At 75.3% G+C, this 57065-nt stretch carries 48 protein-coding genes and 1 pseudogene (1 of these 49 running past the window's edge); 20 read left to right on the plus strand and 29 right to left on the minus strand.

Annotated elements, in window-relative coordinates:
- Positions 1 to 99 precede the first annotated feature (99 nt).
- On the plus strand, positions 100 to 1758 hold the full coding sequence (gene lnt / locus ACFWOG_RS00005) for an apolipoprotein N-acyltransferase (protein WP_380353215.1): 1659 nt from the start codon (positions 100 to 102) through the stop codon (positions 1756 to 1758).
- On the opposite strand, the gene ACFWOG_RS00010 is transcribed toward lnt, so the two are convergent.
- The 4 genes from ACFWOG_RS00010 to gdhA form a co-directional block, all read right to left on the minus strand.
- A complete protein-coding gene (locus ACFWOG_RS00010) occupies positions 1734 to 2498 on the minus strand; it encodes a VOC family protein (protein ID WP_380353218.1) in 765 nt (254 codons plus the stop codon). The genes lnt and ACFWOG_RS00010 overlap by 25 nt on opposite strands.
- 66 nt (positions 2499 to 2564) lie before the next feature.
- Positions 2565 to 3473 carry an NADP-dependent oxidoreductase gene (locus tag ACFWOG_RS00015; RefSeq protein WP_329948848.1) on the minus strand — a complete coding sequence of 303 codons (909 nt, stop codon included), beginning with the start codon at positions 3471 to 3473 and terminating at the stop codon, positions 2565 to 2567.
- A 188-nt stretch (positions 3474 to 3661) separates the two neighbouring features.
- The gene (locus tag ACFWOG_RS00020) at positions 3662 to 4534 is read right to left on the minus strand and encodes a GyrI-like domain-containing protein (protein ID WP_380353221.1); all 873 of its coding nucleotides are present in this window, start codon (positions 4532 to 4534) and stop codon (positions 3662 to 3664) included.
- A 209-nt stretch (positions 4535 to 4743) separates the two neighbouring features.
- Positions 4744 to 6123 carry an NADP-specific glutamate dehydrogenase gene (gene gdhA / locus ACFWOG_RS00025; RefSeq protein WP_329880376.1) on the minus strand — a complete coding sequence of 460 codons (1380 nt, stop codon included), beginning with the start codon at positions 6121 to 6123 and terminating at the stop codon, positions 4744 to 4746.
- A gap of 960 nt (positions 6124 to 7083) precedes the next feature.
- Between gdhA and ribA the strand changes: the two genes are divergently transcribed.
- Positions 7084 to 7728, plus strand: coding sequence for a GTP cyclohydrolase II (gene ribA / locus ACFWOG_RS00030; protein ID WP_380353224.1), 645 nt, complete (start codon positions 7084 to 7086; stop codon positions 7726 to 7728).
- Positions 7729 to 7853: 125 nt separating this feature from the next.
- Here the strand turns inward: ribA and ACFWOG_RS00035 are convergent, their stop codons facing one another.
- Both ACFWOG_RS00035 and ACFWOG_RS00040 read right to left on the minus strand, forming a co-directional pair.
- Positions 7854 to 9974 (minus strand): EAL domain-containing protein, encoded by a 2121-nt coding sequence (locus ACFWOG_RS00035; RefSeq protein ID WP_329880388.1) that lies wholly within the window; start codon positions 9972 to 9974, stop codon positions 7854 to 7856.
- Positions 9971 to 10777 (minus strand): SAM-dependent methyltransferase, encoded by an 807-nt coding sequence (locus ACFWOG_RS00040; RefSeq protein WP_329880389.1) that lies wholly within the window; start codon positions 10775 to 10777, stop codon positions 9971 to 9973. The genes ACFWOG_RS00035 and ACFWOG_RS00040 overlap by 4 nt, the downstream gene beginning before the upstream one ends.
- A gap of 218 nt (positions 10778 to 10995) precedes the next feature.
- Between ACFWOG_RS00040 and ACFWOG_RS00045 the strand changes: the two genes are divergently transcribed.
- The 7 genes from ACFWOG_RS00045 to ACFWOG_RS00075 all read left to right on the plus strand — a co-directional run bounded on the left by ACFWOG_RS00045 (position 10996) and on the right by ACFWOG_RS00075 (position 19429).
- The gene (locus ACFWOG_RS00045; protein WP_329948854.1) at positions 10996 to 11460 is read left to right on the plus strand and encodes an SRPBCC family protein; all 465 of its coding nucleotides are present in this window, start codon (positions 10996 to 10998) and stop codon (positions 11458 to 11460) included.
- A gap of 347 nt (positions 11461 to 11807) precedes the next feature.
- On the plus strand, positions 11808 to 13097 hold the full coding sequence (egtA, locus tag ACFWOG_RS00050; RefSeq protein WP_329948855.1) for an ergothioneine biosynthesis glutamate--cysteine ligase EgtA: 1290 nt from the start codon (positions 11808 to 11810) through the stop codon (positions 13095 to 13097).
- Positions 13094 to 14578 (plus strand): ergothioneine biosynthesis protein EgtB, encoded by a 1485-nt coding sequence (gene egtB / locus ACFWOG_RS00055; RefSeq protein ID WP_380353227.1) that lies wholly within the window; start codon positions 13094 to 13096, stop codon positions 14576 to 14578. The genes egtA and egtB overlap by 4 nt, the downstream gene beginning before the upstream one ends.
- Positions 14578 to 15327 (plus strand): ergothioneine biosynthesis protein EgtC, encoded by a 750-nt coding sequence (gene egtC / locus ACFWOG_RS00060; RefSeq protein WP_329948857.1) that lies wholly within the window; start codon positions 14578 to 14580, stop codon positions 15325 to 15327. Before egtB ends, egtC begins: the two co-directional genes overlap by 1 nt.
- Before the next feature lie 75 nt (positions 15328 to 15402).
- Positions 15403 to 16374: an L-histidine N(alpha)-methyltransferase gene (gene egtD / locus ACFWOG_RS00065; protein WP_380353230.1), complete on the plus strand. Its 972-nt coding sequence runs from the start codon at positions 15403 to 15405 to the stop codon at positions 16372 to 16374.
- A gap of 146 nt (positions 16375 to 16520) precedes the next feature.
- Positions 16521 to 17957 carry a sugar porter family MFS transporter gene (locus ACFWOG_RS00070; RefSeq protein WP_380353366.1) on the plus strand — a complete coding sequence of 479 codons (1437 nt, stop codon included), beginning with the start codon at positions 16521 to 16523 and terminating at the stop codon, positions 17955 to 17957.
- A gap of 119 nt (positions 17958 to 18076) precedes the next feature.
- A complete protein-coding gene (locus ACFWOG_RS00075; protein ID WP_380353232.1) occupies positions 18077 to 19429 on the plus strand; it encodes a nitric oxide synthase oxygenase in 1353 nt (450 codons plus the stop codon).
- Positions 19430 to 19551: 122 nt separating this feature from the next.
- Here the strand turns inward: ACFWOG_RS00075 and ACFWOG_RS00080 are convergent.
- A pseudogene (locus tag ACFWOG_RS00080) lies at positions 19552 to 20175 on the minus strand (TetR/AcrR family transcriptional regulator); the annotation flags it as partial.
- A 123-nt stretch (positions 20176 to 20298) separates the two neighbouring features.
- Between ACFWOG_RS00080 and ACFWOG_RS00085 the strand changes: the two are divergent.
- The 3 genes from ACFWOG_RS00085 (at position 20299) to fabG (ending at position 23668) form a co-directional block, all read left to right on the plus strand.
- Complete coding sequence (locus ACFWOG_RS00085; protein ID WP_380353235.1) at positions 20299 to 21462, plus strand: acyl-CoA dehydrogenase family protein; 1164 nt, start codon at positions 20299 to 20301, stop codon at positions 21460 to 21462.
- Between the two features lie 107 nt (positions 21463 to 21569).
- Positions 21570 to 22757 carry an acetyl-CoA C-acyltransferase gene (locus tag ACFWOG_RS00090; protein ID WP_329880405.1) on the plus strand — a complete coding sequence of 396 codons (1188 nt, stop codon included), beginning with the start codon at positions 21570 to 21572 and terminating at the stop codon, positions 22755 to 22757.
- A 152-nt stretch (positions 22758 to 22909) separates the two neighbouring features.
- Entirely contained in the window at positions 22910 to 23668 is a 759-nt protein-coding gene (fabG, locus tag ACFWOG_RS00095) for a 3-oxoacyl-ACP reductase FabG (RefSeq protein ID WP_329880407.1), read from the plus strand.
- A gap of 114 nt (positions 23669 to 23782) precedes the next feature.
- Here the strand turns inward: fabG and ACFWOG_RS00100 are convergent, their stop codons facing one another.
- The 16 genes from ACFWOG_RS00100 to ACFWOG_RS00175 form a co-directional block, all read right to left on the minus strand.
- Entirely contained in the window at positions 23783 to 24388 is a 606-nt protein-coding gene (locus ACFWOG_RS00100) for a hypothetical protein (RefSeq protein ID WP_380353237.1), read from the minus strand.
- Positions 24389 to 24451: 63 nt separating this feature from the next.
- Entirely contained in the window at positions 24452 to 26590 is a 2139-nt protein-coding gene (locus tag ACFWOG_RS00105) for a hypothetical protein (protein ID WP_380353240.1), read from the minus strand.
- A 333-nt stretch (positions 26591 to 26923) separates the two neighbouring features.
- Complete coding sequence (locus ACFWOG_RS00110; RefSeq protein ID WP_380353242.1) at positions 26924 to 27175, minus strand: hypothetical protein; 252 nt, start codon at positions 27173 to 27175, stop codon at positions 26924 to 26926.
- Positions 27176 to 27269: 94 nt separating this feature from the next.
- Positions 27270 to 31325, minus strand: a complete 4056-nt coding sequence (locus tag ACFWOG_RS00115; RefSeq protein WP_380353245.1) for a LysM peptidoglycan-binding domain-containing protein — start codon at positions 31323 to 31325, stop codon at positions 27270 to 27272.
- Positions 31325 to 31774 (minus strand): hypothetical protein, encoded by a 450-nt coding sequence (locus tag ACFWOG_RS00120; RefSeq protein WP_329880416.1) that lies wholly within the window; start codon positions 31772 to 31774, stop codon positions 31325 to 31327. Before ACFWOG_RS00120 ends, ACFWOG_RS00115 begins: the two co-directional genes overlap by 1 nt.
- Before the next feature lie 192 nt (positions 31775 to 31966).
- On the minus strand, positions 31967 to 32500 hold the full coding sequence (locus ACFWOG_RS00125; RefSeq protein ID WP_380353248.1) for a TadE/TadG family type IV pilus assembly protein: 534 nt from the start codon (positions 32498 to 32500) through the stop codon (positions 31967 to 31969).
- Positions 32497 to 32874 (minus strand): TadE family protein, encoded by a 378-nt coding sequence (locus tag ACFWOG_RS00130; protein ID WP_329880418.1) that lies wholly within the window; start codon positions 32872 to 32874, stop codon positions 32497 to 32499. Before ACFWOG_RS00130 ends, ACFWOG_RS00125 begins: the two co-directional genes overlap by 4 nt.
- 38 nt (positions 32875 to 32912) lie before the next feature.
- Entirely contained in the window at positions 32913 to 33191 is a 279-nt protein-coding gene (locus ACFWOG_RS00135; protein ID WP_355404596.1) for a hypothetical protein, read from the minus strand.
- Positions 33192 to 33249: 58 nt separating this feature from the next.
- Positions 33250 to 34128 (minus strand): type II secretion system F family protein, encoded by an 879-nt coding sequence (locus ACFWOG_RS00140; protein WP_329880421.1) that lies wholly within the window; start codon positions 34126 to 34128, stop codon positions 33250 to 33252.
- On the minus strand, positions 34125 to 35180 hold the full coding sequence (locus ACFWOG_RS00145) for a type II secretion system F family protein (RefSeq protein WP_380353252.1): 1056 nt from the start codon (positions 35178 to 35180) through the stop codon (positions 34125 to 34127). The genes ACFWOG_RS00140 and ACFWOG_RS00145 overlap by 4 nt, the downstream gene beginning before the upstream one ends.
- Positions 35177 to 36736, minus strand: coding sequence for a CpaF family protein (locus tag ACFWOG_RS00150; RefSeq protein WP_380353369.1), 1560 nt, complete (start codon positions 36734 to 36736; stop codon positions 35177 to 35179). Before ACFWOG_RS00150 ends, ACFWOG_RS00145 begins: the two co-directional genes overlap by 4 nt.
- Positions 36737 to 36806: 70 nt before the next feature.
- Positions 36807 to 38288: a hypothetical protein gene (locus ACFWOG_RS00155; RefSeq protein ID WP_380353255.1), complete on the minus strand. Its 1482-nt coding sequence runs from the start codon at positions 38286 to 38288 to the stop codon at positions 36807 to 36809.
- Position 38289: 1 nt separating this feature from the next.
- On the minus strand, positions 38290 to 39186 hold the full coding sequence (locus tag ACFWOG_RS00160; protein ID WP_380353258.1) for an SAF domain-containing protein: 897 nt from the start codon (positions 39184 to 39186) through the stop codon (positions 38290 to 38292).
- Between the two features lie 135 nt (positions 39187 to 39321).
- Entirely contained in the window at positions 39322 to 40023 is a 702-nt protein-coding gene (locus tag ACFWOG_RS00165) for a hypothetical protein (protein ID WP_355404606.1), read from the minus strand.
- A gap of 233 nt (positions 40024 to 40256) precedes the next feature.
- Complete coding sequence (locus tag ACFWOG_RS00170; RefSeq protein ID WP_355404608.1) at positions 40257 to 40775, minus strand: hypothetical protein; 519 nt, start codon at positions 40773 to 40775, stop codon at positions 40257 to 40259.
- Between the two features lie 243 nt (positions 40776 to 41018).
- Positions 41019 to 41975, minus strand: a complete 957-nt coding sequence (locus ACFWOG_RS00175) for a hypothetical protein (RefSeq protein WP_380353262.1) — start codon at positions 41973 to 41975, stop codon at positions 41019 to 41021.
- Positions 41976 to 42221: 246 nt separating this feature from the next.
- Between ACFWOG_RS00175 and ACFWOG_RS00180 the strand changes: the two genes are divergently transcribed.
- The 3 genes from ACFWOG_RS00180 to ACFWOG_RS00190 all read left to right on the plus strand — a co-directional run bounded on the left by ACFWOG_RS00180 (position 42222) and on the right by ACFWOG_RS00190 (position 44917).
- Positions 42222 to 42653, plus strand: a complete 432-nt coding sequence (locus ACFWOG_RS00180) for a pyridoxamine 5'-phosphate oxidase family protein (RefSeq protein WP_329880430.1) — start codon at positions 42222 to 42224, stop codon at positions 42651 to 42653.
- A gap of 213 nt (positions 42654 to 42866) precedes the next feature.
- Positions 42867 to 43319 (plus strand): MaoC family dehydratase, encoded by a 453-nt coding sequence (locus tag ACFWOG_RS00185; protein ID WP_329880431.1) that lies wholly within the window; start codon positions 42867 to 42869, stop codon positions 43317 to 43319.
- Between the two features lie 338 nt (positions 43320 to 43657).
- Complete coding sequence (locus ACFWOG_RS00190) at positions 43658 to 44917, plus strand: MBL fold metallo-hydrolase (protein WP_355404630.1); 1260 nt, start codon at positions 43658 to 43660, stop codon at positions 44915 to 44917.
- Positions 44918 to 45025: 108 nt separating this feature from the next.
- Here the strand turns inward: ACFWOG_RS00190 and ACFWOG_RS00195 are convergent, their stop codons facing one another.
- From ACFWOG_RS00195 to ACFWOG_RS00215, 5 genes are all read right to left on the minus strand, one after another.
- The gene (locus ACFWOG_RS00195; RefSeq protein WP_329948872.1) at positions 45026 to 45979 is read right to left on the minus strand and encodes a DUF389 domain-containing protein; all 954 of its coding nucleotides are present in this window, start codon (positions 45977 to 45979) and stop codon (positions 45026 to 45028) included.
- A 198-nt stretch (positions 45980 to 46177) separates the two neighbouring features.
- The gene (locus tag ACFWOG_RS00200; RefSeq protein ID WP_329880434.1) at positions 46178 to 46534 is read right to left on the minus strand and encodes a hypothetical protein; all 357 of its coding nucleotides are present in this window, start codon (positions 46532 to 46534) and stop codon (positions 46178 to 46180) included.
- Positions 46535 to 46592: 58 nt separating this feature from the next.
- Complete coding sequence (locus tag ACFWOG_RS00205; RefSeq protein WP_380353266.1) at positions 46593 to 47171, minus strand: TetR/AcrR family transcriptional regulator; 579 nt, start codon at positions 47169 to 47171, stop codon at positions 46593 to 46595.
- 75 nt (positions 47172 to 47246) lie between these two features.
- On the minus strand, positions 47247 to 50012 hold the full coding sequence (locus ACFWOG_RS00210; protein ID WP_380353269.1) for a DUF6493 family protein: 2766 nt from the start codon (positions 50010 to 50012) through the stop codon (positions 47247 to 47249).
- The gene (locus ACFWOG_RS00215; RefSeq protein WP_380353272.1) at positions 50009 to 51493 is read right to left on the minus strand and encodes an SWIM zinc finger family protein; all 1485 of its coding nucleotides are present in this window, start codon (positions 51491 to 51493) and stop codon (positions 50009 to 50011) included. The genes ACFWOG_RS00210 and ACFWOG_RS00215 overlap by 4 nt, the downstream gene beginning before the upstream one ends.
- A 159-nt stretch (positions 51494 to 51652) precedes the next feature.
- Here ACFWOG_RS00215 and ACFWOG_RS00220 point away from each other — a divergent pair, with 159 nt between their 5' ends.
- Both ACFWOG_RS00220 and ACFWOG_RS00225 read left to right on the plus strand, forming a co-directional pair.
- Positions 51653 to 52561, plus strand: a complete 909-nt coding sequence (locus tag ACFWOG_RS00220) for an acyl-CoA thioesterase domain-containing protein (protein ID WP_329948876.1) — start codon at positions 51653 to 51655, stop codon at positions 52559 to 52561.
- 138 nt (positions 52562 to 52699) lie between these two features.
- Positions 52700 to 53350 carry a TetR/AcrR family transcriptional regulator gene (locus ACFWOG_RS00225; protein ID WP_329948877.1) on the plus strand — a complete coding sequence of 217 codons (651 nt, stop codon included), beginning with the start codon at positions 52700 to 52702 and terminating at the stop codon, positions 53348 to 53350.
- A gap of 37 nt (positions 53351 to 53387) precedes the next feature.
- Here ACFWOG_RS00225 and ACFWOG_RS00230 read toward each other — a convergent pair whose 3' ends face one another.
- Positions 53388 to 54761, minus strand: a complete 1374-nt coding sequence (locus tag ACFWOG_RS00230) for a sulfite oxidase (protein WP_380353275.1) — start codon at positions 54759 to 54761, stop codon at positions 53388 to 53390.
- A 597-nt stretch (positions 54762 to 55358) separates the two neighbouring features.
- Between ACFWOG_RS00230 and ACFWOG_RS00235 the strand changes: the two genes are divergently transcribed.
- The 3 genes from ACFWOG_RS00235 to ACFWOG_RS00245 form a co-directional block, all read left to right on the plus strand.
- On the plus strand, positions 55359 to 56156 hold the full coding sequence (locus ACFWOG_RS00235; RefSeq protein WP_380353279.1) for an alpha/beta fold hydrolase: 798 nt from the start codon (positions 55359 to 55361) through the stop codon (positions 56154 to 56156).
- Between the two features lie 150 nt (positions 56157 to 56306).
- Positions 56307 to 56681: a MerR family transcriptional regulator gene (locus tag ACFWOG_RS00240; protein ID WP_329948880.1), complete on the plus strand. Its 375-nt coding sequence runs from the start codon at positions 56307 to 56309 to the stop codon at positions 56679 to 56681.
- Between the two features lie 194 nt (positions 56682 to 56875).
- Positions 56876 to 57065, plus strand: partial view of a BCCT family transporter gene (locus ACFWOG_RS00245; protein WP_380353282.1) — the start only. Its footprint extends 1454 nt past the window's final position; 190 of the gene's 1644 nt are visible here — the first part of the coding sequence; the start codon lies at positions 56876 to 56878; its stop codon lies beyond the right edge, outside the window.

The raw sequence follows: 57065 nt of genomic DNA on the forward strand, positions 1-57065 counted from the left end.
GGTCCGTACGGACCCGCACGGCCGTCCCGCGACACGCCGGACCCGTTCGGGTGATCACAGGGCTGGTGACCGGGCCGCGCCGAGCGGACAATACGGGGCATGTCGCGACGCTCCCTGCTCACCGGTCCCGCCGGTCCCGCCGGTCCCGCGGCCGTCGCCGCTCCCGGCCGCCCGGACCGGGCCGCCCGGTACCGGCCACGGCTGGCCGCGCTGGCCGCCGGGGCGGTGCCGGTGTTCGCCTTCCCGGCGCCCGGGCTGGCCACGCTGGCGTGGGTCGCGCTCGTCCCCGGGCTGCTGCTGATGCAGCGGGCACCCGGGATGCGCGAGGCGGCGGTGCGGGGGTGGTGGTTCGGCGCCGGCTTCATCCTCACCGGCATGTACTGGCTGGTGCCGTCCGTCGGGCCCGCGCTTCCGCTGCTCGCCGTGCTGTTCGGCGCGCTCCAGGCCGGGGTCGGCGCGGCGGTGTGGGGGCTGCTGCACCCGCCGCCGACCACCCGGCGGGCGCTGCTCGCACCGGTGGTCGTCGCCGCGGTCTGGCTGACCACCGAGTACGCGCGGTCCTGGCACGCCCTCGGCGGGCCGTGGGCCCTGATCGGCGCCACCCAGTGGCAGCACCCGACCGTCCTCGCGCTGGCCTCGATCGGCGGGATCTGGCTGGTCAGCGCGGCCGTGGTCGCGGTCAACACCGCCGTCCTGGTGGTGCTGACCGCCGCCGAACGGCGGCCCCGGACGGTGGCCGCCCTCGTGGTGGCCGGACTGCTCGCCGCCGGGCCGCTGCTCTTCGCCCTGCGACCCGCGCCCGAACCGGCCGGGGCGGGCGGGGCCGGGGCGGGCGGGGCCGGTGGCGCGATCACCCTCGCCCTGGTCCAGCCCGGCATCGTCGACGAACCGCAGGCCCGCTTCGAGGCGGGTGTCCGCGCCACCGAGGCCCTCGGCGGACGGCCCGTCGACCTGGTCGTCTGGGGCGAGTCCAGCACCACCGCCGACCTCGACCGTGACCCGGCGGCGCTCGACCGGCTGCGCGGGCTGGCCGCCACGACCGGCGCCCGGGTGCTGGCCGGCGAGGACGCGCGCAAGGCCGACGGACGGATCTCCAAGGACGCGGTGCTGATCTCGCCGGACGGGATCGTCGACCGGTACCGCAAGATCCGGCTGGTGCCGTTCGGCGAGTACGTACCGCTGCGGCCGGTGCTCGGCTGGGTGGCCGGGGTCAGCCGGGCGGCCGGCGAGAACCGGGCCCCCGGCAGCGCCTTCCACCTCCTGCCGGCCGTCGACCGCGCGGGCGGCGCGCTGCCGGTCGGCGCGCTGATCTGCTTCGAGTCGGCGTTCCCCGACCTCTCCCGGACGGCCGCACGGGCGGGTGCACGGGTGCTCGTCTACCAGTCCTCGACCTCGACCTTCCAACGCACCTGGGCGCCCGAGCAGCACGTGTCGCTGGCCGCGATCCGGGCCGCCGAGACCGGCCGGCCGGCCGTCCAGGCCTCGCTCACGGGGGTGTCGGCCGCCTTCGACGCGCAGGGGCGCGAGCTCGCCCGGCTCGGCACGGACGGGACGGGCACGCTGGTCGTCCGGCTGCCGCTGACCGCGCCGTCCGCGCTCACCTGGTACGACCGGGTCGGGGACGTGGTGCCGCCGGCGGCCCTGCTGGTGACGGCGGGCGCCGCGGTCGGCGCCCTGCGCGGACGCGGTACGGGCCGGTCCGCGCAGGGCCGGCCGGCCCCGGCGGCGGACGGTCAGCCCTCGGAGCCCGCCAGGTAGATGCCGAACGCCGCGCCCTGCGGATCGCGCAGGACGGCGATCCGCGGGCCGTCCGGCACCGCGGTCGGGGCCATCAGCACGTCCGCGCCGAGGTTGCCCGCCCGGAACGCCGACACGTCCACGTCGGCGACCGCGAAGTACGGCAGCCAGTGCGGCGGCACCTGCGGGGGGAAGTTCTCGCCCATCACCAGCATGCCGCCGAAGTCGTCGCCGGCCAGGCCCCACTGGGTGTACTGCCCGGACGGGCCGACCGTCCAGCCGAACACCGCCGGGTAGAACGCCGCGGCGCCCTCCCGGTCCCGGGTGAGCAGCTCCACCCAGCCGAGCGCGCCGGGGGCGTTGAGCACCTCGGCGCCGACCAGGCGTCCCGCCTGCCAGAGCCCGAACACCGCACCGGACGGGTCCGCGACGATCGCGAACCGGCCGAAGTCGAGTGCGTCCATCGGTTGGACGACGACACTGCCGCCCGCCCCGGTGATCCGGGCGGCGGCGTCGTCGGCGTCGGCCACCAGGAACGAGACGGTCCACGCGGTGGGCTGCCCCTCGCCGTACAGCGGGGAGACGGAGGCGGCGATCGCGCGGTCCAGCCTCATGAAGGTGTACCCGCCGGCCTCGGGCCGCTCGTCCGTCTCGGGCCGCCAGCCGAACAGCTCGCCGTAGAACCGTTGGGCCGCCACGGGGTCGGTGCTGCCGTGCTCCACCCAGCACGGGCCGCCGACCGCTACCTCGTCGATCTTCATCCGCGTTCCTCAGGACTGTTCGGCGGTCCGGGCGGACCGGGGTGGATCGGTGGCCGGGGACGCCGCTCAGGCGACTTCGAGGACGAGCTTCCCGCGCGCGTGGCCCGACTCGACCAGGGCGAGCGCCTCGGCGGCGCGGGCCAGCGGGTAGCGGGCGCTGATCTGCGGGTCCAGCTCGCCTGCGGCCACCAGCCCGGCCAGCGCGGCGAGCGTCTCCGGCGTGGTGGAGCGGGTGACGAACCGGCCGCCGAGTTCGGCCGCGGCGGCCGGGTCGGAGGTGGCGACCAGCCGGGAACGGTCCGCCAGCGTGGTCGCGGCGGCCCGCACGTCGTCGCCGCCGACCAGGTCGAGGATCCCGTCGACCCCGTCCGGGGCCACCGCCCGGATCCGCTCGGCGACCCCGGCGCCGTACCGGACCTGCACCGCCCCCAGGGACTCCACGTAGCCGCGGTTGGCGTCGCTCGCCGTGCCGATGACGCGGATGCCCCGGCTGCGGGCGATCTGGGCGGCCGCGCTGCCCACACCGCCGGAGACACCGAGGATCAGCAGCGTCTGCCCGGCGCCCACCCCGACGTCCCGGACGGCGTCGTCGGCCGTCGCCGCCGCCACCGGCAGGGTGGCGGCCTGGTCGAAGCCGACCTTCGCCGGCTTCGGCGCGCTCATCCGCGCGAGCAGCAGCGTCTGGGCCGCGAACGCCCCGGCCGCCGCGATCCCGAACACCTCGTCGCCAGGCGTGAAGCCGGTCACCCCGGGCCCGACCCGCTCCACCACGCCCGCCGCCTCCTGGCCCATGACGGCCGGCAGCTCCCGGTCCCGGCCGAGCAGACCCCGGCGGACCTTCCAGTCCACGGGGTTCACCCCGGCCGCCCGCACCGCGATCCCGAGCTGTCCCGGTCCCGGCTCCAGCACGGGCCGGTCCAGGAACTCCTGCTTCTCCGGCCCGCCGTAGTCGACGAACCCGAACGCCTCGGCCATCCTCGATCCACTCCTCGCTCGCCGGCCCCCGGCCGCCTCGGTGCTTCCCCGCCCAGCATGCGGGCGGGGCGTCGGGCGGGCCGGTGGTGCTGGGCCGAACGGGCGGAGGGCCGGGCGGGCCGGCGGACGGGCGCGGACGGACGGCGCCCGCCGCCCGCTGCCCGGCGGGCACCGTCAGCCGTCGTCCGTCACCGCCCCGCGCGGGCCACCGGGACCCAGATCTCCGCCTCGGCCTGCCCCGCCTCCGCGGGGAAGCGGGTGCGGAGGATGTCCGGGCCGGGCCGCGACTCGTACGGGTTGGACGGGAACCACTGGGTGTAGACGTCCCGCCACATCTCCTGCAACGCCTGCGGGAACGTCCCGGTGTTGGAGAAGACGGCCCAGGTGCCGGCCGGGACCTCTCGGACGTCCAGGTCCTCCGGCACCTCGACCTCCGCGCCGGCCACCACCGCGTGGTAGTAGTCGAGTTCGACGCCCTCCTCCCGGCTGTCCGAGAAGAACTCGGTGACCGAGACGACGCCGTCCGGCTCCTGGTCCGAGAGGGCCGCGATCCGGTCGACGGTCTCCCGGCCGAGCCCCCTGATGAACGAGGCGATGGCCGGGTTGACCCCCACGTGGACCAGCGGGACCCGGGCCCGTCTGCCGACCACCCGGAACGCCGGCTTCTCCACGATGCGGTACCGCATGCTGCTGCTCCCTTCGATGACGAGCCGGAAGGACATCCGGGGCTGCGAGACGAGCACCGCACCGCCGCGCCGCGCCTCCCCCGGGCCGACCCCGTGCATCGCACGGAACGCCCGGGCGAACGCCTCGCCGGAGGTGTAGCCGTACCGGACCGCGACATCGAGCAACGTCCGCTCGCCGGAGAGCACTTCGGCCCCGGCGAGGGTGAGCCGCCGGCGCCGGAGGTACTCCGACAGCGGCATCCCGGCCAGCGCCGAGAACAGCCGCCGGAAGTGGTACTCCGACGTCGTCGCGATCCGCGCCAGCTCCGCCACCTCGACCGGCCCGTCGAGGTGTTCCTCGATGTACTCCATGGCCTGGTTCAGCCGTTCCAGCATCCGCGCCCCGTCCTTCCCTTACTGCGTTCCACCGTAGGCAGCGCCCGCGGGCCGCACCCGACATCCTGTGCCCGCTCCGGTCGGGTCGGCCGCCGCGTCACCGCGGCCCGGGAACGGCGACACGGCGACACGGCGACACGACGACGAACACCTCCCCGACCGGCCACGGGGACCGGTCGGGGAGGTGCGGGTACGGCTACGGCTACGCGTCAGATCAGGCCCTGCGCCAGCATCGCGTCCGCCACCAGCTCGAAGCCGGCGATGTTGGCACCCAGCACGTAGTCGCCGGGTCGGCCGTACGTCTCGGCCGTGGTGTGGCAGGAGTCGTGGATGTGCCGCATGATCCCGGCCAGCTGCTCCTCCGTCCGCGCGAAGGACCAGGAGTCGCGCGAGGCGTTCTGCTGCATCTCCAGCGCGCTGGTGGCGACCCCGCCCGCGTTGGCCGCCTTGCCCGGGCCGAAGGCCACCCCGGCGTCCTGGAACACCCGGACCGCCTCGGGCGTGGTCGGCATGTTGGCCCCCTCGGCGACCGCCCGCACCCCGTTGCGGACCAGCGCCAGCGCGTCCGCACCGGTCAGCTCGTTCTGCGTCGCGCACGGCAGTGCCACGTCCACCGGCACGCTCCACACACCGGTGCCCTCGGCGTACCGGACGTGGCTGCCGCGCAGCTCCGCGTACTCGGTGAGCCGGCCGCGGCGGACCTCCTTGACCTCCTTGAGCAGCGCGAGGTCGATGCCCTTCTCGTCCACCACGTAACCGGCGGAGTCCGAGACCGTGACCACCGTGGCCCCGAGCTGCTGGGCCTTCTCGACCGCGTACACGGCGACGTTCCCGGAGCCGGAGACCGCCACCCGCAGGCCGTCCAGGTCCTCGCCCCGGGCCCGCAGCATCTCGGCGGTGAACAGCACGCACCCGTAGCCGGTCGCCTCCGTGCGCGCCTGCGAACCGCCCCAGCCGATGCCCTTGCCGGTCAGCACGCCCGACTCGTAGCGGTTGGTGATCCGCTTGTACTGCCCGAACAGGTAGCCGATCTCCCGGCCGCCGACGCCGATGTCCCCGGCCGGGACGTCGGTGTGCTCGCCCAGGTGCCGGTACAGCTCGGTCATGAAGGACTGACAGAACCGCATGATCTCCGCGTCGGACCGCCCCTTGGGGTCGAAGTCCGAACCGCCCTTGCCGCCGCCGATGCCCAGCCCGGTGAGCGCGTTCTTGAAGATCTGCTCGAAGCCGAGGAACTTGACGATCCCGAGGTTGACCGACGGGTGGAACCGCAGCCCGCCCTTGTACGGCCCGAGCGCGCTGTTGAACTCCACCCGGAACCCGCGGTTGACGTGGATCCGCCCCTGGTCGTCCGTCCACGGCACCCGGAACATCAGCTGCCGCTCCGGCTCCACGATCCGCTCGACGATCCGGGCGTCGACCAGCTCGGGCCTCCGCTCCAGCACCGGTCCGAGGGTCTCGACCACCTCCCGCACCGCCTGGTGGAACTCCGGCTCTCCCGGGTTCCGCCGCAGCACCTCGGCGTAGAGCGACTCGATGACAGGGTTCCCGGCGTCATGCGACGCCACGGACACAGGGGTAGCCGGCATCTCTCAGGACCTTCCGTGGTCGACAGACAGGGCGCTCCCGCTCCGGGGAAGCGCCGGCGGTCCCCCTCGCCATTGAGGGCGTCACGGTGCGACACGCACCGGTGCGGCAAGCTCGGACCGCTCACACGGGGGTCAGTCTCCCACCGTCGGCCGCATTTGTCCGCCGCCTTCCGCATTCCGGGCAACCCGGTCGACCGGTCGCAGACGCACCGGAACCACACGAAGCACCGACCCGTCCGCCCCCACCGCCGCGACCGGGCCTTCGACCGGCGCCCGGGATTCCTCCGAAAGGAATTCACCCGACCCCGGGCCGGGGGCACCGTCACCAGCGCCGACGATGTCCCGCATCGGATTTCCACGGGCACGAACGAAATCGAGTCATATTCCGCACGCACACACAGCGAGAAATGGCCGCGCACATTTCTGGACATGTACCGCCACAGCCGCCCGTGCTGCGTGGACGAACACCTTCGAAGCGCGATCCCCCCGGTTCGGCCCGGTCTTTCCGATCCGGCGCGGTGCCACCGGGCACGTTCCGCGGCGCACCGGATCATTCCGCCGAGCCCCTACGGACAGGGCCGCACCCCCGATCCTCGTTCACGCATTTCCCCATTCGGCGACCAAAGGGTCCGAGGGTCCGCCACCGGCCCGGTACCGCACGGCACCGACCGGGAGAACGGCGCCACCGGAAAGGATTCCGCCCGAGACCGAGGAAGAACTCACGCCCCGGAGGAACCCTCCCCGCTCCCGGCGAGCGGGCACGCCGGCGGCCGTGCGGGCCGGCGTCGCCGGGCGGGGCCGGGCAGGGCCGGGCGGCCGGGAACAGGCGTGGTGGGAGCGGTGTTGCGAGGCTGCGTCGCCGTGCGCCGGAGTACGCGGGGCACCCGAACCATGTTGTTCAAATTGGAACTACCTAGTACGGTCGGGATCCGATCACCACTTCTGTCACGGAGGCCCCCCATGCCGCAGCACGCCCCGCCGCAGACCGGTGCCGCCACCGTGCGGTCCCGCGTCCGGATCCCGCTGACGTTCCCGGACGGGTACCGGGCCGACGCGGAGGTGTCCACCTTCCACGGGCTGGCGGACGGCGCGGAGCACCTCGCCCTGGCCCTCGGCGAGGTGCCGGCGGGCGGCACGCCGCTCGTGCGGCTGCACTCGGAGTGCCTCACCGGGGACGTGTTCGGCTCGGACCGCTGCGACTGCGGCCCGCAGTTGCGCGAGTCGGTGGAGCGGATCACGACGGCCGGCGGGTACCTGCTCTACCTGCGGCAGGAGGGCCGGGGCATCGGGCTGTACAACAAGCTCGACGCGTACGCCCTGCAGGATGCCGGCCTGGACACGTACGACGCCAACACCGCGCTCGGTCTGCCCGAGGACGGCCGCGACTACACCGCGGCCGCCCAGATGCTCGGCGCGCTGGGCGTCACCGGGATCGACCTGCTGAGCAACAACCCGGACAAGGCCGCCCAGCTGACCCGCCTGGGCGTCACGGTCCACGACCGGGTGCCCACCGGCGTCCACCTGTCCCCCTCCAACGTCCGCTACCTGCGGGCCAAGGTGGAGCGGACGGGACACTCGATCGAGCTCTCCCGCCTGGTGGGCTGAGGACCACGACGGGGCCGGGCAGCCGGGCGGGGTCGGGCCGCGCACAGTCGGCCGGCCGGGCAGGGCCGGGCCGCGCAGGACGGGACGTCCGCAGCTCGACGCCCGGAGCTGCGCCGGACGCCGCCTCAGGCGGGCGGGACCGGGCGGCCCTGCGGCTCCTCGACGATGCGGCGGGCGATCTCGGCGGGGCGGACCGGGCGGCCGAAGTGCCAGCCCTGCGCCCAGTCGCAGCCGATCCGGCGCAGCCGCTCGGCGTCCCGCCGGGTCTCCACGCCCTCGGCGGTGACGGTCAGCCCGAGGGCGTGCGCCATCGAGACCAGACCGCTGACGATCCGCCAGCCGGTCGACTCGTCCTTGGCCGGGTCGTGCAGGTCCCCGACGAAGGAGCCGGCGATCTTCAGGCCGGAGACGGGCAGGTCGCGCAGGTAGGCGAGGTTCGACCAGCCGGTGCCGAAGTCGTCGACGGCGAGCGAGACGCCGAGGCCGACCAGCCCGTGCAGGGTGCGCAGCGCCTCGTCCTCCGGGCCGACCACGGTGGACTCGGTGATCTCCAGCTGGAGCCGGGCCGGGTCGAGGCCGGTGGTGTCGAGGATCCGGCCGAGGTCGGTGACCAGGGCCGCGCTGCGGGCCTGGCGGACCGCCAGGTTGACGTTGAGCTGCGGGGCGGCGTCGCCGAACCGCTTGATCCATTCGGCCGCCTGGCCGCAGGCCTGCTCCAGCACCCAGCGGCCGAGCGGCATGATCAGCCCGGTCTCCTCGGCGGTGGTGACGAACTCGTCCGGGCCGAGCACGCCGAGCTGCGGGTGGCGCCAGCGGACCAGTGCCTCGACGGCGGCCAGCCGGCCGTCGGCCAGCGCGTACAGCGGCTGGTAGTCGATGAAGAACTCGCCCCGGTCGAGGGCCGCGGGCATCCGCACCGAGACCGCGTACCGGGAGACGGCGCGGGCGTTCTCCTTGGGGTCGAAGAGGGTCCAGCGGCCCCGGCCGGCCTCCTTGGCGCGGTAGAGGGTCAGGTCGGCGGCGCGGACGGCGGCGCCGGGGGTGGTGGTGGAGACCCTCCGCTCCAGCACGCCGACGCTGGCGCCGACGGCGAGCTTGTGGTCGCCGATCAGCACCGGCCCGGCGAGCGCCTTGAGCACGGTCTTGGCGGCGGCCACCGCCTCCTGCTCGCCGCGGCTGTTCTCCAGCAGGACGACGAACTCGTCCCCGCCGAGCCGGGCGACCAGGTGGCCGAGCGGGCTGAGGGCGGCCTTCAGCCGGGCCGCGACGGCGGCGAGCAGCTGGTCGCCGGTGTCGTGGCCGAGGCTGTCGTTGACCACCTTGAAGCCGTCGAGGTCGACGTAGCAGAGGCCGAACCGGGCGCCCGGGTCCGGGTCCTCGAAGAGCTTCTCCAGCCGTTCGAAGAAGGCGGCGCGGTTGGGCAGGCCGGTCAGCGGGTCGTGGGTGGCCTGGTGGCGCAGCCGCTCCTGGAGCCGGTAGCGGTCGGTGACGTCCTCCAGCATCGCCACCTGGTACTGCGGGACGCCGTCGTCGTCCCGGATCAGCGAGACGGTCAGGTGGGTCCAGACCACCTCGCCGTCCTGCCGGTAGTACGGCTTGTCGAACTGGAAGTACTCGCGCTTGCCGCTGATCAGGTCCTCGTACGCCTCCCAGACGCCCGGGGCGTCCTCGGGGTGGACGAGGTCGCCGACGCGGCGGCCGGTCATGTCCTCCGGGCCGGCGCCGAACAGCTCCTGGAGCGCCTTGTTGACGGCCAGGATGTTGCCGTCGGTGTCGCCGATGCCGATGCCGATCGCGGCGCTCTCGAACAGCGCCCGGAACCGGGCCTCGGAGGCCCGCAGGGCCCGTTCGGCCTCCTTGCGGGCCACGTCGGCGGCGGTGCGGATGGCCTCCTGCTCGCGCAGCGTGCGCTCGCGCAGGGCGGCGGCCCAGCCGGCCGCGAACGCACCGCTGAGGGCGGGTCCGCGGCCGTCGGGGGTCGGCTGCTGCTGGAGCAGTTCCACCGCCCGGGCCAGCACCACCGGGTCGATGAAGTGCGCCTCGACCAGGTGGGCCCCGGCCTCGGCGGCCAGCTGGGGCTCGAACGGCTCCTCCAGCTGGGCGCGGTGGAGCAGCGCGGCGGTCCGGGAGACGAGCCGGCCGACCAGGCCGGGATGGACCGCCGTGCCGTGGTCACCGGAGAGCAGGCGCGCCCAGTCCGCGTGGAACCGTTCGGCGCTGCTGCTCGGCTCCGGTGCTCCGATCACGGGCGGAACCCCACGCCTGCCACTCCGGTCATCCGCTCGGGGTTGCGGCCGACGGCCTCCGGCTGCTCGGGGCGCCACTGCGGCAGGTAGACCACGCCCGGCTCGACCAGGTCGAAGCCGGTGAACATGGTGGTGATCTGTTCGTGGGTGCGCATGGTGAGCGGAGTGGGCGTCATCTTGTACAGCCGCTGGTGGTCCTCGGCCTGGTCGGGCCGGCCTTCCAGGGAGGCGTGCGAGAGGACGAGGGCGCTGCCCGGCGGGAGGGCGTCGCGGATCACCTCGATCAGCTTCCAGGGGTTGTCCTGGTCCTCGACGAAGTGCATGACCGCGACCAGCAGGACGGCCACCGGTTCCCCCGCCGCCAGCAGGTCGGTCACCTCGGGGCGGGACATCAGGTCGTCGATGTCGCGGACGTCGGCCTGGACGGCCGAGCAGCCCTCGTCGCCCTCCAGGAGCAGGCGGCTGTGCGCGACGGCGACCGGGTCGCGGTCCACGTACACCACCTGGGCCTCGGGGCGGATCGCGCGGGCGATCTCGTGGACCGCGCCGAAGGTGGGGATGCCGGAACCGATGTCCAGGAAGCGGGTGATGCCGCGTTCGGCGGTGAACTGCACGGCGCGGCGCAGGAAGGCGCGGTTGGAGCGCATGATCTGCGGCAGCTCGGGCCAGAGGGCGATCGCCTTGCGGGCCATCTCCCGGTCGACCTCGAAGTTGTGCGAGCCTCCGAGGTAGTAGTCGTAGACCCGCGCGGCGTTCGGTTTGTCCAGGTCCGTGCCTTCCGGTACCCAGTTCGGTCGCCGCATCCTCGGAACTCCTTCGCTTCGTCTTCCGGTGGACCGGCCGCCTGGAGGGGCGGCTGTGACTGATGAGACTACAAGCACAAAAGATCCTCCTCCGCACGCCGAATGCGTGCAAGCGGAGTGCCGTGGTCCTCCCGGTCGAGTTCGCGCCGGACCCGCCGGACCCGGCGAACCTGCCGAACCCGGACCGGGCCGGGACCCGCCCGGACTAGAGTGCGCCCGTGGATCTCAACCACTACCGGTTCCGCGGGACGTGGCGCCTGGCCGCACCGCCGGGCGCCGTGTACGCGGCCCTGGAGGACGTACCGGGCTACCCCCGCTGGTGGCCCGACATCCGTGACGTCCGGCAGACCGGCCCGGACAGCGGGGAGGTGCTGGTCCGCGCCCTGCTCCCGTACCGGCTGGTGATCCGGCTCACGACGACCCGACGGGACCACGGGGCCGGCGTGCTGGAGGCCGCCATGGACGCCGACCTGATCGGCTGGTCGCGCTGGACGGTCACGGCGGACGGCGCCGGCGGCTCCGAGGTCCTCTTCGAGGAGGACGCCCGCCCGGCCAGTGCCCTGCTGCGCCGCCTCGCCGTCCCCGCCCACCTGCTGTTCCGGGCCAACCACGCCGTGATGATGCACCGCGGCCGGCGCGGCCTGGCCGCCCACCTCGGGGCCGGTCCGGCGGACGGGGCCTGACGGCGCGAGGCACGGCGGCCGAGGTCGGCGGACGGCCACGCACGGCGGCGGAACGACTGCCGAACGGCTGCTTCGGGGAGCCGCCGAAGGCCCGGCACCGGGCCTGATTCACCCTCTCGTACCCCTTCTGACCTGCGGTGAATCCTCTGCAGCAGATGTTTGTGGGGCGACTCCGCATGGTCCGTAGCAGACTGGGCAGAGTAGACCGGGCCGCAATCGTGATCCCGAGGATGGTGAGTCCGGTGATACCCGTTCGACCGACCAGCCCGCCCGACCGGCAGAGCGGCGGGCCGTCCGCCGCCGGACCCCCCGGAGGCGCACTCCGCCCCGGTGGGAGCCCCACCACGGTGACCCCGCTCACCGAGTCCGAGGCGCGCGGCCACATGGCCGGCGTCTGCTTCAAGATCGGGCCGCCCCGCCTGGTCGGCGTCGAGCTGGAGTGGTTCGTCCACGACGACCGATGTCCGACCCACCCCGTCCTTCCGGAACGACTGCACGCCGCACTGAACGCACTGCCGCTCGGCGGCCCCGACGGGACCTCGCTCCCCTCCGGTTCCCGTCTCACCCTCGAACCCGGCGGCCAGGTAGAGCTCAGCTCCCCGCCCGCCGACAGCCTCACCGGCTGCGTCGCCGACACCCGGCGCGACCTCGCCGCCCTGCGGGCCGCCTTCGCGGCACAGGGCCTGCGGCTCACCGGTACCGGCACCGACCCCCTGGCCCGACCCCGCCAGATGGTGCTGGACCACCCGCGCTACGTGGCGATGGAACGGTTCTTCAATTCGGCCGGTCCCTGGGGCCGCATCATGATGACCGGCACCGCCTCCCTCCAGGTCTGCCTGGACTCCGGCGCGGAGAGCGGCCCGCACTCGCTCGACCGACGATGGCGCCTCGCCCACCGGCTCGGCCCCGTCCTGGTCGCCGCCTTCGCCAACTCTCCGCTGCTGGACGGCCGGCCCACCGGCCACCGGTCCACCCGCCAGACCGTCTGGTCCCGGATGGACCCCAGCCGCACGCTCGCCCCGTCACCGGACCACGGCGACCCGCGCGAGGCCTGGACCCGCTACGTGCTGGACGCCGAGGTCCTCTGCGTCCGCCGTCACGACGGCCTCCCGTGGACCGCGCCGGCCGGGCTGACCTTCCGCGACTGGCTGCGCGGCCGCGGCGAGCGCCCGCCCACCCTGGCCGACCTCGACTACCACCGCACCACGCTCTTCCCGCCGGTCCGCCCGCACGGCTACCTGGAGCTGCGGATGATCGACGCCCAGCCCGGCGACGGCTGGATCGTCCCCGCCGCCCTGGCCACCGCCCTGCTGGACGACCCGGTGGCCGCCGACGCCGCGCTCGCCGCGCTGGAGCCGCTGGAGTGCCCGGACGGACCGCGCCCGCCGCGCAGCGACGTCTGGCGCCGGGCCGCCACCCTGGCCGTGGCCGACCCCGAGCTGCGCCGCGCCACCCTGACCTGCTTCGCCGCCGCCGACGCCGCGCTGGGCCGGATGCCCGGGGCCGAACGGCTGCGCGCCGTCGTCGCCGAGTTCGCCGAGCGCTACCCCGCGCGCGGCCGCTGCCCGGCCGACGACCAGCTGGACGCCCTGCGCTCCGGCAGCCTACGCACTCCCCCGGAGGAGGCCGCACCATGACCGACGACGCCCGCACCGCCGCTGACGCGCACGCGGCACGGACCGTGCGCGACGCCCGCCCGGCCGGCACGCCCGCACCTGGACGGCCGACCGCTCCCTCCCCGACCCCCCTGTCGCCCGGCGCGCTGCCGACGAACGCGCTGCTGTCGGACGCTCTGCCGTTGGACTCGCTGCCGTTGGAGACCCTGCGCGAGACGATCGCCTCCGAGTTGCTGGCCGCCCGCGCCCGCACCGCCGCACTGACCGACTGCGTCGGGGAGCACGACCTCACCGCCCAGCACTCCCCCCTGATGTCCCCGCTGGTCTGGGACCTCGCGCACATCGGGAACCAGGAGGAGCTCTGGCTGCTGCGCAACATCGGCGGCCGCGACCCGATGCACCCCGAGATCGACCCGCTCTACGACGCGTTCGAGCACCCGCGGGCCGAGCGGCCCAGGCTGCCGCTGCTCCCGCCCGGGGAGGCCCGCGCGTACGCGCACGACGTCCGCGGCCGGGTGCTCGACCTGCTCGCCGCCAGCCCGCTGGAGGGCGCACCCCTGCTGGACGCCGGTTTCGCCTTCGGCATGATCGCCCAACACGAACAGCAGCACGACGAGACGATGCTGATCACCCATCAGCTCCGCCGGGGCGAGCCCGCCCTGGCCGCTCCCCCGCCGCCGCCCGCCCCGGCGGACGCGGCCGGGCTGCCCGCCGACGTGCTGGTCCCGGCCGGGCCGTTCACCATGGGCACCGACACCGAACCGTGGGCACTGGACAACGAACGCCCCGCCCACCGGGTCGACCTGCCCGCCTTCCGGCTGGACACCACGCCGGTCACCAACGGCGCCTACCTGCGGTTCCTGGCCGACGGCGGCTACGACGAACCGCGCTGGTGGACGCCCGAGGGCTGGGAGCACCGGCAGCAGGCCGGACTCACCGCCCCGCTGTTCTGGCGCCGGGACGGCGACCAGTGGCTGCGCCGGCGCTTCGGCGTGCTGGAGGCCGTACCGCACGACGAGCCGGTGCTGCACGTCAGCTGGTACGAGGCGGACGCCTACGCACGGTGGGCCGGGCGGCGGCTGCCGACCGAGGCCGAGTGGGAGAAGGCCGCGCGGCACGACCCGGCCACCGGCCGCTCGCGCCGCCACCCCTGGGGCGACGCGTCACCGGCCCCGCAGCACGCCAACCTGGGCCAGCGGCACCTGCGCCCGGCCCCGGCCGGCAGCTACCCCGCCGGGCAGTCCCCGTACGGGGTGCGGCAGCTGATGGGCGACGTCTGGGAGTGGACGTCCAGCGACTTCCGGCCGTACCCGGGCTTCCGCGCCTGGCCGTACCGGGAGTACTCGGAGGTCTTCTTCGGGCCGGAGCACAAGGTGCTGCGCGGCGGCTGCTTCGCCGTGGCTCCGGTCGCCTGCCGGGGCACCTTCCGCAACTGGGACTACCCGATCCGGCGCCAGATCTTCGCCGGGTTCCGCACCGCCGCCGACGTGGATTCCAGCTGATGTGCCGTCACCTCGCCTACCTGGGAGAGCCGGTGGCGCCCCGGGAGCTGCTGGTGGCACCGCCGTTCGGGCTCTACCGGCAGTCCTGGGCACCGCGCGTCCAGCAGTACGGCACGGTCAACGCGGACGGCTTCGGCCTCGGCTGGTACGCGGAGGGCGACGACGTCCCGGCCCGCTACCGGCGGGCCGGGCCGGTCTGGGCGGACGCCTCCTTCGCCGATCTCGCCCGGGTCCTGCGCACCCGGGCGCTGCTGGCGGCCGTCCGCTCGGCCACCGAGGGCTGCGCGGCGGGCGAGGAGGCCGCCGCGCCGTTCGCCGCCGGACCCTGGCTGTTCAGCCACAACGGCGCCGTGGCCGGCTGGCCGGAGCGGCTGGGCGCGGTGGCGTCGCTGCTGCCGCCCGCCGAACTGCTGGGGCTGGTGGCGCGGACCGACTCGGCACTGCTCTGGGCACTGACCCTGCACCGGTTGCGCGGGGGCGCGGGCCTGGGCGAGGCGCTGGCGGGCACCGTCGCGGACGTGACCGCCCACACGGACGGGCGGCTCAACCTGCTGCTCACCGACGGGCGGGCCGTCGCCGCGACGGCCTGGGGCGACACCCTGCACCACCGGACTGTGCCCGGCCTCGGCGTGCTGGTGGCCTCCGAGCCCTCCGACGACCACCCGGACTGGACGGCCGTCCCGGACCGGTCGCTGCTGCTGGCCGGCCCGGCCGGGGTCACCGTCACCCCTCTCGCCCGGGCCTCCTGAATCCTTCCCTCCCGAAGCCTTCTCTCCTGAAGATCTCCTCCTTTCTTCACTTCCTGAACAGAGGATCCATCTGCCATGAGCACCTTCGATCTCACCCGACTGCTGCCCGCCGACCACTTCAGCACCGCCCTGCGGTACGACGTGCAGCACGGCCTGACCTCCGAGCCCAAGTCGCTGCCGCCCAAGTGGTTCTACGACGCCCGGGGCAGCGAGCTGTTCGAGGAGATCACCCGGCTGCCCGAGTACTACCCGACCCGTGCCGAGCGGGCCATCCTGACCGCCCGGGCCGGCGAGATCGCCGCCGTCACCCGGGCCCGCACCCTGGTCGAGCTGGGTTCGGGCTCCTCCGAGAAGACCCGGCTGCTGCTGGACGCACTGCGCGACCTGGGCACGCTGGACGCGTACGTGCCGGTGGACGTCAGCGAGAGCGCGCTGGGCGCTGCCGGCGCGGCGCTCGCCACCGAGTACCCGGGGCTGGCGGTGCACGGCGTGCTGGCCGACTTCACCGCCCGGCTCGGCCTGCCGCCGGACGGCGGACCCCGCCTGGTCGCGTTCCTCGGCGGCACCCTCGGCAACCTGCTGCCCGCGGAGCGCGCCGCCTTCCTGCGCGGGCTGCGCGCCGCCCTCGACCCGGGTGACTTCCTGCTGCTCGGCACCGACCTGGTCAAGGACCCGGCGGTCCTGGTCGCCGCCTACGACGACGCGGCCGGGGTGACGGCGGAGTTCAACCGGAACGTGCTGAACGTGCTCAACCGGGAGCTGGCCGCCGACTTCGACCCGGAGTCCTTCGAGCACGTGGCGCTCTGGGACCCGGAGCGGGAGTGGATCGAGATGCGGCTGCGGTCACTGCGGGACCAGACCGTGAAGATCCCGGAGCTGGACCTGCCGGTCCACTTCGACGAGGGCGAGGAGCTGCGCACCGAGGTGTCGGCCAAGTTCCGCCGGGAGCGGGTGGCCGAGGAGCTGGCGGCGGCGGGCATGCGGCTCACCGAGTGGTGGACCGACGACGAGGGCCGGTTCGGGCTCTCGCTGGCCCGGCCCGCCTGATCGGTGGAGCCCTGCCGACCCTTCCGATTTGATCGTTCACCTTACTAATCCAGGCCGGGGGCTAAGGGCATCCCACGTACAACACTTGAACATTGAGGGGTTACGATCTCGGCTACCAAGCTCAGCGTTGAGTACCAGGAGTCAAGATCGTGAGCGTCACCCAGCAGCCCGCGGGGCCCTCGGCGGCCGAGACCGGGCCGTCGTCCGGCCGGCTCGGCTTCGTCGTCTTCATCACCGCCGCCGCGGCCCTCGGCGGCTTCCTGTTCGGCTACGACAGCTCCGTGATCAACGGGGCCGTCTCCGGGATCCAGGAGAAGTTCGGCGTCGGTGACGGCGTGACCGGGCTGATCGTCTCCTCCGCGCTGCTGGGCTCGGCGGTCGGCGCCGCGCTGGCCGGGCGGTTCGCCGACCGGTACGGCCGGATCACCGTGATGAAGGCGGGAGCGCTGCTCTTCGCGGTCAGCGCCGTCGGCTCGATGCTGCCGTTCTCCGCCTGGGACCTCGCCTTCTGGCGGGTCCTGGGCGGAGCGGCCATCGGCATCGCCTCGGTGATCGCCCCGACCTACATCGCCGAGGTCGCGCCGACGAAGTACCGCGGCCGGCTGGCCTCGTTCCAGCAGGCGGCGATCGTCCTCGGCATCGCCGTCTCCCAGCTGGTCAACTGGGTGCTGGCGGACGCGGCCGGCGGTGAGACCCGCGGCCACCTGCTCGGCCTGGAGGCCTGGCAGTGGATGCTCGGGATCTGCGTCGTGCCCGCCGCGGTCTACTTCGTGCTCGCCTCCACCATCCCCGAGTCCCCGCGCTTCCTGATCTCGGCCGGCCGCCTGGACGAGGCCCGCACCGTGCTCGCCGAGGTCGAGGGCAAGGACTCCGACACCGACGCCCGGATCGCCGAGATCCGGGGACTGATCGACACGGACCACCGTCCGCGCTTCCGCGACCTGCTCGGCGGACGGTTCGGTCTGCTCCCGATCGTCTGGGTCGGCATCGGGCTCTCGGTCTTCCAGCAGCTCGTCGGCATCAACGTGATCTTCTACTACTCGTCGATCCTCTGGCAGTCGGTGGGCATCGACCAGACCAACTCGCTGCTGATCAGCTTCATCGGATCGGTCATCAACATCCTCGGCACCGCCGTCGCGATCCTGCTGGTCGACCGGATCGGCCGCAAGCCGCTCGCGCTGATCGGCTCGGCCGGCATGGCCGTCGCACTGGGCGCCTGCGCCTGGGCGTTCTCCTCCGCCACCGGCACCGGCGACGACGTCACGCTGCCCGACCTCCAGGGCACCGTCGCGCTGATCGCCGCCAACGCCTTCGTGCTGTTCTTCGCGCTCTCCTGGGGCGTGGTGGTCTGGGTCATGCTCGGCGAGATGTTCCCCAACCGGATCCGCGCCGCCGCGCTCTCGGTGGCCGCCTCGGCGCAGTGGCTCGCCAACTGGGCCGTCACCGTCTCGTTCCCGGCGCTCTCGCGCTGGAACCTCTCCGCGACGTACCTCGCCTACGCGGTCTTCGCGGCGCTGTCGATCGTCTTCGTGGCGAAGTTCATGAAGGAGACCAAGGGCGTGCGACTGGAGGACATGGGCTGAGCCCCCGCCGAACCTCCCCGGCCCCCGCACCCTAGCGCCAAGAGCCCGGGTGCGGGGGCCGAATCGTTCACTCTCTGCGGCGCACCGGACACCTCCGGTATCCCTGGACGGCAGGAGGGATGTCCTTGATCTTCGACCGGCTTCGCACCCGCAGCGCCCGCAGACCCACCGCCGCGAACGGCGGGACCTGCCCGTACTCGCACGCCCACGTCCACGGCCACCTGGTGCCCGAGGAGGCGGCGGCTCCCGGCGGGGCGCCCCCGTCGGCCGACGCCGAGGGCCCGGAAGGGCCTGAAGGCCCCGACGCCGCCTGGTCCGCGGACCAGGCGGACCAGGCCGACCCCGCGGACCCGGCCGACCCCGCGAGCCCGGCGGACCTCGCGGACCACTTCACCGACCCCCGGCAGGCCGCCGACTTCGTCCGGCAGTTCCACCGCGAGCAGCCCGCCGCCGGGGACCCGGAGCCGCGCGTCCGCGCCGTCCTCGACGAGATCGACCGGACCGGCACCTACGAGCACACGCCCGCCGAGCTGGCCCACGGCGCCCGGCTCGCCTGGCGCAACGCCGCCCGCTGCATCGGCCGGCTGTACTGGCGCAGCCTCGTGGTCCGCGATCTGCGGCACCTGAGCTCCGCCGACGACATCGCCGCCGAGTCCTTCGAGCACCTGCGCACCGCCACCAACGGCGGGCGGATCCGCCCGGTGGTCTCGGTGTTCGCCCCCGACCGGCCCGGCCGTCCGGCGGCCCGCATCCTCAACCAGCAGCTCGTCCGGTACGCCGGCCACCCGACGGCGGACGGCGGGTGGACGGGCGACCCGGCCGGGGCCAGGCTCGCCGCCCGGGCCCGGGACCTCGGGTGGAAGTGCGGCGAGGATCGGTTCGAGGTGCTGCCGCTGCTGGTGCAGGAGCGGCCCGGCGAGCGGCCCGAGTGGTACGAACTGCCGGACGACACCACGCTCGAGGTCGACCTCGTCCACCCCGACCACGCGTGGTTCGCCGAGCTGGGCCTGCGCTGGTACGCCGTCCCGGCGATCAGTGACATGACGCTGGAGATCGGTGGTGTCCGCTACCCCACCGCACCGTTCAACGGCTGGTACATGGGCACCGAGATCGGCGCCCGCAACCTGGCCGACGCCGACCGCTACGACATGCTCGCCACTGTCGCCGGGCGGCTCGGGCTGGACACCTCCCACGACCGCACCCTGTGGCGGGACCGCGCGCTGGTGGAGCTCAACGTGGCGGTGCTGCACTCGTTCCAGGAGGCCGGGGTGACCATCGCCGACCACCACACCGAGTCGGAGCGGTTCCTCCGGCACGTCGCGCAGGAGCGGCGGCTCGGCCGGCCCACCCCGGCCGACTGGAGCTGGATCGTGCCACCGGTCTCGGGCGGGCTGACCCCCGTCTACCACCGGTACTACGACCCGGTGGACTCCTCGTTGCGGCCCGCGTTCGTGACCCGCGCGGCCTGGTGAGCACGGTCGGGTGCGGCGGAACCACCCGGACCGTCGGAACCGTCGGAACCGGCCCGGCCGTCGGAGGCGTCCGGGCGACCGGCCGCACCCGGTCCGCCCGTAGCGCCCGCGGCGGCCGGACCGCGCTCGTAGCGCAGGGCGAGCCCGTCGAGCAGCGCCTCCAGGCCGGTCTCGAAGGCGCCCTCGTCGATCGCCGTCCGGTGCTCGGCCAGCCGGTGCGCCTCGCCGAGGTGCGGGTAGTCGGCGGCGTCGTACAGCCCGGCGTCCTCGGGGAACCCAGCCGCGAACGAGGCCAGCGCCGAGCCGGTGACGAAGTACCGCATCAGCGCGCCGATCCGGGTCGCCTGCCCGCGCGGCCAGCCCGCCTCGACCAGGCACCCGAAGACGGCGTCGGCCAGTCGCAGCGCGTTCGGCCGGCGCCCGGGGCCCTGGGCGAGCACGGGGACGATGTGGGGGTGGGCGGCCAGCGCGGCGCGGTAGGAGCGGGCCCAGTCGCGCAGCGCCTCCGGCCAGGGCGCACCCGCGCCGAACATCGACAGGTCGACCTCGCCGATGACCCCGTCCACCACCGCGTCCAGCAACTCGTCCTTGGTGGCGAAGTGGTTGTAGAGGGACGGCCCGCTCACGGACAGCTCGGTGGCCAGGCGGCGGGTCGAGAGGGCGGCCAGCCCCTCCTCGTCGACCAGCCGCAGAGCGGCGGCGACGATGCGCTCGCGGCTGAGCAGCGGGGTTCGGGGGCGGGCCATCGGCGCGGTTCCTCCGGTCGGGTGGGTGTGGGGACCGATTGTGGCAGGTGCCCCTTCCCAGCGCGCCCGGTCGGGGCTACAGTCCCCTCGTAAAACTTGCAGCGCTAGTTTATCGGGGTCGCCATGAACCTGGAGCTCACCGAGGAGCAGGCCGCCGTCCGCGACCTCGCGGCCTCCTTCACCGACCGCGAGATCGCGCCGCACGCCGCCGCGTGGGACCGCGCCGAGTCCGTCGACCGCGCGATCATCGCCAGACTCGGCGCGCTCGGCTTCCTCGGCCTGACCCTCCCGGAGGAGTACGGGGGCAGCGGCGGCGACCACCTCGCCTACTGCCTGGTCCTGGAGGAACTGGGCCGCGGCGACTCCGCCGTACGCGGCATCGTCTCGGTCTCGCTCGGCCTGGTCGGCAAGTCGGTCAACTCCTTCGGAACCGAGGAACAGAAGCGGCACTGGCTGCCCCGGCTCACCGCCGGCGAGGCGCTCGGCTGCTTCGCCCTCACCGAACCCGGCACCGGCTCGGACGCCGCCAACCTCACCACCCGTGCCGTCCGCGACGGCGACGACTGGCTGATCAGCGGCGCCAAGATGTTCATCACCAACGGAACCTGGGCCGACGTCGCCCTCGTCTTCGCCCGCACCGGCGGCGACGACCCCGACCGGCGGGGACACCGGGGCATCACCGCCTTCCTCGTCCCCACCGACCTGCCCGGCTTCACCCGCACCGAGATCCACGGCAAGCTCGGCCTGCGCGGCCAGACCACCGCGGAACTGGCCTTCGACGCCGTCCGGGTGCCCGACAGCGCCCGGCTCGGCGAGACCGGCAAGGGCTTCACCGTCGCCATGGCCGCGCTCGCCAAGGGACGCATGTCGGTCGCCGCCGGCTGCGTCGGCATCGCCCGGGCCTGCCTGGACGCCGCCGTCCGGTACGCGGGCGAACGCGAGCAGTTCGGTGCGCCGATCGCCTCCCACCAGCTGGTGCAGCAGCTGCTCGCCGGCATCGCCGTGGACGTCGAGGCCGCCAGGCTGCTCACCTGGAAGGTCGCCGACCACATCGACCGCGGCCTGCCGTTCGCCACCGAGTCCTCCGTCGCCAAGCTCTTCGCCAGTGAGGCCGCCGTCCGGGCCGCCAACAACGCGCTCCAGGTCTTCGGGGGCTACGGGTTTATCGACGAGTACCCCGTCGGCAAGTACCTGCGCGACGCCCGGGTGATGACCCTCTACGAGGGCACCAGTCAGATCCACCAACTGCTCATCGGCCGCGCGCTCACCGGCGTCAACGCCTTCTGACCGCCCCTTCTGACCGCCCCTCCGGCCCGATCCCTCCGACCACACCTCCCGGCCTGACGACCACTCCGGCCGGCTGCCCCCTCCCTCCCGACAAGGAGCCCGACGTCGTGCGTCCTGTCTACTTCGCCGCCGCCCGCCGCACACCCATCGGCCGGCTGCGCGGAGCGCTCGCCACGGTCCGCCCCGACGACCTCTCGGCGACCGTGCTGCGCGCCCTGCTCGCCGATCTGCCCGCCCTCGACCCGGCCCGGATCGACGACGTCTACTGGGGCGCCGCCAACCAGGCCGGCGAGGACAACCGGAACGCCGCCCGGATGGCCGTGCTGCTCGCCGGCCTGCCGGACAGCGTCCCCGGCGCCACCGTCAACCGGCTCTGCGCCTCCGGCCTGGAGGCGGTCACCATGGCCGCCCGGGCGATCGGCTCCGGCGAGGCGGACGTCGTGCTGGCCGGCGGCTGCGAGTCGATGACCCGGGCACCGTTCGTCCTCCCCCGCCCCGACGAGGCGCTGCCGCACCGGATCGAGACCTACGACACCCGGCTCGGCTGGCGGCTCACCAACCCGCGGATGCCCGAACTGCACGGTGTGCTGTCGATGGGCGAGACCGCCGAGGAGGTCGCCACCCGCTACGGCATCAGCCGTGAGCGCCAGGACGCCTTCGCGCTCCGCAGCCACCGACGGGCCGCCGCTGCCCGTAAGGACGGGCACTTCGACGCCGAGCTGATCCCGGTCGAGCGGCCGGACGGGGTGATCGTCGATGCGGACGAGTCGATCCGCGAGGACACCGGTCCGGAGAAGCTCGCCCGGCTCAAGCCCGCCTTCCGCCCCGAGGGCACGGTGACGGCGGGCAACGCCTCGCCGATGAACGACGGCGCGGCCGGGCTCGTCCTGGTCAGCGAGGAGGCGCTGCACGAGTTCGGCCTCCGGCCGCTCGGCCGGTACGTGGCCGGCGCCTCGGCCGGCGTGCACCCGGACGTCATGGGCATCGGCCCGGTGCCCGCCACCCGCAAGGCACTCGCCCGGGCCGGCTGGTCGCTCGGCGAGATCGAGGAGGCCGAGCTGAACGAGGCCTTCGCGGCCCAGGTCCTGGCCTCGGTCGACCAGTTGGGCCTCGACCCGGAGCTGGTCAACCCGACCGGCGGCGCCATCGCGCTCGGCCATCCGCTCGGCGGCTCCGGCGCCCGCATCCTCACCACCCTGCTGCACCGGATGCGCCGCACCGGCGGGCGCCGCGGGCTCGCGGCCATGTGCGTGGGCGTCGGCCAGGGGACGGCGGTCCTCGTCGAGTCGGCCTGACGGCCTGCCGCGCGGACTCGGACGACCCCTGCGCCTGGCGCCTGACGACGGGCGAATGACGCCTGACAACTGACGACTGACGACGGGAAGCTGTCGGCACCCCGTCCGCCGGCTTCCCGACCCCCTCCCGAAGAGCTACCGAAGGAACCGCTGTGACTCGTTTTGCAGGCAAGGTCGCCGTCGTCACCGGCGCGGCGCAGGGCATCGGAGCGGCCACCGCCCGGCTGCTGGCCGCGGAGGGCGCGGCGGTCGCCGTGGTCGACCTCGACGCCGGGCGGGCGGCCGGCACGGTCGAGGAGATCACCGCCAAGGGCGGCACCGCCCGGGCGTACGGCTGCGACGTGGCCGACTACGACGCCGTCGAGGCGGTCTTCGCGCAGGTGGCGCAGGATCTCGGCGGCCTGCACATCCTGGTGAACAACGCCGGGATCACCCGGGACAACCTCTTCTTCAAGATGCCCAGGGCCGACTGGGACGCGGTGCTGACGGTCAACCTCACGAGTGCCTACAACTGCAGCCACGTCGCCCAGAAGTACATGGTGGCGCAGAAGTACGGCAAGATCGTCTCGCTCAGTTCGCGCTCCGCCCTCGGCAACCGCGGCCAGGCCAACTACGCCGCCGCCAAGGCCGGGATCCAGGGCCTGACCGCGACCCTGGCGATCGAGCTGGGCCCGTTCAACATCAACGTCAACGCCGTCGCCCCCGGCTACATCGCGACCCCGATGACCGCCGCCACCGCCGAGCGGGTCGGCGCCACGGCGGAGGACCACCGGACGGAGGTGGCCGCCCGGACGCCGCTCCGGCGGGTCGGGCAGCCCGAGGAGGTCGCCTCGGTGGTCGCGTTCCTGGCGAGCGAGGACGCCTCCTACGTCAGCGGGCAGACCCTGTACGTCAACGGCGGAGCGCGCTGACGGGCGCGCCCGGGCTCCGGCCCTGCGGCGGACGGCCGTCCCGGGTGGGCGCTCCCCTCACCCGGGACGGCCACGGCGTTCCCGACCGCCGCCCCCTGCGGCGTGACCGGGCGCTCAGGCGTGACCGGCGACGGCCTCTGCCAGCGGGGAGAAGAGCAGGGCCCAGTTGCCGGGCAGGTCCCTCAGCGCCGACGTGAGGACGCCGCGCACGACCGCCCACTCGTCGGGCCGGCCGCCCGCGCCGTCCTCCAGGACGACCCGCAGACATGCGTCCAGCGCCTCGGCGACGTCGTCCTCGTCGAACCCCAGCCGTGCGCAGGCCCGCTGAACCTCCGGCGACGTGGACGCGTCGTCCCACTCGCCCGTCGCGCCCAGCAGACAGAGCAGGTGACTCCCCGGGTCGGGCAGGCCGGCGCGCAGACCCGCCGTGGTGAACTCCCGGTCCGTGTCCTCCGGCACCAGCGCCGACGTCTCGACCGCGTGGGCGACGAGCTCCGCCCAGAAGGCCTCGTCGTGCCGGCCGTCGGTCTGCCTCATGTGCTCGGCCGCGAAGGCCGCCATCGTGCCCGGGTCGTCGACCAGCGGCGAGACGACCAGGTCGCTCCGGTGGTCGAAGCCGAAGTAGTAGCGGTGGCCGTCCAGCGTGAGCGACTCGACGCCGGCCACGTGGCCGACCCGGTCGGGCAGCGGGTCCACGCGCTCGGCACGTTCCTGTTCCATGAGCAGGACCGTAGCGGTGGCCTCGGACAACACCGGCGGACGGTCCCGCCCCGGCGGCACCCGTCAGACGCGGTCGGGCTGAGCGGCGGCGAGGTGGGCCAGGTGGCGCTCGGCGGCACGGAGCTTCCGGCCGTCGGGGCCGGGGAGGTAGGCCCGAAGTTCGATGATCTCGGGGGCGATCCGAAGGGCCTCGGCGCGGTCCGGGATCGCCCGCCAGCAGGCTTCCGCGTTGGTCGCGGCCTGCTGGGTCTCGGGGTGGTCCGGCCCCTGGGCACGGAGCAGGGTGAGGGCCACCTCGCGGTAGATGTCCGCCGCCTCGACGGTCCGCCCGGCGAGGCGGCAGATGTGGGCGCGGACCTGGCGGACCTGCAGCACCGGCGCGGAGACGGAGCCGTGTTCGCCGATCGCCTCCAGTTCGAGGGCGAAGGCCAGGTCGGTGGCGGCCGCGTGGTCCCCCGCCTCGGCACTGCGGACGATGCGGCCGATCACCTCCCGGTAGTCGGCGCGGGACTGGAAGGGGTCGGGCGCCGGCACGGCCCCCGTTTCGGTTTCGGCCTCTGGCTCGGCCTCGGCCTGGGCCTGGGGCTCGTCGGCAGCGTCCCCGGGCCTGGCGCCGACCGGAGCCGCGTCGGACGGAATCGCGTCGGTCACCGGCACCTCGTCCGCCGCCGCCGGGGCCTCCTCCACCACGGTGTCGACGGTCGGCGGTTGCCAGGCGTAGGGCTTCAGCAGGTCGACCGGACGGGGCGCGGGCGGCGGGGTGGGCGGCACCTCGGCCTTGAGCAGGCCCACCCGGCCGTCGGGCTCCGCCGCGGCGGCGGCGGGAGCGGGCAGGGGCGCGGAGCCTGACGGTTCGAGGGCCGCCGCCGGCTTGTCCAGGGTGACGGCGCGCCGGGGCCGCGGCACGGCGTCCTGCGGCACGGCGTCCTGCGGCGGGGCGTCCTGCGGCGGGGTGTCCTGCGGCACGGCGTCCTGCAGCAGGTCGTCCCAGGGCACCTCCTCCGGGGCGGCCGGGCGGGGCAGCACGGCGGCCGGGCTCGCCCCCTCGTACAGGACGGGGTCCGCGGCGGAACCGTCGCCGCGGCGCGCGGTGTTGCGGAAGAACGGCCGGTCGGGCGCGTGGGTGGCCACGATGACGACGTCCGGGCGGAGCACCGAGTAGACCTGCTGGCGCAGCTGCTCGGGGGCGAGGACGGCCTCGGCGCCGGGGCGACCGCCGTGCAGGGCCTCGATCAGCGCACGGGTGAAGGTGCCGATCTGCTCGGGGTCGGGGCTGACCACCGCCCAGAGCGGCATGCCCTCGGCGAGCGGCGAGACGGCGCCCTGGAGGAAGGGCCACGCACTCTGATCGGCGCTCAGGTCGGCGATGACCAGGGTCTGCCAGTCGGTCGGGCGGTGGCGCAGCTCGGCCGCGACCGCCTGCCAGGGGAGGCCGTCCTGCCGCACGCTGCCGGGCTTGGAGTCCCGCAGGGTGAGGTGGAGTTGGCCGTTGCGCCGGTCGGCGAGCAGGTGGCCGCCCAGGTGGACGAGGAGCGGTCCGGGGTGGCGGGCCGCGGCCCGCAGATGGGCGAGGACGGTGTGGGGGTCACTGGCGGCGGGGAGGTGGACGGCGTCGACGGCATCGGCGGCGAGCAGCACCTGGGGGCTGACTGCGGCGAGCATCGCGGAGAGGACCGGGGCCTGCGCGGTTCCGCCGCGCCCCCAGGTACGGCGGCCGGAGCTGCCGTAGCCGCCCTCGACGACCAGGATCCGCCCGCGCGGCGCGGCGCCCAGGCTGCCGGGGCCGGGCAGCACTCCGGCGCCGGGCACACCCTGCGCCGGAACGCCGTGCGCGGGGGTGGCTCCGGGCCCGGCGAACGGCGGCGGGGTCGCCGAGGGCGGCGGCGGGGCCGTGCCTGCGCCCGCTGCGCCGTCGGCTCCCGCCGCACCGCCCATGGCCGGCAGGCCGGTGACGGTCCATCCGGTGGACGGCACCGGCGGCTCGGGCGCCGTCACGGGGACGGCCGCAGGTGCGGCCGTCGGCGGCTCGTAGAGCGCGGCCGGGCCGGGTGCGGGTGCGTCGACCGGTGGCTCGTACAGCGCGGCGGGACCGGGCGGATGGTCCTCGTACGCGTTGCGCGGGAGCCATGGCGGCAGGTCGTCCTGGGGGCCCGCGTCCGGCGCCGGGTCCGGACCTCCGGGGACCGCCGTCGTCTCCGCCATCTCCAGGTCACCCGCCCTGCCCCGCCGCTCAGCGGCGTCGCTGCCTTGCCCCGCGTGGCGACTTCCACCACACCCGATTGCGCCACCCTACGAGATCCCGGCACACCCGAGCCAGGCCGGGTCGGCGATCGACGCCGGTCGGACACACCTCGGGCACACGTCCGGCCCGCCCTCGGCCGACCGCCCGCGGCGTGGCGAGGTCCCGGCGGTCCGGGCCCCCGCTCGTCCAGGGTCCGGAGCTCCGTGCGCACAGGCTCCTGCGGACACGTCGGAATCCGGGCGACGCGGGCACGTTGGTGCAGTCGCACGGTGACCGGCTCACGGTCGCAGCCTTCAGCCGGAAGCCACTACGGCTCGGCGCCGTCCGATCCTGCAGCGGGTGGACCAGGAGCCGGCGGGCTGGATCCGTCGGCCGTCGGCGCGGACGGCGGTGAGCCCGGCGCCCTCGCATCCGATCCGGTCCCCGGCCGCCAGGAACAGCGACCGGTCCAGCTCGAAGGCATAGCCGTCATCGGCCTCGACCGGGAGCGGTGCCGCGGTTCCCCCGCGTTCGACGACGCCCTTCACCGGGCTCCGTACCGTCATGCCCTGGACGGTACGGGAGCACCCGTACCGTCCAGGGGCGGAAGGCCGGTCCGCCGGCCGTGCCCACGGGGTCGTGGGCTGCCCGGCCACCGGCTCAGGAGCCGGCGAGGAGGTCGCGCAGCAGGGCCACCGTGTCGGCGTCCAGGTCCCGGCCGGTGCGGCGGCTGAGCGCGTCCAGGCGGTTGACGGCGCGCAGCAGTTGGTCGCGGGCACCGGCCGAGGCGTAGGCGTAGAAGAGGTCGCGGTGCAGGAGTTCGACGTCCGGGGCGACGGCGAGGCCGCGGAAGACGGCGGCCTCGGCGCTGCGGTGGTCGCCGTACTGGAGGCGGCGGGCGGCGAGTTCGTGGGCGGTGTCGACGATCGCGGCGATCATGTCCTGCCGTTCGGACTCGGCCCAGCCGAACGCGGCGGGCGGTGCCTCCGCGAACGGGGCGCCCCGGACCAGGGCGAGGGCGTGGGCGAGGGCGGCGTCGGCGGTGGCACTGGTGCTGCGCATGCCGCGCCGGTAGAGGCCGCGGAACTCGTCCCAGTCGCAGGTGACGGCGGGGGCGAAGGCGTAGCCGTCGGAGGAGTCGGTGACCAGGAAGGACCGGCCGTCCGAGGAGGAGCCGAACCAGGAGGCCAGGTCGGCGAGCTTCTCGGGCAGCGGACTCCGGGCGTCGGCCGCGGTGGGGTGCGGGTCGAGGTGGGCCGCGCCGGGGTGCAGGTCGTGGTCGAGGGCGTGGTGGTCGGCGCCGGGGCGCAGGGCCAGGTAGACGGCGAGTTCGGTGAGCCGCAGGACGGTGGCGGGTTCGGCCGGGCCGCCGGTGCCGGCCACGTCGACCGGGCCGAGCAGACGGATCCGGGGCGCGGTCCGGGTGGCGTGGGCCTCCGGGGATCGCAGAATGGCGAGCAGGTCGTCGCTGTCGCTGCGGCCGGGGGTGGTGCGGGCCACCGGGGCGACGGCCGTCGGTCCGGGTTCCGTGACGGGGGCCACCGACGGCACGGGCGACCCGGGGGACGGCTCCGGGCGGGCGGGGAGCCGCGGATCGGCACCGGTGGGCGCGGGCGCCGGGTCGTGCGTCGGGAGCGGCTCGGGGGCGGGCGCCGGCTTCCCGGCCGGGGCGGGTGCCGGCGTGACCGGCGTGACCGGCTGGACGGGCGCGACCGCACCGGTGGGCGTCCCGGTCCCATCGGGCACCCGGAGGTTCTGGGTGGTGTCCTCTCCCCCGGACGTCGTGCCGGTGTCCGGGCCGACGGGGAAGCCGGCGGCCGGGCCCGCCGGGGCGGCGGGTGTGGCGGCCTGTCGCCCGAGGCCGTTGACGAGGTGCCGCGGACCGGGGACGACGGCCACCGCCGCGGACGGCGGGACGGCCACGGCCGGGGCGGCCGGCAGGGCGGGCACGGCGGAGACGGTGGACCCGGCGGAGGCGCCGTTGGCCGACCCACCGGTCGACCCACCGGCCGACCCGTTGGCCGCGGCGGGCGCCGCCGGGTCGGTACCCGCGAACGGGCTGGCGCCCGTGCCGATCACGCGGGCGAGCAGGCGCGGGCCGGCCGCCTCGGGGGCGTCACCGCCCGTGCCGTCGCCGAGGTCGGGCTCGTCCGGCGATCCCATCAGGAATCCGCCGGAGGGACCGCCCGACGCCCCCACGCCGACCAGGACCGGTACGGGCGGGAGTTCGGCCGGTTCGAGGTCGTCGAGGCCGGGGCCGTCCAGGGTCCAGGCGGGAGCGGGGTGCTGGGTCTGGTCGTCGGCGGCCCGGAGCAGCTCGGCGACCTGCTCGTACTGGCCGGTGGTCAGGCGCTGCAGTTCCAGGGTGAGGTGCAGGCCGGGGATGGTGGCCTGTCCGATGGCCGGCAGGGTCCAGCGGGCGACCGGGCCGGTGCCGCGCTCGGGCGCCCGGGTGACCACGGCGACGCACGTCCGCGGGCGGCCGTCGAGGAGCCGGCCGAGCTCGGCCGGGACGTCCCCGCCCGGCTGGTGGCCGCAGAGCACGATCTCGGGGGTCCACGACTCGTCGGCCTGGCCGCGGCTGCGGGCCTCCCGGGGGCTGGTGGCCTCGGCGGCGACCAGGGTGGCCCGGGCCTTGGCGGTGCGCGGGCCGAGGGCGGCGAGCGCGGCCTCCAGGGTGGGGTGACGGTGGATCCGCTCGGCGGCCGGGCCGCTGATCGGAATCTCCTCCGCGAGGTCGACGAGGTGCAGGTGGAGGCGGTCGGCGAGCGGGCTGTGGGCGAGTTCGAGGGCGAGGGTGCGCAGGACGTCGCGGGCGTCGTCCGGGTGGCCGGAGAGGTGGAGCAGCCGGACGGTCTCCAGGTCGGCGAGGATCACCGAGCCGTCGGGCGAGGAGCCCAGGGTGACCAGGGCCGGGTAGGGGGCGGCGGTCTTGCGGGCCTGGGCGCGTGAGAGCAGCCCGTCCGAGTCGGCCGCGCACCACCAGATGTCAGGGGCGTGGGCGGCGCGGAACGGGGCGATCGGGGCGGCCGCGCCGGAGAGGTGCAGCTCGATCGTCCGGCCGGGGGTGATCCGGGCGGCGACGACGGCGGGCAGCCGCTTGCCGCCGCGGACGGTGTTGCGGGCCATGCTGCGCAGGGCGCGGTCGAGCAGGTCGAGACCGGCCTCGTCCTGGCGGGCCTTCAGTTCGGCCTCGAAGGCGGCGGCGGGGGCGGTGGGCAGGGCGATGCGGTGCCGGGGCCGCCGCCCCCGGAGCTGGGTGCCGCGCTTGCGGGCGACGGCGCCGACCATGACGGCCGCCAGCAGCACGCCGACGGTGGAGGCGGCGAGGGCGACGGTGTAGTCGTCGCTCGGGGCGTCCTCGGCGTGCGCGGCGGGCGTCTGGGCCGGGGTCTGTCCGGGCGCCGGGGCCTGTGCGGGAGCGGGGGTCTGGGCGGGCGCCGGGGCCTGCGCGGGAGCGGGGGTCTGGGCGGGCGCCTGGGTGGCGGGTGCCGGTGCCGGCACCTGGGTGCCCGGTGCGGGCGGCGGAGGGACCGGGGCCGGGGCCGGTTCCGCCGCCGGCGCGGGTGCCGGGGCGGGGGCGGGCTCGGGCGCCGGGGCCGGGGCGGGGGCCGGGGCGGGCGTCGCCGCGCCGGGCAGGCTGAGCACCATCCCGGGCACCACCACGTCCGGGTCGGTGAGTCGCTCCCCGTCCGGCGCCTGGACGCCCTTGTTCGCGTCGAACAGCTTCGGCCAGGCCTCGGCGTCGCCCAGCTCGCGCTCGGCGATGACCGACAGGCTGTCCCCGGGCTTCACCGTGACGGTGCCGGTGCCCTGGGCGCCGCTCGCGGGCGTACCCGCCTGCGTCGTGCCGGTCGCGGGCGCCGGAGCCGGAGCCGGCGCCGGGGTCCCGGCCTCGTCCGGCTTGGCGTCGCCCGGCATCACCAGTGCCCAGCCGGGGTGGATCGGCCGGTCCGCGTCGAAGCGGTTGCCCGAATCGTCCATCACCCGGCCGTCGTTGAGCTTGGCGATCTCCGTCCAGCGCTCGCCCGAACCGAGCTGGCGCTCCGCGATGGACCAGAGGCTGTCGGCCGGCCTGCTGTCCCGCACCGTGTAGGTGGACTGCTGGTCGGCGGCGGGGGCGAGGGAGGGTGCGGCCTGCGCGGCGGGCAGCGCGGCCCGCTGCGCCGCGGCGCCCGCCTGGACGGCCGCGGTCGCCACCTGGGGGCGCTCGGGGGTGGCGGCGAACGCCGAACCGGCCACCGGCACCAGCGCGATCACCGCACCGACCAGGCCGGCGGCGGCGCGCTGGCTCCAGCCGAACGCCGGGATCCGCCGGGCCACCCGGCCGCGGAGCTGGGCCGGGATCTCCAGCAGGACGGAGAGCGCGAAACAGGCCCAGCCGACCCAGCCGACCACGACCAGCAGCCAGAGGAACAGCTGCCCGTCGTCGGGGCTGGTCAGCAGCGCGCCGAGGCCGTCCGGTGCGAGCGGGCCCATGTCGGCGACCGCGCGGGTGCCGTAGAGCAGCAGCGCCGGGACCCCGAGCAGCAGTCCCAGCAGGGTGATCAGGGCCGCGATCGCGGCGAGCACGGCGCCGCCCCGGCCCCGGCGGCCGCCGCTGCCGCCGCGGTGCGACGGCCGCGACGACGGCCGCCGGCCGGACGCGGGAGTGGCGGGCACACCCCGGGCCGGACGCCCGGCACGGGTCTGGTCCTTGGCGCGTGGCGCGGCCATCAGTCGGTCTCCGCTTCCTTGACTCCGTGGACGAGGGCTGCGCTTCCCTTGCCCGTGATCTTCCTGTTGGCGAGTTGGGTCAGCAGGACGGGCCGGTACTCGGTCTCCACCGTGATGGTGACGGCCGCCCCGTCGGGCGAGAACTCCACGAACTTCGCGGCCAGACCGTACAGCGCGAGGTAGCTGTTGGCGGCCTCCTCGGCGTACTCCCGCTTCACCCGGTACCCCTCGCCGCGCAACAGCGCGGCCTCGTCGAGCTGTTGGCCTGCCACCCGGGCGGCTTCCTGGGCGTAGGCGTCGGTGTTCTCCGCGACGCGCAGCTTGCCGCCGGCGTCGATGATGAGGGCGATGACCACGGCGACGAACGCCGAGCAGATCGCGACGAAGATCGAGAGCGTGCCCCGGTCCGAACGGGCACGGAATCGAGGTGCCCCGCGTCCGCGCGCCATGGCGCCCCCTCCCGACATGCCCGTCCACCCTCCCCCGGGCGCTCTCCGCTTGCGTTTCCCCCGCCCGGGGCGTCCCCAATCCCCGTCCGGGTACCTCGTCGTCACGACCTCGCCACCGCCCGCCCAACGGCCCGACACATCCCTGTCCGGGGAAGCCTCCGGCCCGCCCCGTTCGCTCCGGCGCACGCCCGTTCACCCGCCCCGGTAGCGGTCCACGACCGAGACGAAGCTGCCGGTGAGCGTCTTCGACACCGGCCCGTTCAGATTCGGCCCGCCGAGCAGGTCGGACAGTCCGACCTCGCACCGAACCGACACCGTGACCGTCGCCATGGTGGTCCCGTGACTGACCAGTTCCCCGTGCGCCACGGTGACCCTGCTGCTCGCGCAGTGCACGCCCTGCTGCTCCATCGCCTCCACGGCGGACTTCTTCGCCGCCGCGTCCATCGCGTCGACGCCACGCGCCAGCGAGGCGGTCCGGGCGGCCGAGCGGGCCGCGGCCTCCACCGTGCCGGCGGCGGTCTGCACCCGGCCGGCCGCGACGGTGACCAGGATCAGTCCCACCACGGCGGGCGCGACGATCGCGGCCTCGACCGCGAAACCGCCGCCGTCCCGGCCGAAAGGCGACCGGGCGGACCGGGCCGCGGCGAACCCGCGCGCCCGTCCGACCGCCCACCCGGGCGGCCGGTCCGCCGACTTCCCGGTCCGCCACCGGAACCGTCCGCTCACGGTCCCACCACCTGCGGCGGGACGAACCGCTCGCGCGGCGCCTCGGCGCGCTGGGTCACGGTCGGCCGCGTGACGAAGGGGATGACCACGGGCGCCGTCACCTCCACCGTGACCCGGATCAGCACCGGCGTGCTGCCGTCGGTGCTGATCGCGTGGTCCTCGCTGCCCTGGCGGCCGAGGAACGCCTCGGCCTGCTTCCGCGCCGCCTCGTTCTTCAGCTCGTCGCTCCGATTGCCCTGGACGCGGCCCGCGTCGACGCCCTCGCGGGCAGCGGTGAGGGCGAGTTGGCGGTAGTACCACCACAGGCCCGTCTGCGCGACGGACAGGATCAGGATCAGCACGACCGGGAAGACGATGGCCAGGCCCAGGCTCAACGACCCTCGGTCGGAACGGCGGAGACGACGACCTCTCATCACGGGGTGGCGCCGCTCCCGGGCAGGTTCGGGTCCTCGTTGACCTTGTCGACGACCTTCTTGTTCAGGCTGTAGAGCGCGGTCGCGACGAGGCCCGCGACGAACACCAGCGCGATGACGGCGAGCGCCAGTTCGATGCTGATGGCGCCCCGGTCACCACGCGCACGGGCCGCCTTCGCGCGGCCCATCCGGAAGTGGAACAGCAACAGGGCGAACCGGACCGGCAGGAGGGTCGGCCCCGCCAATCGGGCCACCAGGTACTTGAGGTGGGTGTTCATCAGTTTCTCCCAGGGTGCGTCGTGGTGACGGAGGTTGCTGACCTCCGCGAGGGGTACCTCAGTTGAGCATCTTGTGCAACGCGGGATAGATGATCAGCACGGTCATCAGCAGGGTCAGCGCGGCCCCCGGAGCGACCATCCGCTCGCTGTCGGAGTTGGCCCGGGCGAGGTCCTCGGCGAGCAGTTCGCCCCGCAGGCCCTTGGCCCGGGCCCGCAGTGTGTCGTAGACGGCCGCGCCGTCGGTGCCGGAGATCCGCATGATGTCGGCCACGTCCTGCAGCGGCGTCAGCCCCAACTCGACCGCCAGCGCGTCCAGTCCGGCCCAGGGCGGCAGCCGGTCGGTGGCCGCGCGGTCCAGTGCGTCCCTGATCCGCCGGAACACCGCGCCCCGGCCGACCGCGGCGGCCCGCCGCAGCGCCTCCGCCGGACCGAGGTCGGCGGCCCGTTCCATCGCCACCAGCTCCAGGTAGGCGGCGACGCCGTGGAGGTACTCGACGCGGGCCTCCTTCGCCTCGCCGCGCACGATGGCGTCCGGGAGGAACCAGAACAGCCCGGCCAGCAGCGGGCCCACCAGCAGCGGGAGCACGAACGGCAGGCTCATGTCGAGCAGCATCGCCGCCACCACCAGGTAGGGCGGCAGGACGAGGCCGATCAGGGCGAACATCAGCTTGTGCGCCATGAACCGGGCCGGGGTACGGCCGATCAGCGCCAGGTCGCGTTCGGGGATGCGCACCCCGCGCAGGCTGATCGAGCGCTCGCCGATCCGGTCGAACCAGCGCGGCCGTTCCTCCGGGTCGGGGGTCCGGTCGGCGGGGGTGCGGTGCAGCCGGTCCAGCGCCTGGCCCAGGTCGGGCGGGGCAGGGCGGAGTTCGGCGATCAGCAGGGCGATGCCGCCGGCCGCCGCGGCGCCGGCCAGCACGGACCACGGGGAGATCATCGTGCCTCCCCGAACAGCCGGGCGCCCGCGTCGGCACCGCCGGTCGCAGCACCGCCGGTCGCGGCGCCACCCGGGCCACCGGGCCCTTCGGCGGCCCGGCCGCCCGCACCGCCCTCGGGTGCGTCAGCACGCCGCGCGGCCCGGCCGGTCCGGCTGCGCCTGTCCAGCTCCAGCAGGCGCGGGACCGGTGGATGCGAGGCCAGCGCCCGCATCCAGGCGATCACCGCCACGAACAGCGCGGCCACCACGGCGAGGACGCTCTGGCCGAGCACCGTGCTGTACGGGCGGGTGTACTCGGTGTTGAACGAACCGATGGTGACGACCAGCACGATGATGCCGACCAGCCAGCGGATGGTGGTGCGGTGCTTGGCCCGGTCGGCCTCGATGGTGCGGCGCTGGCGGACCTCCTCGCGCACCGATTCGGCCATGTCGGAGAGCGCCCGGGCCAGCCCGGGCCCGCTGTCCCCGGAGCGCAGCAGCAACGCGGCGAGCACCTTGTCGGCGGTGGCGTCGGCCATGCTGTCGGCGAAGGCGCGCAGCGCCTCCTCGGGCCGCCAGCGGGCCTGCAGCCGGGCGGCCAGCTCACCGACCTCCCCCTCGATCGCGGCGGGCGCGGTGCGGCGGCTGGTGACGATGGCCTGGTTGAGGCCGACACCGAGCAGCAGCACGTCGGCGATCCGCTGGGTCCACTCGGAGAGCGCCTCCAGCCGCTCGATCCGGTCGGTGTCCGAACGGGTGGTGTCGAACAGCCAGGGCAGGCCGAAGACCGCCAGCGGGACGAGCAGCGCGGTCAGCGGGATGCCGGTGAACAGCCAGCCGAGCGGCGCGCCGGCCAGCGCGAGCGGCAGCTGGATCCGGCGCAGCCGGACGATCCGCCCCGAGGCGGTGCCGGGCGCGCCGTACCAGAAGACGTGCAGCCGGCCGCCGAGCGGGTTGGAGGTCTCGCGGTCCCCGTCCGGTTCGGCCGCCGGGTCGCTGCCGCGGGCCCAGGCCACCAGGGCGACCAGGCCGCCCATGACGAGCAGGCCGCAGAGCACGAAGAGCGGCATCATCGGGCGCCACCGCCGATCCGGAGCTGGAGCGGTGCGGCCCAACTGCCGTACCGGGAGCCGAGCAGCGACGCGTCGAAGCCTGCCCGGCGCAGGTCGTCCAGGCACTGCGGCGGGGTGTGCGGGACGGCGCGCGGCTCGCCGAGCTCGGGGCGCGGGCCGAACACGGTGTTCAGCGCGGGCCGGCCGCTCTCGCCGAGACCGGTCACCTCCAGGACGTGCGAGACGAACCGGTGCCGGCGTCCGCCGACCGGCGTCTCGTCGACCATCGCCACGTGCACGATGAGGTCGACCGCGTTGGCGGTGAGCCGGTAGGCGAGCGCGTCGGTCATGTGCGAGCCGTACTCCAGGCAGAGTTCGGCGATGCGGTCGACCACCATGTGCGGGCCGCGGGCGTGCAGGGTGCACATCGAGCCGCCCTCGCCGTTGGTCATCACCCGCAGCATCGGGACGACCTCGCCGGAGCGGACCTCGCCGACGATGATCCGCGAGAGGGTCATCCGCAGCGCGGCCGGGATCAGGTCGCCGATGGTCAGCTCGCCGGCCGAACGGCCCTCGACGCGTTCGCCGTTGCCCTCCCGGGCCTCCATCGGCACGACCTGGCGCAGGTGGCCGAGGGTGTGCAGCCAGAGTTCGAACTCCGACTCCAGGGTGCCGATCCGCTCGTCGGGCGGGATCTCCGCGGCCATCGCGCGCAGCAGGCTGGTCTTGCCGACGCCCTGGGTCCCGGTGATCATCACGTTCTTCCGGGCCCGGATGGCGGAGGCCAGGAAGGAGGCCAGGGTGGTGTCCAGGGTGCCGAGCCGGACCATCTCGGGCAGCGTCGCGGAGGCCACCCGGTGCCGACGGATCGCCACGTAGGGGCGCGGGGTGACCTCGGTGAGCGCCTGGAGGCGCATGCCGCCCTCCAGGCGCAGCGCGAGGGTCGGGCTGGCGGTGGAGAGGGAGCGTTCGCCGCCGCCGTGCTGGCGGGCCAGGTCCTGGAGCAGTTCCACGAGTTCGGCGTCGCTGTCGGCCACCGGCGGGACCTGGCGCAGCGGCTGGTGGACCCGCGAGATCCAGACGTCGTCGCAGCCGTTGATCAGGATGTTCTCGATCTCCGGGTCGTCGAGGTAGGGCTGGAGCCGGCCGGCCCGGAAGAGCAGGTCGAAGACGGCCTCGGCGAGCGCACGGTCCTGGTCGCGGGTGGGCGGGATGCCGTGGGTCTGCGCGTAGGCGTCGGACCAGCGGGCGACGGCCTCCTCGATCAGCGCGCGACCGCGCTGGCGGCGGGTCGCGCGGTCGGGTTCGGTTCCCGAGCCCGCGGTCAGCCGGAGGATCTGCTGGTGCAGCTCGGCGGCCACCTGGCGCTTGAGCTCGCGCGCCACCTGCGGGTCGACGGCCGGGCGGGTGCCGGCGCCGCGCCGGTCGAGCGAGGGCAGCTGGGAGGGGACGGCGGTGGCCGTCGCGGCGCCGCCCTGCTGGGCTCCCGGCGGCACGGGCGGGGCACCCGCCGGGGCGGCCGGGCCGGGCCCGACCGGGCCTGCGGTCACCGGGCCCGGCGTGACCGGGTTGGGCATGACGGGGCCGGGGAGGGGTGTCGACCAGGGCAGCGCGGCGGGGTCGGTGGCCGGCTGCTGGTGCAGGGGGCTACCGCGCACGGAGCACCTCCGTCTGGGCGAGGGGGTCGCTGGGTGCGGTGCCGTACGGCTGGTGCGCGGGCCCGGTCGGCTGCTCCGGCGCGCCGGGGGCGGGCGGGGCGGCGTGCTGCGGGGCTGCGGTCCGGGCGCCGTACTGCGCGGCGCCGGACGACGGCGGCCCGTACGTCGGGGCGCCGGACTGCTGGGACTGGAACTGCGGGGCCTCGTACGGCTGCGTCGCGTGCTGCTGCGTCGCGCCGTTCCGGGTCCCGTCGTGCGGGGTCCCGTACGGCTGCGTCGCCTGCGGCTGCGTTCCGAACGGCTGCGTTCCGTGCGGCTGGCCGGCGTCGGGCCGGCCGGGGTTCTGGGGGTACTGCGGGGCGGAGTGCCGACCGCCGTACTGCTGGGTCTGGTGCGCCTGCTCCCCGGGTGTGCCGCCGTGCCCCGGGAAGGACGCGGGAGCGGCCGGCTGCGGCGCCAGCCCCGCGAGCGGGGCCACCGGCCCGGTGGTGATCACCGGCGGCACGGGCCCGTACGGCTGGGCGGGCTGCGGTGCCTGCGGCGGCGGGTACGCGTAGCCGGGCCCGTCGGCCGGCTCCGGCGCCGGTCCGGCCGTCCCCGACGGACCGGCAGCCGCCGGCCCCCGGTCCGGGGCGGGCCCCGTTCCCGGGGCGAGCTGTGCGGGTGGGGCCGGCTGGGAGGTGGGCGCCAGCCGCTGCCGCCGCCGGCGCACCGTCAGCTGGAGCTCGTCCGCCGCCGAACGCGCCGTCCGCATCAGCTCCGAGCGGACGAACCGCCGGTCGGTGACGTCGCCTCCGTCCGAGAGCACCCGGGCGGTGCGCTGCGCGTGCGGCAGCACCCCGAGCACCGGCAGCCCGAACTCGCGGGACACCTCCGCCCCCGAGTACGGCCCCTCCGCGACCAGCAGCAGGCCCAGCGCGTCCGCCCCGGTGCCGGCCGTGCCGAGGTCCTCGGCGAGCGCGGCCAGCCGGGGCCGCGACGCGCTCAGCCCGCGCAGGGTGGTGCGCACGGTGGCCGCCACCACGTCGGCCCGGCGGGCCAGCACCGCACTGGTGCCGGTCGCGCCGGAGCGGCCGAGGTCGAGGAGGACGTCGTAGCCCTGCGGTTCCAGCCCGTGCAGCACCTCCATCAGCGGCTCCCACGTGTAGGCGAGCCCGGGTGCCTGGGTGGGGTCGGTGAGACCCGGCAGCAGGAGGCGCTCGGCGTTGCCCTCCGGCGAGAGGTCGATCAGCTGTTCCCAGAGCGCCTGGGCGAGCAGCCCGCGCCGGTCGGCGACGGCGAGGTTGCGCAGCCCGTACACCGCCTCGACACGGCCCTCCAGGGCGCCGGCCAGCACCGCGCCGCCGTCCGGATCGCACTCGACGAGCAGGACGCGGCGGCCGGGCCGCAGCGGCCAGGCCAGCAGCAGCGCCAGCGCCGTCGTGGTGGCGCCGGGTGCCCCGGGGCCGCCGACCACCGCGATGACCGCCATCTCAGGCCCCACCCGCCCCGGACGGCGCACCGCTCGCGGCCCCCGAGGACGCCGCGCCCGTCGGTGCGGGCGTCCCGACCCGGGCCGCGGACGGCGTGGCTCCCGAGGGCGCGGCTCCCGACGGCGCCGCCCCCGACGGTGTCGCTCCGGTCCCCGGGGCCGCGGAACCCGCCGCGGAGGGCGCCGCCCCCGGGGCGGGGCGCGGTGCCACCACGATCTGGATGCGTCCGCTCGCGACCCACGCCGCCAGGCGGTTGGCCTCCGCCTCGGCGGACACCACGTCGAAGACCTGGCTGCCGTCGCCCTCCACCCGGCCGACCGTGTACACGGTGGCGGAGAGCGACTCGATCCGGTTGCCGTCCGCGGTGTTCACCACGAGGACCGGCATGCCGGGCTGGAGCCTGGTGGCCGGCAGTTGGGTGCGCTTGACCGAGACACCGACCAGGAGCTGCCCCGGGCCGAGGACGAGCGTCTGGGCCAGGTCCCGTTTGGTGAGCAGCCCGCCGCGGTGGAGGTCGGTGGTGGCCCGCATGCCGACCGCCTTGTCCCGGTCGGCGGCGGCCAGCGGGGTGAGCGCCGGATCGCCGGCGATCCGCACCACCACGAGGTCGGCGGCGGTCAGCGTCTGCCCCCACTGCACGTCACGGGCGAGCGCCAGCACCGCGACCCGCTGGCCGGTGCTGTTGTAGAGGACGGCGCCACCCAGCCCGCCGGCGGCTATCAGGGCCACCGCCATCGCCAGTACGGCGGGCCGACGGCGCCGCGCCCCTAGCGTCCGCCCGGGGGCGTGCGGCGCGCCGCGTCCCTGCTCCGGCACGGCCACGGAGGCGGACCCGGCGGTCGCGGTCGCCGTGGCGGACGTGCCGGACCCCGGCGTGGCAAAGGTACGGTTCTCCACCGGGCTTCGGCCTTTCTCGCGTCGTTCGTCGGGTTGCTGTGCGGTGTGCCGGTCCGGCCGGTCGAGGTCCGGCCGGCCGGTCGAGGTCCGGGTAGTTGAGGTCCGGGTAGTTGAGAACCGGCTTTTGCGGACCGGCTAGTTGAGGACCTGCACCTCGGCCACCCGGAACTGGACGGCCTCGGTCAGCGGCAGCTCGATCGGGTCGACCTGCTGGGTCCCCCCGGTCACCGTGACCACACCGACCCAGTGGGCCGTGACGGTCCCGTGGAACAGGCCGTCCGTCGTGCGGCCCGAACCGGACTTGAAGACGTGGCCGCAGGTGGGCGAGGCGTTGGCGCCGTACTTGGGGTCGTACGGGGTGCCGGCCGCGGCCTTCCCCTCGCACCGCTCCTTCGTCCCGTCCCCGAACTTCCACTCCACCCAGTCCAGGCGCGGGGTGACCGTCACGGTGAGGGTGTTGCCGGAGACCGATACCGGGGCCGGGGGCTGCGAGCCCTCCAGCCAGAGCCAGACCGGCGCGCCCACCACGGAGTCGCCCTTGGGGGCGGTGACGGGCTTCGGCTTGGGGAAAGCGATCCGGTCCCTGGCCTGACGGGCCAGCTGGGCCGGGTTGTCCGGCGGCGGCCCGGCGGGCGCCTGGGCGGCGAACTCCGCCGGGGCGCCGGTCTGCGAGCCCGCACTGTCGAGGCAGGTCACGTTGTAGACCGAGCCCTCCGAGGGATCGTGCCCCTGCCAGCGCGGATCGCCCGCGGGAGGCGGTGGGCTGATCACCCGGAAGTAACAGCCGCGCGAGGCGCTGAACCAGCCCAGCTCGGGATCGCTGCACGCGAGGGGCATCCCGTTCCAGGAGCACACCTGAGGGCCGCTCGAACTCCCCCCGGTGCCCCCCGTCCCCCCGCCGCCCCCGGGGGTCGGCTTGGTGCCCGGGTCCTCGGTTCCCGAGCAGATCACGTTCACCTCGCAGCGGGTGGCGCCCCCGGTGGGGGTCGGCTCCGCCGCCGCGACGGTTCCGGGGGATAACAGCAATGCGGTGAACAAGGGCGTACCGAGCACCAATCGCCGTACCGGTTTCAGCATGTTCGTTGCACCTCCCGCTTGAACTCGTGGATCAGCCAACGCGTTTCGAACTGTCGTAGGGAAACGGTCGCCGGGTACCGGGTGAGCCGGTTCGGCGGGTCCTTCACCGCGCGCGTGGTGGCGTCGGCCTGGTGCCAGCCCGACACGTCGAGGCAGTCCTCGATCACGGCGGTGTGCGGATCGGCGGCCAGATCGAGGTTCTTCACCACCGGCGAATTCCGCGGTCCGCCGGTCATCACCAGTTTGGCGTCGTGAAGTTGTTTGAGATTGACCAGGGCGTCGGTGAGTGCCTTCCCGGAGGAGAAGGTCTCCAGTCGCGATCCGTCCGAATCCGTCCGCCCGTAGGCCTCCACCTGGGCTTGCCACCAGTCCTGATAGGCGCTCAGGGCGTCCCGGGCGGCCGCTCCTTCGGGTCCGTCCGTCGGCGCGTTACCGACGTTCGGCGAACCACCCGAAGGGGTTACCGGAGTCACCGCCGCGACCGTGGGCGCACTGGTCCCCAGACGCTCCACGGAACCACCGTCACCGCTGCTCCCGCAGGCGCTCAGCAGCAACGCCAGTACCAGTCCGCCGACCCCAACCGCCCCAGGGCGCAACACATTTCCGCGCTGCCGCATCGCCCCACCTCGTCGCAGCCGACCACGCGTGTGGCCCGTGGCCGCCAAAGAATTCCGCCGTCCCACCGATGTTGCCCCCGAGGGCATCGATTCTTCGCCAAACCGGTCCTTCACGGCAACACCCAGGGCCCCCTGACCTTACGCGGAAGGCGGATCCGTCGGGGCACTTTCCCGCCACAGAAGGGCCAACAGTTCTTCGGAAAGCGACAATCCGGCCAATGCACCCCGAACCGCGGCCCGATTGCGCATCAACAGACGCCCTCCCTCCGGCGGTACGAGCAGGCGCACACCCGGCGCGTCACCGTGGTTCGCCGGCGTACCGGCGGCACCACCGGGCCCGCCCCCCGCGGAGTTGCCCGGCCCTCCGCCCGCCGCGCCAACACCGCCACCACCACCGCCACCGCCGTCGAGGAGTGCGCCGACGGCCGGTTGCAGGTCGAGCGGGCCGACGGCGGCCGGTGCGCCCGGCACACCCTGCTGGAGCACCGTGGTGAGCGCCTGGCTGAACGAGCCCGCGCCGCCCGGCAGGACGGCGTCCCGACCACGCCTGCCGGGGGTGTAGCGGCCCGGGGCGTAGCGGCCGATCCGGCCCCACAGCGGGACCCGCGAGTAGTTGAGCAGTTCACCGAGACCGTCCTCGCCGGCGCTCCGCTCCAGCGCGGTCCAGGTGTCCTTGTCGACCACCGCGTCGACCAGCAGCAGCGCCTCCTCCTGGTCACCGTGCACCATCGCGCTCACCACCCAGTCCCAGGCCAGCCCGCGCCGGTAGGCGTTGTCCGTGGTGGAACCGCCGGTCACCAGGGCGAGCCGTCGCCCGCGCGGGTCGGCCGCCAACTGGCCCACCAGGCAGACCAGCAGCCACCGGCCCGGGCGGGCGGCGGCCTCCCGGACGGCGGTCAGCATCGTGTTGGCGTCCGCCCCGGGCTCCACCACCGTGACCCGGCTCCCGGCCGCGCCGGCGTCGAAGCACATGCCGGGCAGGACACCGGCCAGCAGCCGGGCGCCCTCCGCCGCCTGCGCCGAGCCGCCGAAGCCCCGGTCCGGCCCGCCGTCCGCCCCGATCACCACCAGATCGACCCCGCTTGCCATCCGCACCGCCCCCTCCTGCCCGTCCCCGGCCGTCCCGGGACCGCCCGCCGCGCCACCGTCCGTCGATGCCCGGCCACGCACTGCTCGCCGATGTCCGTGGCACCCGCGCGCGCTGCGGCACGCCCCGCGCGCCCCGGTGCCACCCGCCGGGCAGGCTACCGTCCCGCGCGCCCACCGACGGGGCTCCCGACCCTGCCGCTCAGGGACCATGGGCCCTATCGGCCCGCTCCCGGCAGCGGGACGATCGGACCCATGGACCGTGACGACCAGCTGGAGGCCCTGACCGAGGCCGCGTGCCTGCGGCTGCTCAGCACCGTGCCCGTCGGACGCGTGGTGTACACCGAGCACGCACTGCCGGCCGTGCTGCCGGTCTCCTTCGACGTCACCCCGGACGGGCGCCTGTTGCTGGCGGTGCGCCGGGGCAGTGCCACCGCGCGCTGTCTGGACGGCACGGTCGTCGCCTTCCAGGCCGACCGGCTGGACCCGGTCACCCGGACCGGCTGGAGCGTCCTGGTGCACGGCCGGGCCGATCTGGTGCGCGAGCCGGAGCAGGTCCGACGGGCGCTCCGCTCGGGGCTGCGGCCGTGGGTCGGCGATTCGGACCCGCTCTTCGTGTCACTGGTGCCCGAGCTGGTCAGCGGTCGCCGGCTGCTACGGTCCGGCCGCTCGGTGCAACGTTCCTGACGCGGTGGTCCCCGCCCCGGAGCGGGGGCCACGCCCCCGTCACTCCTGACGGCCCCGCCACCCCGACCGCCCGACCCCGTGTGACGGTACGACGGTGCGACCGGTACGACCGCGGGCACCGGCACCGGCGCGATCGCTGACAGGTGACCGGCGAGTAGGCATACTCTGCGGAGTTCGCATCCCGCCCTCGCCGCCGCCCCTCAGGAGCGCACCGTGACGACCTTCGCCTCCCTCGCCGAACTGACCGCCGCCGTCGGCACCGAGCTGGGCACCAGCCAGTGGCACACGGTCGACCAGGCACGGATCGACCTGTTCGCCGAGGCCACCGGCGACCACCAGTGGATCCACGTCGACCCGGAGCGGGCCGAGGAGAGCCGGTTCGGCTCGACCATCGCGCACGGCTACCTCACCATGTCGATGATCCCGGTGCTGGCCAAGGAGTGCTACGGCGTCGAGGGCGTCCGGATGGCGCTCAACTACGGTTCGGAGAAGGTCCGCTTCCCGGCGCCGGTGCCGGTCGGCACGGCGATCCGGGCGACGGCCGAGCTGGTCTCCGCCACCGAGGTGGCGGGGGGCGTGCAGGCGGTGGTCCGGTTCACCATCACCAGCGCGGACAGCGGCAAGCCGCACTGCGTCGCGGAGACGATCACGCGTTTCTACGCCTGATCCCCGGGGAATCCGCCGGTCACCGGGCAGTACACCCGTCTCACCGATCCCACCCACCTCGTCGATCTCATCGACCTCACCGGCTCCCGCCGGGCGGGCCGGACCGGCGGACGCCAGGGCGCGCGCCCTGGCGGGTACGCCGAACGGCGCGTGCCGGGTCGCTCGCCGGGTCCGAACGGCCGACGACGAGTAATCTCCGACGAGATGGTTGTCGTACCGCACCGGTGCCGTCGCCGGCGGTGCGCGCCCCGGCATGCCCGGTATCCATAGCCGTCCTTGGAGGTGCCGTGCCCCGCCCAGCCGCCCCCTGGTACACCCGTGTCCCCGGCCTCACCTCGATGCTCACCGCTCCCCCGGGCCGCCTCAGCGGGCTGCCCCGCACGGCCTGGCACCGGGTCCGGACGGACGCCTTCGGGGCCGATCCGCGCGGCGACCGGCTGTCCCGGATCCACCGTTCGCCGCAGTTCTCGGACGGTGCCTTCCGCAATCCGGTGCCCACCCGCCGGCTGGTGTACGAACGCAGCCCGCTGGAGATCACCCGCGCCCAGCTGGCCGCCGACCGGACCCGCCGGGTCCCGGCCGCCGCCGTGCCGCTGCACCGGCTGCTCCCGGTCGACCTGGCCGCCCCGCCCGCCTCCGGCCTGCGGCTCACCTGGCTCGGCCACGCGACCGTGCTGGCCGAGCTGGACGGCCGTCGGGTCCTCTTCGACCCGGTCTGGGGCGAGCGCTGTTCGCCGTTCGCCTGGACCGGGCCCAAGCGGCTCCACCCGGTGCCGCTGCCGCTCGACGAGCTCGGCCCGGTGGACGTCGTCGTCATCTCCCACGACCACTACGACCACCTCGACATGGGGACCGTCCGGGCGCTGATCGGCACCGGCGCGACCTTCGCCGTCCCCCTCGGGGTCGGCGCCCACCTGGAGCACTGGGGCGTGCCCGCCGGGCGGATCGTCGAACTGGACTGGTGGGAGTCGGCCGAGGTGGCCGGTCTCACCCTGACCGCCACGCCCGCCCGGCACTACTGCAGCCGCGGCCCGCGCACCAGCGCGCTCTTCCTGTGGGCGTCCTGGGTGGTGGCCGGCGGCGGCCGGCGGATCTTCCACAGCGGGGACACCGGCTACTTCCCCGGCTTCGCGGAGATCGGCCGCCGGCTCGGCCCGTTCGACGCGACGATGATGCAGGTCGGCGCGTACAGCGACTTCTGGCCCGAGGTGCACATGACGCCCGAGGAGGGCGTCCGGGCCCACCTCGACCTCGGCGGCGACGTGCTGCTGCCGATCCACTGGTGCACCTTCAACCTCGCCCCGCACCCCTGGGAGGAGCCCGCCGAGCGGGTGGTCGCCGCCGCGCGGGCGCTGGGCGCGCAGCTGGCGGTGCCGCGCCCCGGCAAGCCCTTCGAACCGGCCGACCCGCCCACCCTGCGGCTCTGGTGGCGGGCCGTGGCCGCGCTTCCGCAGGACGGCGCGCCGCTGGTGGTACCCGACGACGCGGCCCGCGCGGCGGCCGACCCGAAGACGGTCGGCGGGAAGGCGGGCAGCGGGAAGACCACGGGGCGCGGCGGCCGGCCGAAGGCGGCGGAGGACGACGGCGTGCCGGTCTGAGCCCGCCGGCGGCAGGACCACGGGCGGGGCCGGCGCGGACGTGGGCGCCGGGCCCCGGCGGGACGGGGACCGCGGGGCGCCGACCGCGGGTACGGTCCCGCCGGGCGCTCAGGAGGCGGAGGCCGCGCGCTCCTCGGCCCGACGGCGGAGCAGCCGCCAGGCACCCTGCTGCACCAGCAGCGTGAGCACCCCCGCCACCACGATTCCGGCCATGTTCAGCAGCAACTGGAGGCTGGAGCCCGAGAACTGCCGGAAGTCGCCGTACCCGAGCGCGACCGCCGCGTTGGCGGCGGCCGGCACGGTGGTCACCGAGATCGCCACGCCGACCAGCATCCCGGCCTTGGCCGAGGTCAACGAGAGCAGCCCGGCGATGCCCGCCAGGAAGGCCACCACGAACGAGGTCGCGTCCGGCTGCCAGATGAACGAGGTGTTGGGTCGCGCCCCGTCGAACCTCTCCTGGCTGAACAACCCCGCCGCGTCCATCAGCAGCGAGAACACCACGGTCAGCGCCATCGCCACCGCGAACCCCGCCACCAGCGCGTTCAGCGAGCGCAGGGCCGGCCGTGACCGGCGCTGAACCAGCGCGACGCAGAGCCCGGCCAGCGGGCCGAACTCCGGCCCGACCGCCATGGCGCCGACGATGAGGATCGCGCTGTCCAGCACCGCGCCACAGGCCGCCAGCATCGTCGCCACGGTCAGGAAGGCCAGGTAGACGCCGGTGAGCGTGGACTCCTCGTGGGTGATCTCGGAGACGGCCTCCCAGACCAGCGCGTCCGCCCCCTCGCCGGGAGCGAGCCGTTCCGCCTCGTCGGCCGCTGCCGAGAGGGTCAGTTCGATCTCCTCGACGTCGATCGCGCCGCGCGCCGGAAGCCCCGTCGCCCGCAGCGCGCCCAGCACCTCGTCCGCCGACTCGCGCGCCACGTCGCAGAGCACCACGTCCCCCGGCGGCCGGACGGCCGCGTCGGGGAGCAGCACCACGTGGGTCACACCCACGCAGTCGTCCAGGCACTTCAGCACGGTGTCGCGCAGGTCGGCGGGAACGATCAGGCGCAGGTGCAGCACGGATGCTCCGGACGGGATGCGGCGGCGGGGAGACCCGATCACCATAGACGGCCGCCCGTCCGACGGCCCGCCGAGGCTGCCGGTCCGTCGCACGGCACGCCCACTGACCGGGCCACCCCCGACCGGACCGACCCCCGACCGGACCGACCGTCAGACGGGCCGGCCGTCGGGTAGATCGACCGTCGGGCGGGCCGACCGTCAGGCGGGCCGCTTGGCGAGTTCGACGAGGTCGACGGTGGCGCGCGGGTCGGCGACCTCGATGACCAGCCGGCTGTACCGCTCGTCGGCGAGCTCGATCACCACCGCCTTCTCCGGGTTCTTGACGTCCCAGAACACCCACTCGCCGCCCGAGCGGAAGGTTCCGGCGGTGATCAGCCCCGGGAAGTGCGTTCCGCCGACCCGGATCCCCTTGGGCTCGCGGAAGATCCCGGGGTCGACGGTGGCGCCCCGGACGTTGCCGATCGGGATCTCTATCCGGCTCCTGATCGCCCAGAGGCGGTCGAGGCCCTCGATCTCGACGACGAGGGTGTGGTCGGTGACGCTGACATGGGCCATGGAGGTGTTCCTCTGCTGGTGGTCGACGATGCTCTGGTTGTTCCGGGTGAGGACCTGCTCAACCCGTGGGTTCGGCCCCGCCGGCCCCGCCTGTCCCGCCGAACCGGCCGGCGAAGGCCAGGAGCGACGCGGCCGACGGCCCGCCCACGCCCGCACGGGCACGCAGCCGCAGGCCGAGGACGGTCGCGGCGAGCATCTCCGCGCCCCCGGGCCCGGCGCCCTCGCCCCCAGCGGGCCCGGCCGCCCGGGCGACCGCGGTGTCGAGCGCGGCCAGGCCCTCGGCGACCAGTGCGCCGACCTCGGGATCGCTCCCGGCCCGTTCGACGGCGGCCGACAGCAGCAGTCCGCCGGCCGGGCCGCCGTCGAATCCGGCTGCCGCCTGCACCAGCAGCTCGGCCAGGCCGTCGGCGGTCCCGAGCGCCGCCGCGAGCGGCAGCACCTCCTGGTCGAGGTGGCGGCGCAGCGCGGCCAGGTAGAGGCCGCGTTTGCTCCCGAACACCTTGTAGAGGCTGCCCCGGTGCACTCCGAGACCGGTGACCAGATCGTCCACCGAAGTCCCTTCGTATCCCCGGAGGGCGAACAGCTCCGCCGCCGTCTCCACAGCTCGGTCCTCGTCGAAGGCGCGTGGTCTTCCCATGGCGATGACTCTAGGAGTTAAAGAACGCCCGGTCAAGAACGAACGTTCTTGAACCCTCCTCCTCCCCTCGCTCCGTCAGCCGGCCAGCACCTCCCGCAGGGCCCGGGCGTGCTTCACCAGTCGGCTCGACCCCGGCCGGCCCGCCACCTCCGCCAGCCCCGGCACCTCGCCGCGGGCACCGCAGCGGCGCGCGGCGTCCGCCGCCACCGCCAGCACGTCGGCCGCGCCGCGCACCCCCTCACCGCCGAGGAGCGCGGGCAGGACGGTGGCCAGCACCGACCAGACGGTTCCGTAGGCGCCGGTGTCCGCGACGGTGACCAGGGAATGGGCGAGCCGGTTGGGCTTCACCGTGCCGAGGGTGACCAGCTCGCCCAGCTCGCGACCGAGCAGCGCGCCGTCCAGGTCGCCCCGGGCGGCGAGGACCAGCAGCGCGTCCACCGCCGCCGTCCGGTCGTCGGGGAACCGGGCCCCGAGGCCGTAGGCCACGGCGAGGTGCAGCGAGAGCCCGGCCGGACCGCCGCCCTCGGCGAGCACCACGAGCATCCGCCCCGCACCGCGCCGCTCGCGGTCCGCGGAGTCGGCGAACCAGTCGAGCCAGCGGGCCGCCTGCTCCTCGCGATGGTGCGGGAGCATCGCGGCCCAGTGCGGGCTGGGCTCCCACTGCCACTCGTTCTGCTTGCGGGCCCGGTCGACGGTGGGCTCGGTGCCGTCCAGCAGCGCCCAGAACTCCGCCTCCAGGCGCTCGCCGGCCGGGCCGACGGGTCCGCCCCCGCTGCCGGTCTGGGTGACCGCCACCCGCTTCACCGTCTCCCACCAGCGGTCCCAGTAGCGTTGCCCGGTCCGGGCCTCCGGGCCGGGCGCGAAGACCACCCGCGCCGAGGGCTGCGCCGGCAGGCCGCCCTCACGCAGCCACCGGGCCGCCCAGCGGCCGGCGGGCGAGGTCAGCCGGTCGGCAGCCGCCCGGACGACCGCGTCGGTCGTCGGGGCCACCCGCAGCAGGGCGGCGCTCAGGTCGGCCCTCCCGACCGGGACGCCGGCCGCCTCGTGGACGGCCAGGCGCTCCACCAGCACCTCGGCCGCGACCGCACCGGTCGCATCGGTCGGGGTGGCGAGCAGCAGCGGCGGAAGGTCGGTGGTGACCCGCTCGGCCGCCTCGGCGAGCCGGGCGGCGATCGCCTCGCCGTACACCGTGTTGTGCGGGCCGCGCAGCGGGTGGCGGCCCTTGTCCTTGAAGACGGAGCCGCGCCGGTGGGGGTCGACCAGACCGGCCACGGCCGCCGCGACGTACAGCACCTCGCCGGGACCGCAGTCGCTCCACCGGCTGCCCTCGCGCCACGGGTTCACCCGTAGCACCGGCTCCAGCGCCGCAGTCAGCGCCGCCCGGTCCAGGTGGGCGTGCCGGACCAGGCCGTCCAGCACCCGTTCGAAGACGGCGACGTCCGGCCGGCCCGAGGCCAGCAGCACGGCCAGCTCCTCGGCCACCTCGGCCGGGGTGGCGAGCGGGTCCCCGAGCGGGGCGGGCACCGGGACCGGCGGGAGCAGTTCGCTCCACGCGGTGTCGTCGTCCTCGCCGCTGCCCACCGGCGCGCCGAACAGCTCACCGGCGCGGGCGTGGTGGGCGGGGTTGAGGGCCTCGGCGGCGAGCCGCAGCTCGGGCAGGACGGCCTCGCCGGCCGCCTTGAGCCGGCGGGCCACCACGTTGAGCGCGCGCTCCTGGATCACCGTGTCGGGGTGGCCGAAGGCCTCGGCGGCGGCCAGCACCACCGGGCCGGAGCGTTCGGGCGAGCGCCGGGCGGCCTGCTCCAGCCAGGCCAGCTGGGCGCGGACCAGCTTCTTCTCGCTGCGGAACAGCACCACCGACGAGGCCTCGACGAGCACCTCCGGTCCGACCAGTCCGGCCTCGTCCAGCCCGGTGAGCACCTGCTGGGCGTGGCCGGCCACCGTCGAGAGTCCGTCCAGCACCGCGACCAGGTCCCGGACCCGGGAGGCGTACTCCTCCGTCGTGGGCGCGAGGGCGACCAGGACGGCGAGGAAGGCCTTCTGGTCGGCCGGCCGGCCACCGCGGACCAGCCGGGCCACGCAGAGGTCGACCAGCTCGGCGCGGTCGAAGTGCGGGCCGCCCGCCAGCCCCGCGACCGCCTCCGGCCAGGAGTCCCCCGGCCGGGTGCTGTACCGGGAGTCGAACGGCCAGGCGACGTCGTCGAGCTCGAACACCCGCGGCAGCAGCACCGGTGTGAAGGTGTCCGCCCGCAGCCGCTCCAGCAGCGTGTCGTTGGTGCCCCGCGGGCCGGTCTCGGCGCCCGCGGCCGAGCGCACCCACTCGGCGACGAAGTCGTCGGAGGCCGGCACCCGGCAGCCCGTCCGCCGGACAACCCGCTCGATCAGCGGGAAGAGGTCCCAGCTCCAGCCGGATCCGCGCTTGGCGGCGAGCCGGCCGACCACCTCGATCTGCCACTCCTCCGGCTGGGCCTCGACCACCGCGCCGAGCGCCGGGTGGCGGGCCCAGGACCGGCCGGTGAAGTCGCGTCCGCCGATCCAGGTGGCGGCGCCCGCCGCACCGACGTGGCAGCCGGCTCCGGCGACCAGCAGCGCGCCCATCCGCTGGTTGGCCGCCTTGGACCAGTCGCTGCGGGCCTCCTTGCGCATCTCCTTGAGCACCGGGACGCAGGACCGCCGCTCGGCCGGGCCGAGCGCGGCGACCAGCCCCGGCACCTGCGGGACCCGCCCCTCGCGGACCGCCGTCAACAGCGCGTCGCCCGCGGCCGACGCGCCGCCCGTGACGCCTGCGGCGCCCGTCCCGTCCGTCGCCCGCGCCGCGCTCATCGTGTCCGTCCCGCTCATCGCGTCCCCTCCCGAAGGATCCCGTCGTGACCGGCCCCGCCGAGGGCCGTCCCGCTCTCCACGGCCCCGCTCCCCGCGGCTCCGCCCTCCACCGCGCCGTTCTCCGGCGCGCCGCCCCGGAGGGCCGCCTCCCGGACCATCCCGACCGCCAGGACGTGCTTGCACGGCCCGCGCCCGCCGCGGTACTTGGCCCACCAGAGGCAGGTGCAGCCGAGCACGCCCGCCGCGTCCGTCCGCACCCGCTGGACGTGGTCGTCCACCGTCACGGTGGCGAGCGCGCCGCTCTCCTGGCGGACCGCCCCCGCCGCCACCAGGGCGCGCGCGGCCCGCAGCCGCGGGTTCCGGTCCTCGGCCCGCCCCGCGTCGTACGGCAGCTGGCGGTGGAAGTAGGCGGCCTCGGCGGCGTCGTAGCCGATCTGCCCGCCGGTGCCGAGCCGGGTGAGCGCCGCCCGCACCCGGGCCGGGGTGAGCCCGGACTGCTCGGCCAGGTCGGCGACCTCGATCCGCGGCTCCCAGGCGAGCAGCGCCGCGACCAGGTCGGCGTCCGGCTCGGCCGTGTCGGTGGCCAGCGCGCCGAGCACCCCGCCCTCGCCGGAGAAGCCCCGGGAGGCGTCCGGTGAGAGGGTGAGCGTCAGGCGCATCCCGGGCAGCACCACCTCCCAGGCGGAGGCCGCCGGGCCGTCACCCGCGACCGGGCCGTACACCCGCAGCGCCAGCGCGTGCCGCAGCACCCGCTGGAGCGCGGCCAGCCGCTCGGGGCCGGGCAGGCAGACGGCACCGGGCACCGGCCGGGTGGTCGGGCGCAGCGTCCGGCCGGCCGCGACCACCCAGAGGGCGGTCCGGGCACCGGCCCGGCCGCCGCCGCGCGGCAGCGACCGCAGGAAGCGGACCGCCTCGGCCGCGGGCAGCTCGGCCCGCAGGTCGAACCCGGCCGCGGTGACCTGCGTCTCGGCGAAGCCGCGCAGCCAGCGCTCCGGCAGCGGGACCTTCTTCTCGACGACCGGCCCGTCGAAGGTGGTGACCTCCAGGGCGTCCGGTCCGACGGCGAGGTGCAGCGGCTCGGCCCGACCGATCCGGGAGAGTGCCTCGCGCAGCGGGTTGTTGACGTCGACGTTGGTGGTGCCGTGACCGATCTCGTCGCCGTCCAGGCCGGCGGCGAGCACGTCGAGGCGGGCGTAGACGCCGCAGCAGCCGGAGAAGGACTCGAACCGGAGCCGGTCGCCGTTGGCGGTGACCACCGGGTCGAGCGAGGCGCGCAGCTGCGGCTGGTAGTAGCGGGCGGCGGCGACGTCGGCGACCGCGAGCAGCGCGGCGGCGGCCGGTGCGGGCTCGGCCAGGAAGCCCGCGAAGAAGCGGGGGTGGGTGGCCGCCCCGAGCGGGGTGGCGCCGCCGGAGGTCTCCAGGGCGAGGCGCCGGCCGGCCGCGCCGTCGAGGACGGCGGACGGGCGCAGATAGGCGTACGCGTGTGCGGATTGCGACATGCCGAACACGTTAGGTCAGGGCACTGACAGTCGGGCTCCGGCGCCCTCCCCCACCCGTCCCGAGCGGTCCTGACTGGAACAGGTTCTACCCGTGAGGTTCCCCCGAAAGGGTTACCCAGGTCACAACGGTCGGCGGGCGGCTTCTGTCACTATGGGCCCGTGACCGAGCTGACCGAACAGGAGAGACGGGCGACCGACACCGTCGGCCCGTTCGCCGAGCTGCTGCTGATCGAGCGGCTCGACGAGAACACGTTCCGCGGCCACTGCCACGCCGGAGCGCCGATGCGCGCGTTCGGCGGCCAGGTCGCCGCACAGGCGCTGGTGGCGGCCGGGCGGACGGTCGGGACCGACCGCGCGGTGCACTCGCTGCACGGCTACTTCCTGGTGGCCGGGGACCCGGCCCACCCGATCGACTACCGGGTCGACCAGGTGCGCCAGGGCTCCTCGTACGCCACCCGCCGGGTGACGGCGATGCAGAAGGGCGAGGCGGTCTTCACCCTCTCCGCGTCCTTCAAACGCCCCGAGCGGGCCACCGACCGGCACCGGGAGATCCCGTCCATGCCGGGCCCCGAGGAGTTGCCGGACGTCTTCTCCTCCTGGGACGAGGAGGCCCGCGCGGCGCTCGCCCGCAGCGGCTTCGGCGCCCTGGAGCTGCGGTTCGTCCCGCCGGACGCCCCGGGCGTGCCGCCCGCCGTCCCGGGCATGCCGCAGCAGTTCGTCTGGCTGCGCGCCGGTTCCCCGCTGCCCGCCGACGACCCGCTGCTGCACGTCTGCGCGCTCACCTACCTCTCGGACCTCACGCTGGCCTCGACGGCCGGGCTGCACCTCCAGCCCAACTTCTTCCAGCGCACCGAGCCGCCCCGGCTGCTGATGGCCTCGCTGGACCACGCGATGTGGTTCCACCGGCCGTTCCGGGCCGACGAGTGGCTGCTGTTCGCCCAGCGGAGCCCGTCCTCCTCGGACGGCCGGGGGCTGTCCCTGGGCGAGTTCTACGACCGGGAGGGACGGCTGGTCGCGTCCGCCGTGCAGGAGGCGCTGATCCGCGAACGCCTGGCCGCACCGCGCTGACCACGGCCCGGAGCCGACGGCGGGGCGGTCACCGGGGCGGGGCCGGCCCGCGGGCCGGCCCCGGTGACCGGGGGGAGAACGGCGGGCGGCCTGTCGGCGTCATATTCCTGAGCGGCCACGGCCCGTATCATGGTGCGGGTGACCAAGGTTGACCTGTCACCACGGCCGGTGGAGGCGATGTCTCCGCGTCAACTCGAACGCCGCGAGAGTCTGATCGCGGCAGCGCTCGCCCTGGTGAACGAGATCGGCGTCGAGCGGCTGCAGATGAAGCAGGTCTGCGAGCGGTCCGGAGTCGCCCTGGGGACGGCGTACCGCTACTTCTCCTCCAAGGACCACCTGCTGGCGGCCGCCATCGCCGAGTGGCACCGCCTGCTGCTGGCCGACCTGGTGGCGGAGCTCCGCGGACCGCGCGCCGGCCTGGGCGCCACCGACCGGGTGGTGCGGTTCGTCCGCGGCGGGATGCGGGCCTACCAGCGCCAGCCCGAACTGGCCCGGCTCCGGGTGGCCGTCGCCGCCTCCACCGACCCCTTCGCCAGCGAGGCCCTGCAGGGCATGGCCCGGGCCGACAGTGCCGCGCTCCAGGCGGTGATGGCCGAGGTCCCGGCCGCCACGAGCGACCTGGTGCGGCACATCGTCGGCCACGCCTGGCAGGGCGAGCTGACGGCCTGGGTGACCGGCCGCACCACGCTCGGCGACGCCCGGCGGCGGCTGGAGGACGTGGTGCGGCTGGTGCTGGCCCCGTACGAGACGCCCTACCCGGCCCCGTACGAGGTCCCGTCCAGCGCCTGAGCCCGGTGGGGGCGGCTGCGGCGGACCCCGGGCGGAGTCAGGCCGCCGTCACCGGGTGGACCACCACCGCGTCGAAGAGGTAGCCCTCGCGGTTGAACACCGCCACCTCGGGCTGGGTGTTGCCGCGGCGGTCGGTCGCCCGGGCCCGCAGCTCGTACGGGCCGGGCCGCTCCGGACGCCAGTCGATGCTCCAGCGCGTCCAGTTGTCGGCGCGGGGCTCGTCGAGCAGTTCGGCCCGGTGCCACCGCAGGCCGCCGTCGGTGGACACCTCGACCGTACGGACCGCCGCCGCACCCGACCAGGACCGGCCGTACAGCCGGTGCCGGCGACCGGCGGCCAGCACCGCCCCGCGGGCCAGCTCGAAGGCGCTCTTGACGACCTGGGTGGTGAGCGGGGCGCTGCCGCCGGCCGGGTGGTCGGGGCCGAAGAGGCGGTAGAAGTCGGTGTTCCAGGGCGAGTAGAGCGGGTGGTCGGCCACCTCGACCGTGCCGACCCACTTGATCGACGCGATCCCGATCCAGCCCGGCACCACCAGGCGGACGGGCGCGCCGTGGTCGGGGGTCAGCGGCTCGCCGTTCATCTCGTAGGCGAGCAGTACGTCGTCCAGCGCCTTCGCCACCGGCAGCGGGCGGCGGACCCGGCCGAGGCTGACGCCGCCGGACACGAACTCCGCGTCGAGGCCGCTGGGCAGCACGTCCACCGCACGACGGCTGATCCCGGCCCGGCGGAGCACGTCCGCCAGCCGGACCCCGCGCCAGCGGGCCGAGCCGATGCCGCCGAGCGTCCACTGGGTGCCGGTCACCGTCTGGTGCTGCTGGCCGGTGTAGAAGCTGCGGCCGTTGCCGGCGCACTCGACCAGGGCGCTGATCGAGTGCGCGGGGAGGTCGTGCAGGTCGTCGAGGGAGAACTCGACCGGCCGGTCGGCGGTGGGTGCGCCGCGCAGGCCGCTGCCGAAGAGCCGCAGCCGCCAGCTGCCGGCGTCGATCAGCGGCGTGCTGGTGTGGTTGCGGACGAAGAACCGCTCCACCGGGACGTGACGGCCGACCGGGCCGCCGTCCGCGCTCCCGCGCAGCGCGTCGAACCGCATCTCGGCGTTGGTGCCGCGCGGGACGAACCACTCGGCGGGCAGCGGCTTGAGGATCCCGGGCACCGGGCCGGCGGTGGGAGCGGCGGCGGCGAGGCCGGCGGACGACGGCGCGACGGGCTCGGCGCCGCCCGCGGACGGCGGAGCCGCGAGCGCGTCCGCCGGGGCGAGCAGCCCGCCGGCGGCCGGGGCGGCGAGCACCCCCGCTGCGGCGAGCATCCGCAGCAGGGTGCGGCGGTCGACGCCGTCCGCGCGGGCCTCGCCGGCCAGCCACTGGCGGCGGCGGAGCCGGTCGTACGCGGCTTCCGAGGGGGTTTCGGCGGGCATGGGCACACTTCCGTTCGGATCGTGGTGACGGTCGGACCATGGACCTGCGGGCGGCGCGCCGGTCCGCCGTCGGAACGCGGACCTGCGGGCGCGGGGGGCTGCGGTCAGCGCGAGGGGCGGCCGGGGCCGTGGTCGGCACGGCGCCGCGGCGGCCGTCGGGCGGCCGGGGGTGACCCCGAGGAGCCCGGGTTCACCCCGGGCGGCCGGACGGGCTCAGCGACAGCGACAGCGACAGTGCAAGCAGCTTCGACAGCAGCTGTGACAGCGACAGTGACGGCGACAGGAAGGAGCGGCGCACCCGGGTGCGCCGACCGGTCCACCGGCGGCCCCGCGCACGGCGCAGGCGGCACGGGTGGCGGCATGGGCGGCGGCACGAGTGACGGCGCGGACGGCGAACCGTCCGGTGGTCCTCACTGCACGGGGCGTCCCGGTCACGATGCGGATCATAGGGCCGACCCCGACGCCGCGTCAGGCGATCCGGGCGAACCGGCCCCGGCGGACGGGACCGCGGCTTGACCTTCACACCGATGTCAACTCCTACCGTGCGGGGCGGGGCGGCCGACCGGCCGTCCCGCCCTCCCGCACAGGAGCACCGCCATGACCGCGCCGAAGCCCGCCCCCGCCCCGCTCGCCCGGATCGTCCGGGGCTCCGGCCCCGGCCTGCTGCTCGCCCACGGCGCGGGCGGCAGCGCCCGCGACAACTGGGGTCCGCTGCTCGACGACCTCGCCGCCCACCGCACCGTCGTCGCCCCCGACTACCCGGGCTCCGGCGACAGCCCCGACGAGCCGGGCGAGCCCTCGCTCGACGAACTGGCGGACCGTCTGGTGGCGGTCGCCGACGAGGAGGGCCTGACCGGGTTCGACCTGGCCGGCTACTCGCTCGGCGCCGCCGTCGCCGTACGGGCCGCGACCCGCCACCCCGGACGGGTCCGCTCCCTGCTGCTGCTCGCGGGGGTGGCCGGCGGATCCCAGCGGTTCCGGCTGCTGGCCGACCAGGCCGTCGCCCTCGCCGGGCAGCCGGCCCTGCTGGCCGACCAGGCCCTGACCGTGGTGTTCGGCCGTACCTGGGTCGAGGCCCTGCCCGCCGACCGGCTCGCCGACCTGCGGGCCGCCCTCGCCGCCACTCCGGTTTCGGCGGGCTTCCGCCGGCAGTTCGAGCTGGCCGCCCGCGCCGACGTCCGCGCCGAACTGGCCGGCATCGCCGTGCCCACGCTGGTGATCTCCACCACCGAGGACACCCTGGTGGCGCCGGAGCAGCACCGCGCCCTGGCCGAGGGCATCCCCGGCGCCCGCCTGGCCGAGCTGACGGCCGGCCATCTGCCGATGGTGGAACAGCTGCCCGAGCTGCGACAGCTGGTGCTCGGCTTCCTCACCGGCCACCCGGCCACCGGATGACCGTACGGTCGAGCAGCCCTACCGCCGGCCGGTGGCCGGGTGGCCGGCCGGCGTCACCCCCGACGCCCCGGCCCCCGCCCACCTGCCGAATCCGTGAACGGCCGGACGCTCCGGGGGAACACCCCGGCGGGGCCCGGCGTTCGCCCGGACATGCGCATCGGAGAGCTCGCCCGTCTGACCGGGGTGTCCACCCGCCTGCTGCGGTACTACGAGGAGCAGGGCCTGCTCTCGCCGGCGCGTTCGGCCGCCGGCTACCGCGAGTACGCCGAGGGGGACGCGATCCGGGTGCGACAGGTCCGCAGCCTGCTGGCGGCGGGCCTGTCCACCCGGGTGATCGCGAGCATCCTCCCGTGCGCCCACGGACCGATCCCCGCCCTGGAGGCCTGCCCCCACCTGCTCGGCACCCTCCGCGGCGAGCTGGCCGAGCTCGACGCCCGCATCGGCGAGCTGACCCGCAGCCGGGGCGCCCTCGCCGGTTACCTGGACGCCGCCCTGCCCCCGGCCCGCGCGTACGCCGCCGCCTGACGGCCCGCCACCGCACCGGACACCCACCGGACCGCCGCACCGGACACCCACCGGTCCACCCGTCCGACGCCGCCTCACCCCGCCCTCCCCGGCGTGCCCTCCCCCGCCTCCCGGCCGGAACTGGACATAGTGCGACATGTATCCCTTTGACGATCATGTCACCGCCCAGGGCGAACGCCGGAAGAGGTACCCCCATGACGAGTCAGCCGCCCGAGCCGCCGGACGAACCCGCCGCCACCCTCCCCGTCGACCGGGCGGTGTTCGGGATCAGCGCCGTCCTCGTCCTGGCGGTGGTCGCCTGGGGCATCTTCGCCGAGGACTCCCTCGGCCGGACCTCCAGCAGCGCCCTCGGCTGGGTCCTGCACAACTTCGGCTGGCTCTTCG

Origin of the sequence: Kitasatospora sp. NPDC058406, from assembly GCF_042722765.1 — a bacterium.
In the GTDB taxonomy this organism is placed as follows: Bacteria; Actinomycetota; Actinomycetes; order Streptomycetales; family Streptomycetaceae; genus Kitasatospora.

Excerpts from the sequence above, each read along its gene's own strand:
- ACFWOG_RS00020 (WP_380353221.1), bottom strand. The coding sequence starts at position 4,534 with ATGCTGGAACGGCTGAACCAGGCCATGGAGTACATCGAGGAACACCTC.
- gdhA (WP_329880376.1), bottom strand. The coding sequence starts at position 6,123 with ATGCCGGCTACCCCTGTGTCCGTGGCGTCGCATGACGCCGGGAACCCT.
- ACFWOG_RS00015 (WP_329948848.1), bottom strand. The coding sequence starts at position 3,473 with ATGGCCGAGGCGTTCGGGTTCGTCGACTACGGCGGGCCGGAGAAGCAG.
- ACFWOG_RS00230 (WP_380353275.1), bottom strand. The coding sequence starts at position 54,761 with ATGCCCGCCGAAACCCCCTCGGAAGCCGCGTACGACCGGCTCCGCCGC.
- ACFWOG_RS00190 (WP_355404630.1), top strand. The coding sequence starts at position 43,658 with ATGCTCACCGCTCCCCCGGGCCGCCTCAGCGGGCTGCCCCGCACGGCC.
- ACFWOG_RS00135 (WP_355404596.1), bottom strand. The coding sequence starts at position 33,191 with ATGAACACCCACCTCAAGTACCTGGTGGCCCGATTGGCGGGGCCGACC.
- ACFWOG_RS00165 (WP_355404606.1), bottom strand. The coding sequence starts at position 40,023 with ATGCCCCTCGCGTGCAGCGATCCCGAGCTGGGCTGGTTCAGCGCCTCG.
- ACFWOG_RS00110 (WP_380353242.1), bottom strand. The coding sequence starts at position 27,175 with ATGACGGTACGGAGCCCGGTGAAGGGCGTCGTCGAACGCGGGGGAACC.
- ACFWOG_RS00085 (WP_380353235.1), top strand. The coding sequence starts at position 20,299 with ATGAACCTGGAGCTCACCGAGGAGCAGGCCGCCGTCCGCGACCTCGCG.
- ACFWOG_RS00180 (WP_329880430.1), top strand. The coding sequence starts at position 42,222 with ATGGACCGTGACGACCAGCTGGAGGCCCTGACCGAGGCCGCGTGCCTG.
- ACFWOG_RS00205 (WP_380353266.1), bottom strand. The coding sequence starts at position 47,171 with ATGGGAAGACCACGCGCCTTCGACGAGGACCGAGCTGTGGAGACGGCG.
- ACFWOG_RS00235 (WP_380353279.1), top strand. The coding sequence starts at position 55,359 with ATGACCGCGCCGAAGCCCGCCCCCGCCCCGCTCGCCCGGATCGTCCGG.
- ACFWOG_RS00200 (WP_329880434.1), bottom strand. The coding sequence starts at position 46,534 with ATGGCCCATGTCAGCGTCACCGACCACACCCTCGTCGTCGAGATCGAG.
- ACFWOG_RS00010 (WP_380353218.1), bottom strand. The coding sequence starts at position 2,498 with ATGAAGATCGACGAGGTAGCGGTCGGCGGCCCGTGCTGGGTGGAGCAC.
- ribA (WP_380353224.1), top strand. The coding sequence starts at position 7,084 with ATGCCGCAGCACGCCCCGCCGCAGACCGGTGCCGCCACCGTGCGGTCC.
- ACFWOG_RS00215 (WP_380353272.1), bottom strand. The coding sequence starts at position 51,493 with ATGTCGCAATCCGCACACGCGTACGCCTATCTGCGCCCGTCCGCCGTC.
- lnt (WP_380353215.1), top strand. The coding sequence starts at position 100 with ATGTCGCGACGCTCCCTGCTCACCGGTCCCGCCGGTCCCGCCGGTCCC.
- ACFWOG_RS00100 (WP_380353237.1), bottom strand. The coding sequence starts at position 24,388 with ATGGAACAGGAACGTGCCGAGCGCGTGGACCCGCTGCCCGACCGGGTC.
- ACFWOG_RS00150 (WP_380353369.1), bottom strand. The coding sequence starts at position 36,736 with ATGCCCAACCCGGTCACGCCGGGCCCGGTGACCGCAGGCCCGGTCGGG.
- ACFWOG_RS00145 (WP_380353252.1), bottom strand. The coding sequence starts at position 35,180 with ATGATGCCGCTCTTCGTGCTCTGCGGCCTGCTCGTCATGGGCGGCCTG.
- ACFWOG_RS00155 (WP_380353255.1), bottom strand. The coding sequence starts at position 38,288 with ATGGCGGTCATCGCGGTGGTCGGCGGCCCCGGGGCACCCGGCGCCACC.
- egtB (WP_380353227.1), top strand. The coding sequence starts at position 13,094 with ATGACCGACGACGCCCGCACCGCCGCTGACGCGCACGCGGCACGGACC.
- egtC (WP_329948857.1), top strand. The coding sequence starts at position 14,578 with ATGTGCCGTCACCTCGCCTACCTGGGAGAGCCGGTGGCGCCCCGGGAG.
- ACFWOG_RS00120 (WP_329880416.1), bottom strand. The coding sequence starts at position 31,774 with ATGGCGCGCGGACGCGGGGCACCTCGATTCCGTGCCCGTTCGGACCGG.
- ACFWOG_RS00040 (WP_329880389.1), bottom strand. The coding sequence starts at position 10,777 with ATGCGGCGACCGAACTGGGTACCGGAAGGCACGGACCTGGACAAACCG.
- ACFWOG_RS00105 (WP_380353240.1), bottom strand. The coding sequence starts at position 26,590 with ATGGCGGAGACGACGGCGGTCCCCGGAGGTCCGGACCCGGCGCCGGAC.
- egtD (WP_380353230.1), top strand. The coding sequence starts at position 15,403 with ATGAGCACCTTCGATCTCACCCGACTGCTGCCCGCCGACCACTTCAGC.
- ACFWOG_RS00210 (WP_380353269.1), bottom strand. The coding sequence starts at position 50,012 with ATGAGCGGGACGGACACGATGAGCGCGGCGCGGGCGACGGACGGGACG.
- ACFWOG_RS00075 (WP_380353232.1), top strand. The coding sequence starts at position 18,077 with ATGTCCTTGATCTTCGACCGGCTTCGCACCCGCAGCGCCCGCAGACCC.
- ACFWOG_RS00140 (WP_329880421.1), bottom strand. The coding sequence starts at position 34,128 with ATGATCTCCCCGTGGTCCGTGCTGGCCGGCGCCGCGGCGGCCGGCGGC.
- ACFWOG_RS00240 (WP_329948880.1), top strand. The coding sequence starts at position 56,307 with ATGCGCATCGGAGAGCTCGCCCGTCTGACCGGGGTGTCCACCCGCCTG.
- ACFWOG_RS00115 (WP_380353245.1), bottom strand. The coding sequence starts at position 31,325 with ATGGCCGCGCCACGCGCCAAGGACCAGACCCGTGCCGGGCGTCCGGCC.